General features: G+C 65.9%; 53 protein-coding genes and 1 tRNA gene (2 of these 54 running past the window's edge). 43 read left to right on the top strand and 11 right to left on the bottom strand.

From position 1 onward, the window contains the following. The 3 genes in view from ASE49_RS10975 to virB11 are tightly spaced (at most 6 nt apart) and all read left to right on the top strand, a layout consistent with a single transcriptional unit that may run on beyond the window. Positions 1-739, top strand: partial view of a TrbG/VirB9 family P-type conjugative transfer protein gene (locus ASE49_RS10975; RefSeq protein ID WP_056771860.1) — the 3' portion only. It extends 131 nt beyond the left edge of the window; the window shows 739 of its 870 coding nt (coding positions 132-870); the start codon falls outside the window, past its left edge; the stop codon is at positions 737-739. 3 nt (positions 740-742) lie between these two features. After that, the gene (locus ASE49_RS10970; protein ID WP_056771857.1) at positions 743-1,831 is read left to right on the top strand and encodes a TrbI/VirB10 family protein; all 1,089 of its coding nucleotides are present in this window, start codon (positions 743-745) and stop codon (positions 1,829-1,831) included. A 6-nt stretch (positions 1,832-1,837) separates the two neighbouring features. After that, a complete protein-coding gene (gene virB11 / locus ASE49_RS10965) occupies positions 1,838-2,878 on the top strand; it encodes a P-type DNA transfer ATPase VirB11 (protein ID WP_056771855.1) in 1,041 nt (346 codons plus the stop codon). 27 nt (positions 2,879-2,905) lie between these two features. Here virB11 and ASE49_RS10960 read toward each other — a convergent pair whose 3' ends face one another. Both ASE49_RS10960 and ASE49_RS10955 read right to left on the bottom strand, forming a co-directional pair. After that, on the bottom strand, positions 2,906-4,408 hold the full coding sequence (locus ASE49_RS10960; protein WP_056771853.1) for a Ppx/GppA phosphatase family protein: 1,503 nt from the start codon (positions 4,406-4,408) through the stop codon (positions 2,906-2,908). 38 nt (positions 4,409-4,446) lie between these two features. Further along, positions 4,447-6,621 carry an RNA degradosome polyphosphate kinase gene (locus ASE49_RS10955; protein ID WP_056771851.1) on the bottom strand — a complete coding sequence of 725 codons (2,175 nt, stop codon included), beginning with the start codon at positions 6,619-6,621 and terminating at the stop codon, positions 4,447-4,449. A gap of 157 nt (positions 6,622-6,778) precedes the next feature. On the opposite strand from ASE49_RS10955, the gene ASE49_RS10950 reads away from it, so the two are divergent. The 3 genes from ASE49_RS10950 (at position 6,779) to ASE49_RS10940 (ending at position 13,623) form a co-directional block, all read left to right on the top strand. Continuing rightward, entirely contained in the window at positions 6,779-10,171 is a 3,393-nt protein-coding gene (locus ASE49_RS10950) for a transglutaminase family protein (RefSeq protein ID WP_056771849.1), read from the top strand. A gap of 81 nt (positions 10,172-10,252) precedes the next feature. Continuing rightward, a complete protein-coding gene (locus ASE49_RS10945; protein WP_056772388.1) occupies positions 10,253-12,742 on the top strand; it encodes a circularly permuted type 2 ATP-grasp protein in 2,490 nt (829 codons plus the stop codon). Further along, positions 12,742-13,623: a transglutaminase family protein gene (locus tag ASE49_RS10940; RefSeq protein WP_056771846.1), complete on the top strand. Its 882-nt coding sequence runs from the start codon at positions 12,742-12,744 to the stop codon at positions 13,621-13,623. The genes ASE49_RS10945 and ASE49_RS10940 overlap by 1 nt, the downstream gene beginning before the upstream one ends. A 13-nt stretch (positions 13,624-13,636) precedes the next feature. Here ASE49_RS10940 and ASE49_RS10935 read toward each other — a convergent pair whose 3' ends face one another. From ASE49_RS10935 to ccmA, 4 genes are all read right to left on the bottom strand, one after another. Beyond that, positions 13,637-14,329, bottom strand: coding sequence for an NnrU family protein (locus tag ASE49_RS10935; protein WP_056771843.1), 693 nt, complete (start codon positions 14,327-14,329; stop codon positions 13,637-13,639). A gap of 146 nt (positions 14,330-14,475) precedes the next feature. Then, positions 14,476-14,919, bottom strand: coding sequence for a hypothetical protein (locus tag ASE49_RS10930; protein WP_056771840.1), 444 nt, complete (start codon positions 14,917-14,919; stop codon positions 14,476-14,478). 232 nt (positions 14,920-15,151) lie between these two features. Further along, a complete protein-coding gene (locus tag ASE49_RS10925) occupies positions 15,152-15,805 on the bottom strand; it encodes a heme exporter protein CcmB (protein ID WP_056771838.1) in 654 nt (217 codons plus the stop codon). After that, positions 15,802-16,380 carry a heme ABC exporter ATP-binding protein CcmA gene (ccmA, locus tag ASE49_RS10920; protein ID WP_056771835.1) on the bottom strand — a complete coding sequence of 193 codons (579 nt, stop codon included), beginning with the start codon at positions 16,378-16,380 and terminating at the stop codon, positions 15,802-15,804. Before ccmA ends, ASE49_RS10925 begins: the two co-directional genes overlap by 4 nt. A 49-nt stretch (positions 16,381-16,429) precedes the next feature. Here ccmA and ASE49_RS10915 point away from each other — a divergent pair, with 49 nt between their 5' ends. Next, on the top strand, positions 16,430-16,723 hold the full coding sequence (locus ASE49_RS10915) for a 4a-hydroxytetrahydrobiopterin dehydratase (protein WP_056771832.1): 294 nt from the start codon (positions 16,430-16,432) through the stop codon (positions 16,721-16,723). A gap of 119 nt (positions 16,724-16,842) precedes the next feature. On the opposite strand, the gene ASE49_RS10910 is transcribed toward ASE49_RS10915, so the two are convergent. Next, complete coding sequence (locus ASE49_RS10910) at positions 16,843-17,460, bottom strand: DNA-3-methyladenine glycosylase family protein (RefSeq protein WP_056771828.1); 618 nt, start codon at positions 17,458-17,460, stop codon at positions 16,843-16,845. 104 nt (positions 17,461-17,564) lie between these two features. Between ASE49_RS10910 and ASE49_RS10905 the strand changes: the two genes are divergently transcribed. The 34 genes from ASE49_RS10905 to ASE49_RS10740 all read left to right on the top strand — a co-directional run bounded on the left by ASE49_RS10905 (position 17,565) and on the right by ASE49_RS10740 (position 53,745). Continuing rightward, positions 17,565-17,882: a 2Fe-2S iron-sulfur cluster-binding protein gene (locus tag ASE49_RS10905; protein WP_056771826.1), complete on the top strand. Its 318-nt coding sequence runs from the start codon at positions 17,565-17,567 to the stop codon at positions 17,880-17,882. 70 nt (positions 17,883-17,952) lie between these two features. Next, positions 17,953-18,990 carry a cysteine synthase A gene (locus ASE49_RS10900; RefSeq protein WP_056771822.1) on the top strand — a complete coding sequence of 346 codons (1,038 nt, stop codon included), beginning with the start codon at positions 17,953-17,955 and terminating at the stop codon, positions 18,988-18,990. Positions 18,991-19,032: 42 nt separating this feature from the next. Then, entirely contained in the window at positions 19,033-19,392 is a 360-nt protein-coding gene (locus tag ASE49_RS10895; protein WP_056771819.1) for a hypothetical protein, read from the top strand. A gap of 511 nt (positions 19,393-19,903) precedes the next feature. After that, positions 19,904-20,407 (top strand): division/cell wall cluster transcriptional repressor MraZ, encoded by a 504-nt coding sequence (locus ASE49_RS10890; RefSeq protein WP_056771815.1) that lies wholly within the window; start codon positions 19,904-19,906, stop codon positions 20,405-20,407. Next, positions 20,404-21,420 (top strand): 16S rRNA (cytosine(1402)-N(4))-methyltransferase RsmH, encoded by a 1,017-nt coding sequence (rsmH, locus tag ASE49_RS10885; RefSeq protein ID WP_235522943.1) that lies wholly within the window; start codon positions 20,404-20,406, stop codon positions 21,418-21,420. The genes ASE49_RS10890 and rsmH overlap by 4 nt, the downstream gene beginning before the upstream one ends. Further along, the gene (locus ASE49_RS10880) at positions 21,417-21,962 is read left to right on the top strand and encodes a hypothetical protein (RefSeq protein ID WP_056771812.1); all 546 of its coding nucleotides are present in this window, start codon (positions 21,417-21,419) and stop codon (positions 21,960-21,962) included. The genes rsmH and ASE49_RS10880 overlap by 4 nt, the downstream gene beginning before the upstream one ends. A 158-nt stretch (positions 21,963-22,120) precedes the next feature. Further along, positions 22,121-23,734 carry a peptidoglycan D,D-transpeptidase FtsI family protein gene (locus ASE49_RS10875; RefSeq protein WP_442945989.1) on the top strand — a complete coding sequence of 538 codons (1,614 nt, stop codon included), beginning with the start codon at positions 22,121-22,123 and terminating at the stop codon, positions 23,732-23,734. Further along, positions 23,731-25,191 (top strand): UDP-N-acetylmuramoyl-L-alanyl-D-glutamate--2,6-diaminopimelate ligase, encoded by a 1,461-nt coding sequence (locus ASE49_RS10870; protein WP_056771806.1) that lies wholly within the window; start codon positions 23,731-23,733, stop codon positions 25,189-25,191. Before ASE49_RS10875 ends, ASE49_RS10870 begins: the two co-directional genes overlap by 4 nt. A 3-nt stretch (positions 25,192-25,194) precedes the next feature. Continuing rightward, positions 25,195-26,652, top strand: coding sequence for a UDP-N-acetylmuramoyl-tripeptide--D-alanyl-D-alanine ligase (locus tag ASE49_RS10865; protein ID WP_056771804.1), 1,458 nt, complete (start codon positions 25,195-25,197; stop codon positions 26,650-26,652). 16 nt (positions 26,653-26,668) lie between these two features. Continuing rightward, positions 26,669-27,739, top strand: coding sequence for a phospho-N-acetylmuramoyl-pentapeptide-transferase (mraY, locus tag ASE49_RS10860; RefSeq protein ID WP_056771800.1), 1,071 nt, complete (start codon positions 26,669-26,671; stop codon positions 27,737-27,739). Between the two features lie 15 nt (positions 27,740-27,754). Further along, positions 27,755-29,122 (top strand): UDP-N-acetylmuramoyl-L-alanine--D-glutamate ligase, encoded by a 1,368-nt coding sequence (gene murD, locus ASE49_RS10855; RefSeq protein WP_056771797.1) that lies wholly within the window; start codon positions 27,755-27,757, stop codon positions 29,120-29,122. After that, the gene (locus tag ASE49_RS10850; protein ID WP_056771794.1) at positions 29,122-30,312 is read left to right on the top strand and encodes an FtsW/RodA/SpoVE family cell cycle protein; all 1,191 of its coding nucleotides are present in this window, start codon (positions 29,122-29,124) and stop codon (positions 30,310-30,312) included. Before murD ends, ASE49_RS10850 begins: the two co-directional genes overlap by 1 nt. Beyond that, complete coding sequence (gene murG / locus ASE49_RS10845; RefSeq protein ID WP_056771792.1) at positions 30,309-31,568, top strand: undecaprenyldiphospho-muramoylpentapeptide beta-N-acetylglucosaminyltransferase; 1,260 nt, start codon at positions 30,309-30,311, stop codon at positions 31,566-31,568. Before ASE49_RS10850 ends, murG begins: the two co-directional genes overlap by 4 nt. Then, positions 31,565-32,983 (top strand): UDP-N-acetylmuramate--L-alanine ligase, encoded by a 1,419-nt coding sequence (gene murC, locus ASE49_RS10840; protein WP_056771789.1) that lies wholly within the window; start codon positions 31,565-31,567, stop codon positions 32,981-32,983. The genes murG and murC overlap by 4 nt, the downstream gene beginning before the upstream one ends. Next, entirely contained in the window at positions 32,984-33,883 is a 900-nt protein-coding gene (murB, locus tag ASE49_RS10835; protein WP_056771786.1) for a UDP-N-acetylmuramate dehydrogenase, read from the top strand. Continuing rightward, positions 33,880-34,407 (top strand): DUF4262 domain-containing protein, encoded by a 528-nt coding sequence (locus ASE49_RS10830; protein ID WP_056771784.1) that lies wholly within the window; start codon positions 33,880-33,882, stop codon positions 34,405-34,407. The genes murB and ASE49_RS10830 overlap by 4 nt, the downstream gene beginning before the upstream one ends. After that, positions 34,404-35,354 (top strand): D-alanine--D-alanine ligase, encoded by a 951-nt coding sequence (locus tag ASE49_RS10825; protein ID WP_056771781.1) that lies wholly within the window; start codon positions 34,404-34,406, stop codon positions 35,352-35,354. Before ASE49_RS10830 ends, ASE49_RS10825 begins: the two co-directional genes overlap by 4 nt. Then, positions 35,351-36,328 (top strand): cell division protein FtsQ/DivIB, encoded by a 978-nt coding sequence (locus ASE49_RS10820; protein ID WP_056771778.1) that lies wholly within the window; start codon positions 35,351-35,353, stop codon positions 36,326-36,328. Before ASE49_RS10825 ends, ASE49_RS10820 begins: the two co-directional genes overlap by 4 nt. 16 nt (positions 36,329-36,344) lie before the next feature. Then, positions 36,345-37,625 carry a cell division protein FtsA gene (gene ftsA, locus ASE49_RS10815; RefSeq protein WP_056771776.1) on the top strand — a complete coding sequence of 427 codons (1,281 nt, stop codon included), beginning with the start codon at positions 36,345-36,347 and terminating at the stop codon, positions 37,623-37,625. Positions 37,626-37,825: 200 nt separating this feature from the next. Then, positions 37,826-39,340 carry a cell division protein FtsZ gene (ftsZ, locus tag ASE49_RS10810; protein ID WP_056771773.1) on the top strand — a complete coding sequence of 505 codons (1,515 nt, stop codon included), beginning with the start codon at positions 37,826-37,828 and terminating at the stop codon, positions 39,338-39,340. A 152-nt stretch (positions 39,341-39,492) separates the two neighbouring features. Beyond that, positions 39,493-41,559, top strand: coding sequence for a tetratricopeptide repeat protein (locus ASE49_RS10805; protein ID WP_056772383.1), 2,067 nt, complete (start codon positions 39,493-39,495; stop codon positions 41,557-41,559). A 148-nt stretch (positions 41,560-41,707) separates the two neighbouring features. After that, positions 41,708-42,226 (top strand): YbjN domain-containing protein, encoded by a 519-nt coding sequence (locus tag ASE49_RS10800; protein WP_082456406.1) that lies wholly within the window; start codon positions 41,708-41,710, stop codon positions 42,224-42,226. A 68-nt stretch (positions 42,227-42,294) separates the two neighbouring features. Beyond that, positions 42,295-43,098, top strand: a complete 804-nt coding sequence (gene proC / locus ASE49_RS10795; RefSeq protein ID WP_056771766.1) for a pyrroline-5-carboxylate reductase — start codon at positions 42,295-42,297, stop codon at positions 43,096-43,098. Between the two features lie 157 nt (positions 43,099-43,255). Continuing rightward, entirely contained in the window at positions 43,256-43,990 is a 735-nt protein-coding gene (locus ASE49_RS10790; RefSeq protein WP_056771764.1) for a Bax inhibitor-1/YccA family protein, read from the top strand. A 165-nt stretch (positions 43,991-44,155) separates the two neighbouring features. Then, positions 44,156-44,956 (top strand): hypothetical protein, encoded by an 801-nt coding sequence (locus ASE49_RS10785; RefSeq protein ID WP_235522942.1) that lies wholly within the window; start codon positions 44,156-44,158, stop codon positions 44,954-44,956. Positions 44,957-45,076: 120 nt separating this feature from the next. Next, positions 45,077-45,152, top strand: a tRNA-Ala gene (locus tag ASE49_RS10780). A gap of 170 nt (positions 45,153-45,322) precedes the next feature. Further along, complete coding sequence (obgE, locus tag ASE49_RS10775) at positions 45,323-46,381, top strand: GTPase ObgE (RefSeq protein ID WP_056771757.1); 1,059 nt, start codon at positions 45,323-45,325, stop codon at positions 46,379-46,381. Positions 46,382-46,490: 109 nt separating this feature from the next. Beyond that, positions 46,491-47,624: a glutamate 5-kinase gene (gene proB, locus ASE49_RS10770; protein WP_056771753.1), complete on the top strand. Its 1,134-nt coding sequence runs from the start codon at positions 46,491-46,493 to the stop codon at positions 47,622-47,624. After that, entirely contained in the window at positions 47,621-48,556 is a 936-nt protein-coding gene (locus ASE49_RS10765; RefSeq protein WP_056771750.1) for an NAD-dependent epimerase/dehydratase family protein, read from the top strand. Before proB ends, ASE49_RS10765 begins: the two co-directional genes overlap by 4 nt. 16 nt (positions 48,557-48,572) lie before the next feature. After that, positions 48,573-49,574, top strand: coding sequence for a bile acid:sodium symporter family protein (locus ASE49_RS10760; protein ID WP_056771748.1), 1,002 nt, complete (start codon positions 48,573-48,575; stop codon positions 49,572-49,574). 59 nt (positions 49,575-49,633) lie between these two features. Continuing rightward, the gene (locus ASE49_RS10755) at positions 49,634-50,164 is read left to right on the top strand and encodes a Csu type fimbrial protein (protein WP_056771745.1); all 531 of its coding nucleotides are present in this window, start codon (positions 49,634-49,636) and stop codon (positions 50,162-50,164) included. A gap of 28 nt (positions 50,165-50,192) precedes the next feature. Continuing rightward, on the top strand, positions 50,193-50,885 hold the full coding sequence (locus ASE49_RS10750; protein ID WP_162234243.1) for a fimbrial biogenesis chaperone: 693 nt from the start codon (positions 50,193-50,195) through the stop codon (positions 50,883-50,885). Positions 50,886-50,899: 14 nt separating this feature from the next. Next, complete coding sequence (locus tag ASE49_RS10745; RefSeq protein ID WP_056772380.1) at positions 50,900-53,248, top strand: fimbria/pilus outer membrane usher protein; 2,349 nt, start codon at positions 50,900-50,902, stop codon at positions 53,246-53,248. After that, positions 53,245-53,745: a Csu type fimbrial protein gene (locus ASE49_RS10740; protein WP_056771740.1), complete on the top strand. Its 501-nt coding sequence runs from the start codon at positions 53,245-53,247 to the stop codon at positions 53,743-53,745. Before ASE49_RS10745 ends, ASE49_RS10740 begins: the two co-directional genes overlap by 4 nt. A 43-nt stretch (positions 53,746-53,788) precedes the next feature. On the opposite strand, the gene ASE49_RS10735 is transcribed toward ASE49_RS10740, so the two are convergent. The 4 genes from ASE49_RS10735 to ASE49_RS10725 all read right to left on the bottom strand — a co-directional run bounded on the left by ASE49_RS10735 (position 53,789) and on the right by ASE49_RS10725 (position 56,329). Beyond that, positions 53,789-54,565 (bottom strand): sulfite exporter TauE/SafE family protein, encoded by a 777-nt coding sequence (locus ASE49_RS10735; RefSeq protein ID WP_056771738.1) that lies wholly within the window; start codon positions 54,563-54,565, stop codon positions 53,789-53,791. A gap of 171 nt (positions 54,566-54,736) precedes the next feature. After that, the gene (locus ASE49_RS17770) at positions 54,737-54,913 is read right to left on the bottom strand and encodes a YezD family protein (protein WP_082456404.1); all 177 of its coding nucleotides are present in this window, start codon (positions 54,911-54,913) and stop codon (positions 54,737-54,739) included. A 120-nt stretch (positions 54,914-55,033) separates the two neighbouring features. Further along, a complete protein-coding gene (locus ASE49_RS10730) occupies positions 55,034-55,495 on the bottom strand; it encodes an RrF2 family transcriptional regulator (protein ID WP_056771733.1) in 462 nt (153 codons plus the stop codon). 90 nt (positions 55,496-55,585) lie between these two features. Then, on the bottom strand, positions 55,586-56,329 hold the full coding sequence (locus tag ASE49_RS10725; RefSeq protein WP_056772378.1) for an energy transducer TonB: 744 nt from the start codon (positions 56,327-56,329) through the stop codon (positions 55,586-55,588). Between the two features lie 185 nt (positions 56,330-56,514). Between ASE49_RS10725 and ASE49_RS10720 the strand changes: the two genes are divergently transcribed. Continuing rightward, positions 56,515-56,784, top strand: coding sequence for a GlsB/YeaQ/YmgE family stress response membrane protein (locus tag ASE49_RS10720; protein ID WP_056772376.1), 270 nt, complete (start codon positions 56,515-56,517; stop codon positions 56,782-56,784). Positions 56,785-56,889: 105 nt separating this feature from the next. Further along, positions 56,890-57,165, top strand: partial view of a hypothetical protein gene (locus ASE49_RS10715; protein ID WP_056771731.1) — the 5' portion only. It continues 6 nt past the right edge of the window; the window shows 276 of its 282 coding nt (coding positions 1-276); the start codon lies at positions 56,890-56,892; the stop codon falls past the right edge of the window.

Here is a 57,165-nt window from a genome sequence, read left to right as displayed (position 1 = left end):
TGGCAAGGCCGGGGTGCAGGCGACGATCGCGTTCGGCGATGGCGAGGCGATCGAGAATGTGGCGGTGGGCGATTCGCAGGCCTGGCAGATCACCCCCAACAAGCGGGCCGACCTGCTGTTCGTAAAGCCGCTGGAAGCGACCGCGCGCACCAACATGACGGTGGTGACCAACCGGCACACCTATTTCTTCGACCTTGTGGCCTCTGCCAAGGCGCGCCCGCTGTATATGCTGCGCTTCACGTACAAGGATGCGCCCAAGCCTGCGTCAGCGCTGGCGAACGCGCCGCTCAGCCCGGCCGAACAGGCGCTTGCCGCCGGAGACGCGGCAGCGGTGGCGGCGGCAGTGCCGGCCGATCCTGCCGCGCTCAACTTCGCTTGGAAGCGTGTCGGCATGGAAAAGCTGATGCCCGCGCGCGTCTATGACGACGGTTCGGCCACCTATCTGCTATGGCCGGAAAAGTCCCCGGTGCCCGCGATCCTGGTCACCAACGAAAAGGGAGACGAGGGCCCGGTGAACTACGCCGTGCGCGGGGCGACGATCGTGATTGACGATGTGCCTGACGTCATTGTGCTGCGTTCGGGCAAAGCGGTGGCGCGGCTGGTGAACAGCCATCCGCTGGCCGCGCGGCCCGCCGCCGTGCCGGCTGCGAGCGTCCCGTCTGCGCCCGCGCCGACCATGGCATCGGCATCGCCTGCCGCCTCCATCCCACCGTCCACCCCCACTGTCGAGGGACACTGATCCATGGCGCCCAACTCGTCACTGCGCGAACGTCTCGCACCCGATGCCGGCAAGGACCCGCGCGATGGCGAGGGCGCGCAGGTTATCGACCTGGCTACCCGCAACGTCCTGCCGCAAGTCTCGCAGCGCAAAAAGGCGGATGGGCTGGGCCTTGCCGCCGGCGTGCTGATCGTCGCGGCGCTGGGCGCGGTAACGTTGTGGTCGATGGATTCGGCGCGCAACGGCCCGGTCGCCTCCACGCCCGCCACGCCGGCTCCCGCCACCCCCATGCCGGCCGTCGCGACCCCCGCCGCGATCGCACCGGCGACCCCCGCAGCGATGCCAGCGCCGCTACCCGCCCCTGCGCCTGCGCCGGTTCTGGCCGCAGCGCCGGGTGTCGTGCCGGGTGCCGCCGCGAACCGCCTTGCCAGCCCGACCGTGGTGTTCGACGTGGGCACGGGCGCGGCGGTGCCGCTTACCGGGCCTGCGGGTGAAGCGGCGAAGGCGGGCCTTTCGGGCAACGACGATTTTGCCGCGCGCATCGGCGGCACCGGCTCCACCGCCGCCGCCGCGCGGTCTTTTGATCCGGCCACTACGGTGACGCAGGGCACGCTGATCCCCGCCGTGCTGGAAACCGCGATCGACACCGACGTGCCCGGCTATGTGCGCGCGATCGTGTCCACCGATGTGCGCAGCTTTGATGGCCGGCATGTGCTGGTCCCCCGCTCTTCGCGCCTGATCGGCCAGTACAAGAGCGGGCTGACTTCGGGCCAGAAGCGTGCGTACGTGATCTGGAGCCGGCTGATCCGTCCCGATGGCGTTTCGGTGAACCTGGGTTCGCCCGCGATCGCGTTCGGCGGCGAGACGGGTCTGGCGGGCAAGGTCAACAGCCACTTTTTCGAACGCTTCGGCTCGGCCATGCTGCTCTCGGTGGTCGGCGGGCTGACCACGCTGGCATCCAGCGGCTCCAACATCGTGGTGAGCAGCGGCGGGTCCGCCGCGTCCAGCGCGGTGCAGAGCGGATCGCAGATCAGCCCCACCGTGCGCGTGCGCCAGGGGGAGCCGATCCGCGTGTTCACCGCCAAGGACCTGGACTTCAGCCAGGTCCAGTGACGCACGATGGCCGACGTTCTCACCCTGCAAACCGCATCCGTCACGTCGGTATCCGCCGTGGCTGATGCGCCGCCGATCGCCGAGCCGCGCAGCGTCTATCTGGACGCTTACCTGGCGCCGCTACGCCCGTGGCTGGACCGCGAGACGGTGACCGAGATCCTGGTCAACCGCCCCGGCGAGATCTGGGTGGAGGATGCTGCGCTTGCGGGCATGCAGCGCATCGAACTGCCGCTGATGGACAACCGGCTGCTGCAGCGCCTGGCAGAGCAGGTGGCGCGCACGAGCCATCAGGGCATCAACCGCGAGCATCCGCTGCTGTCGGCCACCTTGCCGGCCTATGGCGGACAGGCCGGCGCGCGCATCCAGCTGGTCGGCCCGCCCGCCACGCGCAGCAACTGGGCGCTGGCGATCCGCCGCCACCGCCTGCTCAACCTGCCGCTCGACGCGTACGATCGTGGGCCGATCGCGCCGGTGGCGGAAGCGCCTGCGCCCGATCCGATGGCCGAGCCGATCGCGTTCCTGCGCGATGCGATCCACCGCCGCCGCACCATCCTGATTTCCGGCGGTACGTCCACCGGCAAGACCACGTTCCTGAACGCCATGCTCGCTGAAATCCCCGGCGAGCAACGGGTGGTGCTGGTGGAGGATACGCCCGAACTGCGGCTGCCCGGCGCCAACGGCGTGGGCCTGATCGCGGTGAAGGGCGAACTGGGCGAGGCGAAGGTTTCGGCGAACGACCTGCTGCAGGCCGCGCTGCGCCTGCGCCCCGATCGCATCGTGCTGGGCGAACTGCGCGGCACCGAAACGGTCAGCTTCCTGCGTGCGATCAATACCGGGCACCCCGGCTCGTTTTCCACGGTGCACGCCAATTCGCCGCGTGGCGCGCTGGAACAGATCGCGCTGATGGCGATGCAGACCGGCATCGGCCTGACCCGCGCCGAGACGCTGGAATATGCCGCATCGGTGATCGACATCGTGGTGCAACTCGATCGCAGCGGCGGCAAGCGCGGGATCAGCGCCATCGCGCCCAGCAGCACGCTGGTCTGATTTGTCGCCCGGGCGGGGTTTGGCCGCCTAAAGCCTGAGCAGTTCGCGTGCGGTGTTTTCCAGCCGGGGAACAAGGCCCAACCAGTCAGCCAGCGCTTTCAGGTCCTTCGCCACGCCGGGGCTGAACAGCGGCTGCGCGCTGTCTTCCAGCATCAGCACGAGGTCGCCGCCCCGGATTGCCAGGCCGGTGGTGTCCAGCCCGCGTTCGGCGCATCCGGTCAGGCGGCGGCACAAGCGGATCGCCAGCCCCCAGCCGATCGCGCGGTTGAGATCGGGCAGTGGCGCCAGCCGGTGGTAGGCGTGCGGAATCTCGATCTTACCGGCATTGGCCAGCACCGTCATCGCCATCATCCCGCGCCCACGCATATCCAGCCCCACCCAGCGCTTGCGCAGTGCCCAGGTCAGCGCTTCTTCGGTGCGCAAGTTGGGTTCGGTGCGCATCGCCGCCAGCGCGATCAGGCAGGCGGCCTGGTGCAGATCGTCGTCCGCCGGATCGTCGCGGCAGACCGGCGCGGTCCATTCAACGATGTGGGCCGCGTCTTGCGCGGTGGCCTTGGCGGCACCCGCGAAGGCCTCCACGCTGGCGAGCATCGGGCTGAGCGCCTGCACGCTGGCCGGTAGCTGGCGATGGAGCAGCCCTTCGCGAAGGCCCCAGGACGAGAACACCAGCCGCGATGGCCGCAGTTGTTGCACCACTTGTACCAGCAGCGCGGCAGCATCGGGCAGGGCGGCCACGCGCGGAGCAGAAATGCGCGGATCGGGATCCTCGATCGGGCCGCGTTCGAAGATGCGGGCAAGGCGCAGGGCTTCTGCGGGCGCAAGTTCGAAGGCGTGTGGATCGTCGATTGGCCAGTCCAGCACGCGCATCGCTTGCAGGGCCAGCGCCCGCCATGATCCGCCCACGATATACAACGGCATGCCACGCCCGCGATTCCAGCCGCGCGCTTTCAGCCCGTCGCGCACGGTGGCGGCAAATTTTTGCGGGCCCGCCGCGCGCAGGTCGGGCAGGCGCAAGGTGCCGAAGGGCAGGGTGATGCCGCCCGGGCAGATGCCGCTGGGTACGCGATCGTCTATCTCGACCAGTTCCAGGCTGCCGCCGCCAAGATCGGTGACGACGCCACGTGCGCCCGGAAAGGCGGCGATGACGCCGGCTGCGCTGGCGCGCGCTTCCTCCTCACCCGTCAGCAGGCGCGGGGAAAGGCCGAAGCCGCGCACTGCATCAAGGAACGCCGGGCCATTTGAGGCATCGCGCGCGGCGGCGGTGGCGACGCACTCCACATCATCCACCTCCAGCAGGCGCAGCAGCGCGGCAAAGCGGGCGAGCGCGGCCAGCGCGGCGCGCATCGCCTTTTCACCGATGGCCCCGGTGCGCCCGATTTCCTTGCCGAGCCGCGCGTTGACCTTTTCATTCAGGATCACCAGTGGCGCGCGTGGAGGGCCGTCGTAGACGACCATGCGCACCGTATTCGAGCCGATGTCGATGATGGCGCGCTTGCCGCCGGAGTGGCTCTTGCCGATCGTTGTGTTCAAGACGTGTCGCCGGTCCGGTTGTTCCGGGCGCTCCTATGTCAGATGTTGCCCCGCCTTAGCGAGAGCTTTGGCACTTTTCGTCCACTGTCCAGTGCCGCGCCGCGTCCGGAAAGCGAAGGATTGGTCATGAAATAGCGGTGCAGGTTGAACGGATGCGCAACTTCGCCCACCCGGTCATACGTCCCGTCCGACGAACACATCCACGATTGCTCGGAATCGAGCAGGTTGGCGAGCATCACCTGATCCAGAATCTGGTCATGCACCGTCTTGTTGCGGATCGGCAGCATTACTTCCACGCGCCGGTCCAGATTGCGGCTCATCCCGTCCGCCGAAGTGATGAACAGGCGGGCGCGGCGGTTGGGCAGATGTGCGCCGTTGGCGAACGCCCAGATGCGCGCATGTTCCAGGAACCGCCCGATAATGGATTTGACCGCGATGTTTTCCGACAGGCCGGGGATGCCGGGGCGCAGGCAGCAGATGCCCCGGATCACCAGGTCGATGTCCACCCCCGCGCGGCTGGCGGCATAGAGCCGGTCGATCAGCGCGGGATCAGTGAGCGAGTTAAGCTTGGCCCAGATCGCCGCCGGCTTGCCCGCTTCAGCGTTCGCGATTTCCGCGTCGATGCACTCGTTCAGCGTGGTGCGCAGCGAGATCGGCGAAATCGACAGCATTTCCGTGCTGGTCGGCTCGACATAGCCGGTAATGAAGTTGAACAGCCGCCCAACGTCGCGCCCCGCCGCCGGGTCTGCGGTGAAATAGGATACGTCGGTATAGATTCGCGCGGTGAACGGGTGATAATTGCCGGTGCCGAAGTGGCAGTAGGTGCGGTAACTGTCCCCTTCGCGGCGCACCACCATGGACACCTTGGCGTGGGTTTTCCAATCGACGAAGCCGTAGATCACCTGCACGCCGGCGCGTTCCAGCTGGCTGGCCCACAGCAGGTTTTGCTCCTCGTCGAAGCGGGCTTTCAGCTCGACCACCGCCGTCACCGACTTGCCATGCTCTGCCGCCTGGATCAGCGCGGAGATGATCGCGGACTGCTTGCCGGCACGGTACAGCGTCTGCTTGATCGCCACCACATCCGGATCGCGGGCGGCCTGCTTGAGAAAATCGATCACCACCTCGAAACTTTCGTAGGGGTGTTGGACGACGATATCCTTTTCGCGGATCGCTGCGAAGATTTCCCCGTCATGCTCCAGGATACGCTCGGGATAACGGGGGGAATAGGGCTCGAACTTGAGTTCGGGGCGATCCTCGTCACAGATCGTGGACAGGCCGGCAAAGCCGATGATCCCGTCCGTCTTCATGATCAATGCCTTGTCGAGGCCCAGCTGGGTGCGCAGCAGGTCTTCGGCCGCCGGGTCGAACCGGCCCTGAAGCTGTAGCACGATCACCCGGCCACGGCGGCGGCGCTGGATGGCAGTGCGGTAATAGCGCACCAGATCCTCGGCATCCTCCTCGATCTCGATGTCGCTGTCGCGCAGGACGCGAAACACGCCGTGGCCGTTGAACCGGAAGCCGGGGAACAGTTCGGCGGTGTTGCGGCAGATCAGGTCTTCGATGGAAATCCACGCCGCCTGCTCGCCCGGAATGCGTACGAAGCGTGGCAGCGGGGCAGGGATCAGCACCATCTCCATCACGCTTGCCTGGTCGGCGATGCGGGTGAGGGAGAACATCACGCCGATGCCCTGGTTAGCCACGAACGGGAAGGGGTGGGCCGGGTCGATCGCCTGCGGAGTGATCACTGGCATTACGTGTTCGATGAAGTAGGTGCGCAGCCAGCGTTCACGCTCACGGTCCAGCTTGTCGTCCTCGCCGACCACGGTGATCCCGGCTTCGGCCAGCTGGACCTTCAGTGCTTCCCAGGACTGCTGCTGGATCGCTTCGAGTTCCAGCACCTTTTCCTGAGTGACCGCGATGGCCTGTGACGGCGTGAGCCCGTCGATCGAGATTTCCTCGATCTGGCGGCGCACCTGCCCGGCAAGGCCGGCCACGCGCACGGTCAGGAATTCATCAAGGTTGCTACCCGAGATCGACAGGAAGCGCACCCGCTCCAGCAATGGATAATTGGGATTGGACGCTTCGGCCAGCACCCGCTCGTTGAAGGTCAGCCAGCTCAGTTCGCGGTTGAAATAGCGCGCAGGCAGGGTGGCCAGATCGGTGGCCTCACCATCGGGGATGGCGGTTTCGGGTTCGTCACGAACGTCCAGCATATCTCTCGTTTTCACGTCTGGCCTCTTGCATGGCACGATGACACGTTAGCGGCAATCGGGCCGTGATGGCGACCGCGACGCGTCATTTGTCATAATCGTTCGCCGCGGCGGTGAACGGCGTTGCGGTGCAGCATGGTTTGGCCCACACTCGCGCGCAATGATAAAAGCTGCACTACACCACCTCACCCGCTACCGCTATTCGCGACCCATCAGGCTTGGCCCGCAGATCATCCGACTGCGCCCCGCCCCGCACAGCCGCACGGCAGTGCCCAATTATGCGCTCAAGATCAGCCCGCCCGAGCATTTCCTGAACTGGCAGCAGGACCCGCATGGCAACTGGCTGGCGCGCGTGGTGTTCCCCGATCCGGTCGATCATTTCTCTATCGAGGTGGACCTGCTGGCCGAACTGGCGGTGATCAATCCGTTCGATTTCTTCGTGGAACCCGAAGCGGAGACCTATCCGTTCGCTTATTCGGACATGATGAAGGCCGATCTGTCCGCGTACTTCGAAGTGGAGGCGCAGGGACCGCTGTTCGAGGCGCTGGTGGACCAGCACCGGAACTACACCGGGCGCACGGTCGATTTCCTGGTCGACATCAACAGCCGCCTGCAACAGCGCATCGGCTACGTGATCCGCATGGAATCGGGCATCATGACGCCTGAGGAAACGCTGATCGCCGGGATCGGATCGTGTCGCGATTCGGCGTGGCTGCTGGTGCAACTGCTGCGCCGCCTTGGCTTCGCCGCGCGGTTCGTGTCGGGCTATTCGATCCAGCTGGTGGCCGATGTGCTGCCCAAGGAAGGGCCGGTCGGCGTGCTGGAGGACGTGACAGACCTGCACGCCTGGGCCGAGGCCTACGTGCCGGGTGCGGGCTGGATCGCGCTCGATGCCACCTCGGGCATGTTCGCCGGGGAAGGCCATATCCCCTTGTGCGCCACCCCACACTACCGCTCCGCCACCCCGATCGAGGGCATGGCCGAGCCTGCCGAGGTCAACTTCGACTTCGAGATGAAAGTCAGCCGCATCGCCGAGGCGGTGCGCATCACCAAGCCGTTTACCGACGCGCGCTGGCAAAGCCTGCTGGCCTTGGGCGACCAGGTGGACGCGGACCTGAACGCGCAGGGCGTCAACCTGACGATGGGCGGCGAGCCGACGTTCGTGGCAGCCAGCGATTTCGAGGCGGACGAGTGGAACAGCGCAGCGGTCGGCCCGACCAAGGCGGCCTATGCCGACAGGCTGATCCGCCTGCTGCGCGCGAAGTTTGCGCCGGGGTCCCTCCTGCATCACGGGCAGGGCAAGTGGTATCCGGGCGAAACCCTGCCGCGCTGGGGCTATTCGATCTACTGGCGCCGTGATGGCGTGCCGATCTGGCGCGACGATGCGCTGGTCGCTGGCGAAAAGCCGCTGCCCAAAGGCGGCGATCCCGATCCTCTGCCCAGCATCGATGTGGACTCCGCTGGCGAACTGCTGGTGCAGGCCGCGCAAAAGCTGGGCATCGCGCCGGACTTCGTGCAGCCGGTGTTCGAGGACGGCGAAGTATGGGCCAAGCGCGAGGGCGACCTGCCGGTCAACGTCACTCCGCTCGATTCGCATGTCGATGACGAGGAACTGGCCCGCCGGTTTCGCCGCACGTATCGGCGCGGGCTGGAAAAACCGCTGGGCTTCGTGCTGCCGGTCCAGCGGTGGAATACGAAGGACCAGTCGATCCCGCGCTGGAAAAGCGAAAAGTGGCAGGTGCGCAAAGGCGTGCTGACCGCCGTTCCGGGCGACAGCGCGATCGGCTATCGCCTGCCGCTGGGCTCGCTGCCGTATGTGCCGCCATCCGATTATCCCTACATTCACCCGCGTGACACTGCCGAGCCGCGTGCGCCGCTGGCCGATTACCGCACGCAGGGGATCGAACACGCCAGCCAGGACCGCGAGGCGGGCACCACGCCCGGCGCCGCCACCGGCCCGGCCCAACGCTCGCAAGCCGTGCCACAGCCCGCCAGCCGGGCCGAGGCGATGCCGGACAAGGATCTGATTGAAGGCGCGGTGCGCACCGCCGTCACCGTGGAGCCGCGCGGCGATTATCTCGCCGTGTTTATCCCGCCCACAGAGGCGCTGGAGGACTATCTCGAACTGGTCGCCGCGATCGAGGCGGTGGCCGAGGCGCAGCAGCTACCGGTGCGCATCGAAGGCTACGGCCCGCCGCCAGACCCGCGCCTGATGGTGCTGAAAGTCACGCCCGATCCCGGCGTGATCGAGGTGAACATCCACCCTTCCGCCAGCTGGCGCGAAACGGTCGAGATAACCGAGACTTTGTATGACTGTGCGCGCGAGATCGGGCTGACGGCGGACAAGTTCATGGTCGATGGGCGGTCCATCGGCACGGGCGGTGGCAACCATATCGTGCTGGGCGGGGCGACGCTGCTGGACAGCCCGTTCATTCGCCGCCCGGACCTGCTGAAAAGTTTCGTCACCTACTGGCAGCGCCACCCGGCGCTCAGCTATCTGTTTTCCGGCCTGTTCATTGGCCCCACCAGCCAGGCACCGCGTATCGACGAGGCGCGCCACGATGCGCTGTACGAACTGGAAATCGCGCTGTCACAAGTGCCTGGCCCCGATCAGGAGCAGCCCGCGCCGTGGGTGGTGGACCGCCTGTTCCGCAACCTTTTGGTGGACGTGACCGGCAACACCCACCGCACCGAAATCTGCATCGACAAGCTGTTCAGCCCCGATGGCCCTACCGGGCGTCTGGGACTGGTGGAGTTCCGCGCCTTTGAGATGCCGCCCGAGGCGCGCATGTCGTGCGCCCAGCAACTGCTGCTGCGCGCGCTGACTGCGTGGTTCTGGCGTGAGCCGGTGGAAGGTCCGCTGGTGCGCTGGGGAACCCAGTTGCACGACCGGTTCATGCTGGGCCAGTTCGTGTGGGCGGACTTCATTGACGTGCTGGATGACTTGCGCGGCGCCGGATACGATTTCGATCCCGCCTGGTTCGAAGCGCAGCGCATGTTCCGCTTTCCGGTGCACGGCGAGATCGCGGCGGGCGGCGTCACGCTGGAAATCAGCCACGCGCTGGAGCCGTGGAACGTGCTGGGCGAAACCGGCGCGATCGGGGGCACCGTGCGCTATGTGGACAGTTCAACCGAGCGCCTGCAGGTGAAGGCCACCGGCCTTGTTGCGGGGCGTCATGTCATCACCTGCAATGGTCGGCGCGTGCCGCTGACCACCACCGCGCCGGGCGAGGGCGTGGGCGGCGTGCGCTACAAGGCGTGGCAACCCAGCGAATGCCTGCACCCGATGCTGGAGGCCAACCCGCCGCTGACGTTCGACGTGTTCGATATGTGGAACGGGCGCTCGCTGGGCGGCTGCGTGTATCACGTGGCGCATCCCGGCGGGCGCAATTACGATACCGTGCCGATCAACGACTACGAGGCGGAGGCGCGGCGCAAGGCGCGTTTCCAGGAGCATGGCCATTCGCCCGGCCCGCTGCCAAGGCCTGCAGACGAACTGCCCGGGGAATTTGTGCACACCCTCGACCTCAGGCGGCCACTGGGTCTACACTAGGCGGATGGGAGAGGGGCCGCTTCATGCACGGGTAAGCGCCAGGCGACCGCGTCGTGGCACAGCGTTCTTGCGCGCGTGGTGGTGAGCGGGTCCGATCTGGCCCAGCCGGCGGACTGGCTTGACGGCTACAGCGCGCAGACATCGCGCGGCGATCTGTTCGGCGATGCGAGCCATCCGGTGGCAGCAAGCTGGCACACGGTGGCCGCCGGTCTTTCCGCTGCCACCGAAGGCGATCCGGCGGTGCTGCAGGACGCCGCGTCTCGCCACGCCGCGGACCTGGGGCTGGCCTTCCGCCTGACCGGTGACGAGGACGAGCGGGCGTGGCCGATGGGGGCGATGCCGCTGATCGTGGGCGCGCAGGAATGGGCGCAAGTCGAACGCGGCCTGATCCAGCGCGCCAATCTGCTGGAAACACTGGCGGCGGACATTTACGGCCCGCAAACGCTGGTGCGCGATGGTCATCTGCCCGCCGCCGTGGTTGCAGGCAGCCCGTTCTTCGCGCGCAAGATGATCGGGCACACACCGCCCGGCGGCCGCTTCATTCAGATTTACGCCGCCGATCTGGCACGTGGCCCGCGCGGACAGTGGCGCGTGCTGCAGGACCGCGTGCGCGCGGCGGGCGGCATCGGCTATGCGCTGGAAAACCGGCTGGCGATGTCCCGCTCGGTCGGCGACCTGCTGGCGGACGCGCATACCCGGCGGTTGTCCGATTTCTTCACCCAGATGCTGGCGGGCATGGCGGCGGCCTGTCACCGCGACAATCCGCGCATCGCCCTGCTGACGCCGGGCCGCTTCAACCAGACCTATGCCGAACAGGCGCATCTGGCGCGCTATCTGGGCCTGCCGCTGGTGGAAGGTCGTGATCTGACGGTGCTGGACGATAAGCTGTATGTCGGCACCATCGCCGGGCCCAAGCGGGTGGACGCGTTGTGGCGCTGGATCGATACGACTGCGCTCGATCCGCTGTCCTTCGATGCGCGCTCGCAACTGGGCGTCGCCAACCTGTTCGATGCGTGGGCCGGTGGCGGGGTGCAGATGGTCAACTGGCCGGGCATCGAAGTGCTTGAATCGCCCGCCTTCGCCGCGTTCATGCCGCGCTTGTGCCGGGTGCTGCTGGGCGAAGCGCCGATCCTGCCCAACATCGCCACGTGGTGGTGCGGGCAGGCGGTGGAAAGCTCCACCGTGGCCGCGCGGATGGACGAACTGGCGCTGGTGCCCGCGTTCGGGCAGATGGCCGAAGGCTTGCCGGGCCGCGATGCCGTGGCCGGGGCTAGCCTTGATGCCGCCGCGCGCGGGCGCGTGCTGGACGGCATGTGGCGCCGCCCGATGGACTATTGCGGGCAGGAGATCGTGCGCCTGTCCACCACGCCGGCGATTATCGACGGGCAGATCGTGCCGCGCCCGTTCACCGTGCGCGCATTCGTGGCGCGCACCGCCGATGGCGGCTGGACGGTGATGCCGGGCGGCTTCGCACGGCTCTCCTCGTCCAGCGCATTGCCCACCTCGCTGATCGGTGCGGGCGACTTGTCGGCGGACTTGTGGGTGATGGACGACAAGCCGGCAGGGCCGCACGTTTCCACTCGCATCGCCGCCGATCCGCCGATTTCGCGCGGCGGCGGCATTCTGGCGGCGCAGGCGGCGGACAACCTGTTCTGGTTCGGCCGCTATAACGAGCGCGCCGAAACCATGGTGCGCATCGTGCGCGTGATCCTTGCCAACCCTGCCAATGGCGATGGCAGTTCGGACCCGCGCGATGGCGGTGTCCTGCCCCGGCTGGTCGGGCTGCTGAAGCAGTGGGACGCGATCTCGGCGGAAACCGCAAAGCTGTCCGCCGCCCGCATCTGCGCGCGCACGCTTACCGAAACCAAGCTGACCGGCGGCGTCGCCAGCCTGATGCGCCGCCGCCAGCAGGTGGGCATGGCCCTGCGCGAACGCTTTGCCCGCGATTTCTGGCGGATCGTCAGCCGCCCGATGCCGTCGATCGCGGTGGACCGGCCCGAGTCGATGCTGGCCAGCGCGCGCTGGCTGACCGAGCATTTCAGCGCGTTGGCCGGATTGATCTCGGAAAACATGGTGCGATCCGCCGCGTGGCGCTTTCTGGAGATCGGCCAGCGGCTGGAGCGCGCGCAGGCGATCTGCCGCATGGCTCGCCCGCTGACCGATGCGCTGCCCGGCAGTGACGGTGAAACCGCGCTGGGACTGTTGCTGGACTTGTGCGACAGCCAGATCATCTATCGCAGCCGTTACTTGTCCGGCCCAATCATGGGCCCGGTGCGCGATCTCGTGCTGCTCGATCCGGACAATCCGCGCGCGCTGGTGTTTCAGGTGTCGGCCATCGTGGCGCACTTGGCCGCGTTGCCCCCGGCGCGCGACAACAACCTGCCCGAGCCCCCCTTGCGCGCCGCTCGCGCGCTGCTGGGGCAATTGCAGTCCGCCGTGGCGCAGGACATGACGGCGGAGCGGCTGGTGGAGGTAGAGGCGCAGCTGCTGGCCTTGTCCGACGCGATTTCGGCGCGGTATTTTCTTCAACTCGATACGCAAGAGGCGGAAAGGCGCACGACGCTGCTGTGATGCGATACGCGGTAAGTCACGTTACTACGCTGAAATACGCAAGCCCCATCGGCATGGCGCAGTTCAAGGTGCGCCTGCGCCCCGCCGCCTGGCCGGGGCAGACGGTGCGCGATTACGCGCTGATCCTCGATCCCGAGCCCACCCAGGTGATTGCGGGCACCGGCGGCTACCATGTGAACGAGGCGCGCTTTACGCTGCAGGAACCCACCCGGCGGGTGCGGGTGGAAAGCCGCTTCAGCGTTGAGGTGGAGCCGCTGCCGTTCTTCGTTCAGGACGCGGGCGGCCTTGGCCTTGCGGACTTGCGCGAAAAGGCAATGCGCAAGCCGGACTTGTCGGCGCTGGCGCCGGCTTCGTACATCTTTGCTTCGCCCTGGGCCGGGACGGAGCCGGTTATTGGCAAATGGGCCGCCTCATTCCTGGATGAAGCCATGCCGGTGATGGATGCGGGGCGCGCCCTGATGCAGGCCATCCACCGCGAGTTTACGTACGATGCCGACGCGACCGAGGCGGACACGCCCGCGATCGAGGCGTTCAACCGCCGCCACGGGGTATGCCAGGATTTTAGCCACGTCATGATCATCGCGGCGCGCGCGCACGGCATTCCCGCCGCCTACGTCAGTGGATACTTGCGCACCCTGCCACCGCCCGGAAAGCCCCGGCTGGTGGGCGCGGACGCAATGCACGCATGGGTGAACCTGTGGTGCGGCGATGAGCTGGGTTGGGTGGGCTTCGATCCCACCAACGATACGCTGGCGAATACCGACCATATCTTTCTGGGCATGGGCCGCGATTATTCCGACGTGGCGCCGCTGGACGGCACCTTGCGCGGCGGCGGGCGTCAATCGATGCAGCTGGCGGTGGACGTGGCGCCGCTGGACTGACGCTGCCCGCAGTTCACGCGATCCAGCGCCAGATTCCGGCGGGCCAGCCGGCCAGCGGCAGATGCGCCCAGGTTGCCCCCAGCCACACCACCAGCCCGCCAGCAATCGCGTGCATCCCAAAGCCGCCCAGTTGTGCCCGGCCCGCGGCAACGGCAGCAAATGGCAGGTAGCTGGTGCGCGCCTGCCACGCGGGCCAGCCTGCCGGGTCCAGCGCCGCCTTCTTGCGGTCCTGCAAGACCGCGCCCCCCAGCGCCAGCACGATGATCGCGCCGCACACGATCAGGTTCTTGGCCACCGGATAAATCAGGATGTGGCACAGGCCCCAGATCGCAAAGGACCACATCATCGGGTGGCGGGTAACGGCAAAGACGCCGCGTGCCTGCGCGTGCCCCGCCTGTCCTTCAGCGCCGGGCAACGCCGGATTGCGGATCAGCGAGCCCAGGAACAGGATCGAGGCGATCAGCATCAGCGCGCTGGCGAGGGCCCACAGCCAGTCGCCCACCGCCCACAAAGCTGCGCTGGCAGGCGCCGCGCGATAGGCCCAGACCATGGCGCCCAGGGTGGCGAAGGCGACCAGCGAGTACAGCCCGAGAAATGCCTTCTCCCCCACCGCGCGCACCAGCGGCACGCGCAAGGGATGCGACAGGACGAAATGCGTGCCGACGAAACTGGCGGCGGTCGCGAGAACGGCCATAGAACCCGACATGTGATGCTCCTGCTCGAACGTGGCTGGCCCATAGCGCGCGCATATGGCCGAACCGCGTCGACCGCCGATGTAGCGTCAGGAGGCGTGTGTTCACAAGTGCATGTCGGCAGGCGCACGTGGCGGGGCATGCCGCCACGGCGCAAACCTCACGCCCGACGCTGCCCGACCACGGGTTCGCCGGGAAAGATACCCGCGATCGCCAGGCTGGCGCCGATTCGCGATAGCGTTTCCAGCATGTCGCCCACGCTATCTTCGGCGATTACCAGCTCCAGCGTCGCGCGGGTGGCGGCGGGGCCGCGGTCACGCAGACTGGTGACGAGTTCGAGTATCACCGCCTCATGCTCCGACACGTTGGCGCAGCCCATGGAGCAGAACGCCAGGCGGTCCAGGGCATCGCGGTTGAACAGCACCATCGCGCGGTGGAAGGGCTGCAGGGCGCCGATCATGCGCCAGCGCGCAAAGGCGGGGGCCAGAAGCGGGGCGGGGCAGTGACCATGCCCGATGGCGGTGACCCACGCACGCATCGACCACACGAGGAACCGGCTGCCTTCATCCAGCGCGGCAAGGGGGCGATCGACATACTGATACATAGCGCGGGTCCTTTTTTGGCTTGCAGATGCGAATGATTATCATTAGCTACTGTTACGCGGCTTGCTCCTCTCGTCAAGCCTGCATCACGCTACGGATAAACGCTTGTCATGGGGCGTTTTTCCCATCCTGCACCTTGGCCGGGGCGGCTTCTTGCCTTGCCCGCCCCGGCCATTTTTTTGTGAATCAGGATACGGTCTGCCGGTTCAGCCCGGTCAGACGGAGGCGTGGTTTTCAGTCGCGACCCGCGCGCACGGCAGCGCCGCCCGCAAACGGCGCGATGGCGATCAGCACCAGACTGGCCGCTGCCGTCAGCGCCAGTCCGCTATTGCCGCCCGCGCCAAGGCTGCCCGCACCGAAGATCAGCACCGGCACCGCCATCGGGATCACCAGCAGCCCGGATAGCGCCGCCCCGCCGCGCAGGCCTGCGGTGAGCGCCGCCACCGTTACGCCCAGCGCGGCCAGACCGGGTGTCCCGGCCAGCAGCCCGATTTCGACCGTGCGCAACGTGGCGCCATCCAGCCCCAGCAGCGCGGATGCCAGCAGCGCGGCCAGCATCAGCGGCGGCCCGAAGCTGAGCCAGTGCGCCGCCACCCGCACCGCGATCGCGAGTTCCTCTGATATGCCGCGCAGTGCCCACTGGTCGAACAGGCCTTGCTCAAGGTCGGGCTCCACCAGCCGGTCAAGCGGCAGGATCGCGGCGAGCAGCGCGGCAACCCAGATTACGCCGCCACCAGTCCGCGCCAGCAACGCGGCGTCTGGCCCTACGGCGAAGGGATAGAGCATCGCCACCGAGACGAAGAACAGCACCGGCAGCAGCGCACCCCCGCTGCCACCTCGCAGCAGCCGCCCCAGATCGCGGCGCAGCAGGGCGGCGATGCGGTTCATGCGGCATGGTCCGCAAGCCGCAGGGTATACATGCCGGCAAGGTGGAATGGCTGATGCGACGCGATCAGCGCGATGCCGTCGCCCGCACAGTGTTCCCGCGTCAGCGCCTGCGCCAGTTCCACGGCGGGGCCGTCCAGCCCGTTGAGCGGTTCGTCCAACAGCCACACCTGCGCCCTTTGTCCCAGCAGCCGGGCCAGTGCGGCGCGCTTCTTTTGCCCGGTAGACAGATAGCGCACCGGCACATCGAGCAGGTCGGTAAGTCCGAGGCGATCAAGCTGCATATCGCCGGCGCCATCCAGCCGCTGCCAAAATGCCAGCGCGCGGCCCAGCGGCAGCGCCGGGTCCAGAGCGTGCCGTTCGTCCAGCAAGCCGACGGTGCCGTGCACGGTGACGCTGCCGGCAAACGCGGGGGCAAGCCCGGCGATGATGCGCAGCAGGCTGGATTTGCCGATGCCGTTAGGGCCGCTCACATGCAGCGCCGCGCCGGCTTCCAAGGCCAGAGACAGCCGCGCGAACAGCACCCGGTCGCCCCGGCGGCAGGCGAGATCGGTTGCGGAAACGGCGGCCTCTTGCATCGCGCGCCGGCTTAGGTGAAACGCGAAGGTCTGCCAAGGAGACGTGACGATGGCCACTATTGCCCGCCTTACCGATGCCGAGCGTGACGACCTGCTCGCGCAGTTCCCGCGCTGGACCTTGCGCGCAGACGGCGCGGCGATCGAAGCGGAATTTAAGTTCGCCGATTTCAACGCCGCGTTCGGCTTCATGACGCGCGTTGCGCTCTATGCGGACAAGGCGGACCATCACCCGGAATGGTTCAACGTCTACGCGACTTTGCGCATCACCCTGACCACGCACGATGCCGGCGGGCTGAGCGCGCGCGATGCGGCGATGGCGGTGTTTATCGAAAGTATCGTGTAACCGCGCCGTTTTCCTACACGCGCAAGGGATGTTAGTATCCCGCCGCTGTTATACCGCAAGGGAAACGCGGCGGCAGCGCTATCGTGATCCTGCGCATGTGTTTCATCAACTAAACCCCTTTATAGCGCCGCGTTATTATAGCAGTGCCAAGTGAAGATCGCTGCCGCGCCGCGATGCGGTCGCCAGTCTTCTGCAAGGGCGCGGGTCTCCTTTTCGCTCGGGCGCGCGTCTAGCCCCAGCAGCTTGTGCATGCCGGCCTGCACGGCAAGGTCGCCGGCGGGCCAGATGTCCGGGCGGCCTTCGGCGAACAGCAGGTAGATCTCGGCGGACCAGCGGCCCACGCCTTTGATGCGCACGAGTTGCGCGATGGCTTCCTCGTCGTCCGCCGGCAGGCTTGAGAAGTCCAGGCTGCCGGCCACGACCAGTTCGCACAGCGAGCGCACGTAGCCCTGCTTCTGGCGAGACAGGCCGCATCCGCGCAGGGCATCGAACTCGGCGGCGAGTAGGGCCTCGGGCGGTATGGTGTCGCCTAGCAGGCCCTCCAGCCGCGCCCATACCGACGCGGCGGAGGCGACGCTGACCTGCTGGCCGACGATGGTGCGCAGCAAGGTGGCGTAGCCGGTCGGCTGGATGCGCGGTTCGGGGTAACCAGCGACCGTCAGAGCGCGCGCGATCGCAGGCTCACGCGCGGCGATGGCATCCAGGCCCAGGCGAAGTTGATCGGCAGTCAAACCCATGATTTTCGGAACCTTGCAAAAGCAGGAAGCACCCGGTAGCAGCCAGCGCGAAGAGCGCCAGAACAGTATCGACACCAGGACGCACGAAGAGGAAACCCAGAGCCATGCCGCAGATTGTCGTCGTAAACCACTCAGGTGAAGAAACCAGCGTCGAAGCTGCTGAAGGCGTTAGCCTGATGGAAGCGATTCGCGACAATGGCTTCGATGAACTGCTGGCGCTGTGTGGCGGTTGCTGCTCGTGCGCGACATGCCACGTGCACGTCGACCCTGCGTTCATCGACAAGCTGCCGAAGATGAGCGAAGACGAAAACGATCTGCTCGACAGCTCTGACCATCGTAATGCATATTCGCGCCTCTCCTGCCAGGTGCCGGTGACGGCGGAACTGGAAGGCCTGAAGGTCACCATCGCGCCGGAAGACTGATAGCTCGATTTGCCATGCCAAACGCGCAAATCGTTTGCGCGTTTGGCATGGGCTTCCTACCTGTCGCGTCATGACTGCGACACAGGCTTGCGCCACTGCTTCCACGCCCCACGCCAGGGGCTCCACGCTCGATCTGATCGGCAATACTCCGCTGGTTCTGCTCAAGGGCCCAAGCGCCGCTGCGGGCTGCGAAATCTGGGGCAAGTGCGAATTTGCCAACCCCGGCGCCTCGGTAAAGGATCGCGCGGCGTTGTGGATCGTGCGCGATGCCGAAGCGAAGGGCCTGTTGCAGCCCGGCGGCACGATCGTGGAAGGCACGGCGGGCAATACCGGCATCGGTCTGGCGCTGGTCGCCAATGCGCTGGGCTACAAGACCGTGATCGTGATGCCGGAAACCCAGTCACGGGAAAAGATGGACACGCTGCGGGCGTTGGGCGCCGAACTGGTCCTGGTTCCTGCCGCCGCGTTTTCGAACCCCGGCCACTTCGTACACACCTCGCGCCGGCTTGCCGAGGAAACCGCGGGCGCGATCTGGGCCAACCAGTTCGACAACATCGCCAACCGCAAGGCCCATATCGAATCGACCGCCCCGGAAATCTGGGAACAAATGGGTGGCCGGATCGACGGCTTCACCTGCGCGGCCGGCACCGGGGGCACGATTGCCGGCACGGGGATGGGGCTCAAGGCATTCGACGATACCATCGTCATTGCCCTGACCGATCCGCACGGCGCAGCGCTTTACAATTACTACGCGCATGGCGAACTGAAGGCGGAAGGCAGTTCGGTTGCCGAGGGCATCGGGCAGGGGCGCATCACCGCCAATCTGGAAGGCTCGCCGATCGACACGCAATTTCGCATTTCCGACGAAGACGGGCTGGAGTGGGTTTCGCGCCTGCTCGATGAAGAAGGGCTGTGCCTGGGCTTGTCCTCAGGGATCAATGTGGCCGGCGCCGTGGCGCTTGGCCGCAAGCTGGTGGAGGAAGGGCGCACGGATGCGCGCGTGGCCACCATTTTGTGCGACACCGGTTTTCGCTACCTTTCGTCGCTCTACAACCGCGAATGGCTGGAAGCGAAGGGGTTGCCCGTCTTCCCCTGGCTCGCGGGTTAAGCTAAGCGTAATGCAGATAGTGGCAGGACGTTTTCTCACGATATGATCGACCCGCCCAGCATCCTCGAACCTCTCAAGACGGCGCAGCATTTTGCGCCACCCACGACGCGCGAACTGCGCTCGCAGGCGGTGTACCGGCTGCAGATCGGGTTGTTCGGGCTATGCGCGATGCTGCTGATCGTGGGCCTTGCCAACGTCATTCGCGATCGGCTGCGGCTTTCGGATACGCAGGACCCTGTACAGAAGGTCGTTGCGGTGGATACCAAGCCTACCAAGGCCGCCAGCGACCCGCTGGCCGATATCGGCGTGGTGCCGGCGGCCGATCCTACGCCGGTCCAGGCAACGAACCCCAAGGCCTCGCCCGAATCTACCGGCGAACCAGCGTCGCCTCCTCAACCGTGACAGGTTACGCCACGCGTGATCGGGGAAAGCCGGGGATGCTGGGCGTGATGCAGGTGCAGGCGCTGTTAAACTTTCCTCGGTTCATAACAGGCAGCGCCTATTCCTGCGGGTTTCACGCCAGATAATTCCTGGCTTTGCGCACTAACGGCGAAGCCGGTCATGGCTTCATCCCCAAACATCAATATCTGCCCGAAATCTCGTTGCCTTGTGGGGATGGCACGGGATCATCTTTGTGTGAAAAAAATCATTATAATTCATGAAGTTGTGTACACTTTCAATGCCTGTCGATGCGCGTTGTCCGTCAAAAGGCAAAGTTATCATCGACTAAATCATGCCTTGTCCCCAAATTTCCCTTTTATCCCCACTCTTCCCGATATAGAACCGCGGTCAATCGGTATGGCTGAGTCCCGCCGCGTCCGTCCGGGGCGCGGGCCCCCGGCGCGTTGCTGCGCCGCCGGGCGTCGGGTCTTGGTCTTGGTCCGGGTGGTTACTCAGGGGCGAAGTTGGCACCATGGCGGGGCAGCCATACATTTACAGCGGGCAGGGCTTTTCGCTTCTACGCGACAAGAACCGCTTCGTGCTGCCCAACGTCCTGCGTTCCACCGTGCGTGATTCCAGCGGCAAGGACGTGCTGTGCCTTGCCAAGCATCCGGAATGGAAATGCCTCGTCGGCTTCGGCGCTTCGCGCGTTGACGAGTTCGAAAGCCAGCTCGATGCCGAGCAGGCACGCGCGGACGCCGCCGGTCGGCCCTTCAATCGCGACAAGCGCGCCATGCAGCTTTACAACTTCCAGCAGGTGCCCTTCGATGGCAGCGGCCGTTTCACCATGCCCGAAGCGCTGACCAGCCTGGCGGCACTGGACGACGAGCTGTTCTTCCAGGGCATCGGCCGCACCGTGCTGATCTGGAGCCCGGACGAGCTCTACAAGCTGGCTGACGATCCCGACTTCGAGGCTGCCATCGCGACTTGCCGGTCGCTGCAGGAAGCCGAACGCGCCAAGGCCAAGAAGAAGTGAGCGGCCACTGCGTGCCTGTGTCGGCCCAGCCCCATGTTCCCGTGCTCCTCACGGAGGTGGTCGCCGCCCTGAACCCCCGGGGCGGCGACCTTATCGTCGATGCCACGTTCGGCGCCGGTGGCTACACCCGGCGCCTGCTCGACGAGGGGGCGACGGTGCATGCGTTCGACCGCGATCCCGATGCAATTGCGGCCGCGCAAAATAATCCGGGGAAATGGCCCGAACTTGCCGGTGATCCGCCGCGCCTCGTGTTGCACCCGCGCCGCTTCTCCGAAATGGTTGAAAGTCTTGGAGATGCTGGGATCGACAAGGTTGATGGCGTGGTCATGGACATCGGTGTGTCCTCAATGCAACTGGATCAGGCTGAGCGCGGATTCGCGTTCGGGTCGGACGGCCCGCTTGACATGCGCATGAGCCAGGATGGCCCCTCTGCCGCGGACTTCGTCAACGAGGCGGACGAAGCGCAGATTGCCGATGTCCTGTACGTCTATGGGGAAGAGCGTCAGTCACGCCGGGTCGCCCGCGCCATCGTGGCGGCGCGCCCGCTGGCGACAACCGGAGACCTTGCGCGCGCTGTGCGCAAGGCGCTGGGGTACAACCCGGCCTACAAGGGCAACTCTGCCCCCAAGGATCCGGCGATCCGCAGCTTCCAGGCGATCCGCATTCACGTGAACGGCGAACTGGACGAACTCGACGCCGGGCTTGCTGCCGCGGAAACGCTGCTGCGCGACGGCGGGCGGCTGGCGGTGGTGACGTTCCACAGCCTTGAGGACCGCAAGGTGAAGCATTTCCTGCGCGATGCCAGCAGTGCTGGCCAAAGCACCTCGCGCCACTTGCCTGTTACCGTCAGCGCGCCGGCGCCCTTTGCCAACGTGGCGAAGGCCGTGCGCGCCGGCGAGGCTGAACTTGCCGCCAATCCCCGCTCGCGCTCCGCCACCCTGCGCAGCGCGATCCGTACCGACGCTCCCCCCAGAAACACCGATGGCTCCCTCAGCCCAAGGAGTGCCGCATGAACTTCACCAGTGATCGTGTCCGATCAATCGGCTGGATTACCACGCTGGTGGTGTGCGGGGCGGTGACGCTTGGCCTGACGCTGCGCGTGAACGCGGTGAAAAGCCAGGTGCACGATACCGAAAAGCGCATCGTGTGGGTGCGCCAGGACATCGATTTCCTGCAGACCGAATTTCAGACCCGCTCCAACCAGCAGGCCCTGCGCGATCTGAACGACATCGAATTCGGCTACAAGGCGCCGATGGCGGGGCAATATATCGAGGGCGAGCGTCAGCTGGCCGCGCTTGGCATGCCCGCCGGGCCCGGCGCGCCGGCTCCGATCCGCTATGCCAATGCGGAGACGACGGGCAGCAGCGACGGATCGTCCTTGCTGGCGATGGTTTCGCCGGTAACCGGCGCTACGGCAGCGGCATTGCCGAGCGCTGCCAGTGCGGACGCGTCAGCTGCAGGTCGTGATCCTGAGCGCGACGCGCTGCGGCGCGACGCCGCCGCGCTGGGCAAGCGGCTGGCGCACATCGAAGTTGCGGAAGCCGTGGCGCAGTGAACGCACCGGCCTTTCCGCTCGGCGCGATGCCGACTGCCGTTTCGGTAGGGCGTCGCCGGCTGGTCAACGTGCGGCAACGCTCGCTTCTGGTGGCCAAGCTGCGCACGTTGTGGATCCTGGCCGTCTTCGCGCTGGTGGGCGTATTGGCCCTTGGGCGCATTATCTTTCTGGGCGTCACGGGTGCCGCGCCGCGGCATGGCGAGCTGGCGGACATCCTCACCCCCGATCGGGGCGAGATCGTGGACCGCAACGGCGTGCCGCTGGCCCGCGATTTTCGCGTCTATTCGCTGTGGTTCAACCCCAAGGCGATGACCGAAGGTTCCGCGCTGATCCACAGCCCGGAAGAGGTGACGGCCCGCCTACTGCGCATCTTCCCCGATCTTGATCGAGACGAAATCCTTGCCAAACTTCGGTCCGGCAAGCCGGGTTACTTGCGCAAGTCGCTGTTGCCTGAAGACGCCAACAAGGTGCACGCACTGGGCGAACCGGCGCTGGAATTCCCGCTGGAGGCGACGCGCTTCTATCCGCAAGGCTCGATGGCCGCGCACGTGCTGGGCTATGTGGACAGCTACGGCCACGGCAAGGTGGGCATGGAGCAAGCGTTCAACGATCAGCTGGTCAGCCCGCAGGGCCGCGCCACGCCCTCGGTGCTGTCAATCGACTTCCGGGTGCAGAGCGCCCTGGAAGATGAACTGGCCCGCGCAATGCAGCTCAGCCAGGCCAAGGGCGCGGCGGGCGTCGTGCTGGATGTGGACACCGGTGAGATTCTGGCGCTGGCATCATTGCCGTCCTTCGATCCCAATCACGTCAAGCCCACGGACATGATCATCACCCCGCAGGAAGCGGCGAACGGCGATGTGCCGCACGGTTTCAACCGGGTGAGCAACCAGGTGTACGAACTGGGCTCCACCTTCAAGCCGATCACCGTTGCCGCCGCGCTGGACGCCGGGACCATCACCGATCTCAGCCGCCGCTGGCCCGCCGCACCACTGCATGTGGCCGGGTTCACGATCCATGATACCCACCACTATGGCGCCTCGCTCAACGTTTTGGAAACGCTGATCCATTCATCCAACATCGTGACCGCCCAGATCGCCGATGAACTGGGCGGGGTGCGGCTGAAGAAAACGATGGAATCGCTGGGCATGAACCAACGCCCACCGGTGGAGCTGCCGGCCAAGGGCTTCCCGATCTGGGCCAGCGGACAGTGGCCGCGCCTGCGCACGATGACGGTGGGCTACGGCCACGGTATCGCGGTAACCCCGCTGCATCTGGCGGCCGCCTATGCCGCGCTCGTGAACGGCGGGATCTGGCGGCCATCGACGCTCAAGAAGCTGTCGCCCGATCAGGTGCCGGCGGGACGCCGCGTGTTCACCGCCGCGACCAGCGCGCGCATCCGCCAGTTGCTGCGCATGATCGTGCAGTACGGCACGGGTCGCAAGGCGGATGCCCCCGGGTTCCGGGTCGGCGGCAAAACCGGCTCGGCTGAAAAGCCGGGCGCGGGCGGGTATCGCCATCATTCGCTGATCTCCACCTTCGCCGCGGCGTTCCCCATGGACAAGCCGCGTTTCGTCATCATTTCGATGATGGACGAACCGCAGGGCACCGCTGCCACGCTGTTCCAGCGCACGGCGGCATACAATGCCGCGCCCGTGATCCAGCGGCTGGTTCCGCGCATCGGGCCGTTGCTGGGGATCATGCCGGACGAAACCCGCGACATCGACACATCCGACCTCAAGCCGCTGATCCCAGCGGGGGCGGCTGGCGAATGAAACTGTCGGGCCTGTGCGCCGCAGCGGGCGTTGCGCTGAACGGTGACGATGCGAACGTCACCGGCTTTGCGATCGACCATCGCAAGGTTGCGCCGGGCACGATCTTCGGTGCCTTTCGTGGCGGGCGTTTCAATGGCGAGGATTTCATCGCCGCTGCCATCGCCTCGGGCGCAGTGGCCGTGGTTGCCGCTCCCGACGCCAAGGTGGAGGGCGCGATCCACTTCGCCGATGCCGAACCACGCCGGCTCTTCGCTCGCCTGGCCGCGTCGTTCTTCGCGCCGGTCCCCGAAACGCTGGTGGCGGTGACGGGCACCAACGGCAAGACCTCCACCGTCGAGCTGACCCGGCAGATCTGGCGCATGTCGGGCGAGCGTGCGGCGTCCATCGGCACTCTGGGTGTGACGACGGGTGACGAGACGGTTTCCACCGGGCTCACCACGCCCGATGTCGTCACGTTCCTCGCCAACTTGTCCGGCCTTGCCCGCGAGGGCGTGACGCATGTGGCCTATGAGGCATCGAGCCACGGGCTGTCGCAATTCCGCATTGAGGGGCCCGCCGTGCGCGCCGGCGCGTTCACGAACCTGAGCCGCGACCATCTCGATTATCACGCGACGATGCACGATTATTTCGCCGCCAAGATGCGCTTGTTCGACGAAGTCGTCGGCGATGGCGGCACCGCCGTGATCTGGGCTGATGATGCATGGTCCGACAAGGCGATCGAGCATGCCCGCCAGCGCGACCTGACGGTGTTCACGGTGGGGGAAAGCGGCGCGGATATCCGGCTGATCAAGCGCACACCCAGCGCCTTGGGTCAGACGCTGGAAATCGAGCACGCCGGCATCGTGCGCACGATCGCGCTGCCGCTGATCGGGGCCTATCAGGCCGCCAATGCGCTAGTAGCGGCAGGGTTGGTGCTGTCCACCGGCGGGTCGGCGGACGCAACGTTCGATGCGTTGAAGCGCCTCGTTACCGTGCGTGGCCGGATCGAGCGGGCGGCAATCACGCCGTCGGGCGCACCGGTATACATCGATTATGCGCATACGCCTGACGCGCTGGAGGCGGCGATCGCCGCGCTCAGGCCGCATGTGACCGGCAAGCTCATCACCGTGTTCGGTGCGGGCGGTGACCGGGACCAGGGCAAGCGCCCGGAAATGGGCCGGGTTGCCAGCGCCGGGTCCGACATTGCGATCGTGACCGACGACAATCCGCGCGGCGAAGATCCTAGTGCGATCCGCGCGATGATCATTGCCGGGATGACTCCGGGCTTTCAGGAAGTGGCGGACAGGCGCGCGGCGATCGCGGCAGCGGTCGGCCAGGCAGGGGCCGGCGACATCGTCCTTATCGCAGGCAAGGGGCACGAACAGGGGCAGATCATCGGCAGCGGCGAGCATATGCGCGTCCTGCCATTCGACGACGTCACCGTGGCCAGAGAAATGGCCGGCGCACTGGGAAGGTAGAATATGAACGCTGTCGCCCGGATCATCGACTGGCCTGCAGAGGCGACCGATGGCAACACGCAGGTCCTGTGGGATGCGGCCACCGCAGCGCGCGCCATGAAAGGCACCGCCAGCGGTGACTTTGCCATCTCTGGCGTCGAGATCGACAGCCGCGAAGTGCAGCCGGGCGACCTGTTCTTCGCGTTGAAGGGCGAGGCGATGGACGGCCACCGCTTCGTGGAAGACGCGCTGGCGCGCGGCGCCGCCGCCGTGGTCGTGGACCGGTCGGTGGGTGGCCCGCACATTCTGGTGTCCGATACCATGGAGGCGCTGGAACGCCTGGGGGCCGCAGCTCGGCTGAGGGCACGCGGGCCCATCATCGGCGTCACTGGATCGGTCGGCAAGACGGGGGTCAAGGAAATGATCTTCGCCGCGCTCGACCGGCACAGCAAGGGCGATGCGCATCGCTCGGTAAAAAGCTACAACAACCATGTCGGCGTGCCGCTGAGCCTAGCGCGCATGCCGGCGCGCACACGCTTCGGCATATTCGAAATGGGCATGAACCACGCCGGCGAAATCGCCGGGCTGACCCGGCAGGTCCGCCCCAACGTGGCGGTGATCACCACCATCGCCCCGGCGCACATCGAGATGCTGGGGTCTGAAGAAGCGATTGCCGATGCCAAGGCGGAGATCTTCCAGGGCCTTGAGGCAGACGGCATCGCCATCATCCCCGCTGACAGCCCGCATTACCCGCGCCTGCGCGCTGCCGCGCTGGCGTGCGGCGCGAACGTGGTGTCGTTCGGAAAGGCGTCGCACGCCGATGTACGGCTGCTCGACATGGTGTCCGCCATCGGCGGCGGCTCTTTGGTGACGGTGGACATGGGCGATCGCCGGGTGTGCTATACCGTTGCAGCCCCCGGCGAACATCAGGTGGTCAATTCGCTGGCGGTCATGGCCGCAGTACGCGCCGTCAATGGCGATCTGGGCGCGGCGGGCGTGGCGCTGGCGGAAATGGACGGGCTGGCCGGACGCGGCGCCCGGATCGAAATCACCGTGGAGGGCGGCACCGCGCTGCTGATCGACGAAAGCTACAACGCCAACCCGGCATCGATGCGCGCCACGCTGGCGCAGCTTGGCCGCACCCCGGCGCAGCGGCGCATCGCGGTGCTGGGCGCGATGAAGGAGTTGGGCAGCCATGGACCCGATTATCACGCCGCGCTGGCCATCCCGATCCGCGAGGCGGGGGTGGATCAGGTGTTCACGGTAGGCGAGGAGATGATCGCGCTGGCAGCCGAACTGGGGAAATCCGATGGCGCAGCGCTTGGCAAACCGGCGGCTTTCGCCCATTGCGCGAACGTGCGCGAAGCCATCGATGCGGTGCGCGCCTTCGGTTTGAAGCGGGATGACGCCATCCTGGTCAAGGGGTCGAATTCGGTGGGTCTTGCAGCGCTCGTGGCAGCGTTCGGCAAGCAGGAAGGGTAGGGCGAAAGCCCGCGAGATGTTGTACCTAATTGCAGATTGGTTCCATTACGAGGGCCTCTCCAACCTCTTTCGTTACCAGACCTTCCGCTCTGGCGCGGCGTTCATGACCGCGCTTGTGATCGGCCTGATCATCGGCCCGCGCTTCATCAACATGCTGCGTGTGCGCCAGGGCAAGGGCCAGCCGATCCGCGAGGATGGCCCGCAGACCCACCTAGCCAAGCGCGGCACGCCCACCATGGGCGGCCTGATGATCCTCACCGCGCTGCTCGGCTCGATGATCCTGTTCATGGACATGACCAACCCGTTCGTCTGGGCCTGCGTGGCGGTGACGGCGGGCTTCGGCGCGATCGGGTTCATGGACGACTATGACAAGGTGACCAAGCGCCACCATGCCGGCTTGTCCAGCAAGCTGCGACTGGCGCTGGAGTTTCTGGTGGCGGGCATTGCCTCGTACATCATCGTCAGCCAGCTCAATACGAACCTTTACGTGCCATTCCTGTCGGGCCGCTACATCCCGCTGGGGCCGCTGTATTATGTCTTCGCGGCGGTGGTGATCGTGGGCGCGGGCAATGCGGTGAACCTGACCGACGGGCTGGACGGGCTGGCGACCATGCCGGTCATCATCGCGGCGGGCACCTTCGCGATCATCTGCTACCTTGCCGGGCGTATCGACTATGCGACGTATCTGGGCATTCCGCACGTGCCGCGCGCCGGCGAGCTGGCGATCTTCTGCGCCGGCATCATGGGCGCGGGGCTCGCGTTCCTGTGGTTCAATGCCCCGCCGGCAGCCGTGTTCATGGGCGATACCGGAAGCCTTGCCCTGGGCGGCGCGCTGGGCTGCATCGCGGTTGCCGCGCATCACGAGATCGTGCTGGCGGTGGTGGGTGGCCTGTTCGTGCTGGAAGCGGTGTCGGTCATCATCCAGGTGTTCTGGTTCAAGCGCACCGGCCGCCGGGTCTTCCGCATGGCCCCGATCCATCACCATTTCGAGCAGAAGGGCTGGCACGAATCGACCGTAGTGATCCGGTTCTGGATCATTTCCATCGTGCTTGCCGTGCTCGGCCTCGCCACCTTGAAATTGCGATAGGGAGCGATCGGGGCCGTGATCGTCTCTCCCGTCTTTGCCGGCAAGCGATACGCGGTGCTGGGCCTGGCTCGCTCGGGCCTCGCCGCTGTGTCCACGCTGGTGGAAAGCGGCTCGCACATCATGGCGTGGGACAGCCGGGACGAGGCGCGCCAGCAGCTGTGCCAGTGGACGGATTGCGGCAAAGTGGACCTGAGCGATCCGGTGACCGCCGATCTGGCCGGCTTCGATGGCGTGGTGGTGTCTCCCGGCGTTCCGTTGAATCGCCACCCCATTGCTGAGGCGGCGACGCGAGCCGGCGTGTCGGTGATCGGCGATATCGAGCTGTTCGCCTTGGCGCGGCCCAGCTTGCCGCCGCACCGGGTGGTGGGCATCACCGGCACCAACGGCAAATCGACCACAACCGCGCTGGTGTGCCATCTGCTGGACTGTGCGGGGATCACCGCGCGCGCGGGCGGCAATATCGGGGTGCCGGTCCTCTCGACCGAGCCGCTTCCGGCCGGCGGCGTCTACGTGCTGGAACTGTCCAGCTACCAGATCGACATCACCCGTAGCCTGGACTGCGATGTGGCCGCGCTGCTCAACATCACGCCCGATCACCTGGACCGTTACGAGGGGTTCGAAGGGTACGTGGCATCCAAGGCGCGGCTGTTCGCCATGCAGGGCCGGGATCGCGATGCGGTGTTCGGCATGGGCGACAAGGAAACGAGCGCGATCTCTCACATCGAGGCGGCGCGGCGCGCACCGGGCCGAGTACGGCTTGTCGATGGCGCTGACCTGACCGAACTGCAGAAGGAGTGGCCGTCGCTGCAAGGGCCGCATAACCGCCAGAACGCCGCTGTGGCGGTTGCCGTGGTAGAGGCGCTGGGGGTGAAGAAGGCGGTTTGGCGCAAGGCCATGCGCACCTTCAGCGGGTTGCCGCACCGTATGGAGCGGGTGGCGTTTGCCAATGGCGTCACTTTCATCAACGATTCCAAAGCCACTAACCCGGCCTCCGCCGCTCCGGCGATCGCAGCGTTTCCGCCCGACCCGCAGCCGCGCCTGCACTGGATTGTGGGTGGTTTGCCCAAAGGTGACGATCTGGACGAGTGCGCGCCGTTCTTCGGCAACGTGGCCGCCGCTTACACGATCGGCGATGCCGGCCCCCGGTTTGCGGAAATCCTGGCGCCGCATGTGCCGGTCCACAATTCCGAGATGATGGCCGAGGCGATCCGCGAAGCGATGGCGGCGGCAAAGCCGGGCGACGTGATCATGTTGTCTCCGGCCTGCGCCAGTTTCGACCAGTTCCGCGATTATGAAGCGCGCGGCCAGGCCTTCCGCCAGATCGTGGAGGCGCTGATTGCCGCCGGTGCCGGGTCTGACATCCAGCCGGGGGGCGCCGCCTGATGGTCACCGTCGCTACTGCCGCAGGTGCGCCGCGCTACAGCCGCAATCGCCGCAACCAGATCGCCATCTGGTGGCAGGAGATCGACCGACCCACGCTCGTGCTGGTGCTGATCCTGATGGCGATCGGCGCGGTGGCGGTGGCGGCAGGCTCTCCCGCCAGCGCCAAGCGCTTGTCCACGTCGAGCGAACAGCTACGCTCGCTCCACTTCTTCTACTTGCACATGCGCTGGCAGATGCTGGGGCTGGTGGCGATGTTCTGGGCGTCTACGCTCAACAAGGACAACGCCCGCCGCTTCGGCATCCTGATCGCCGGGGCGATGCTGTTCGCGCTGGTTCTGGTGCCGATCGTCGGTTCGGAAGTGAACGGCGCCAAGCGCTGGCTGCGTTTCGGTATCTCCTTGCAGCCGTCCGAATTTCTCAAGTGCGGGTTTCCGATCCTGCTGGCCTGGATCCTGTCGTGGCGCGCGCGCGATCCCAACATTCCGGTAGTCGGCCTTTGCTTTGCATTGATGGCGATGCTGGCAGGATTGCTGATGTTGCAGCCCGATTTCGGTTCGACGATGCTGTTTTCCGGCACGTTCCTGGTGCTGATCCTGCTGTCCGGCATCGATCTGCGGCGCATCGGCCTGTTCTTTGGCGCGGGGATCGTCGGGCTCGTCCTGATGTATTTCACCTATGACAACGGCCGCAACCGCATCGACAACTTCCTGTTCGGCGGCACCGCGTTCGATCAGGTCGATCTGGCGCAACGCACGCTGCTCAACGGCGGGTGGACCGGGCTGGGCTTTTGGATGGGCACGCGCAAGATGGCACTGCCCGAAGCGCACACAGACTACATCTTTTCCGTCATCGGCGAGGAGTTCGGCCTGCTCGCCTGCATGGTTATCGTGGTGCTGTATCTGGCGATCCTGACGCGGGTGATCCTGCGGCTGGTGGACGAGGAGGACCTTTTCACCGTGCTTGCGGCGTCGGGCTTTGCCGCGCAGTTCGGCGGGCAGGCGTTCATCAACGTGCTCGTCAACCTGCAGCTGTTTCCGTCCAAGGGCATGACCTTGCCGCTGATCAGCTATGGTGGCTCGTCCACTGTGGCGATGTGCCTGTGCATCGGGCTTTTGCTGGCGATTACCCGGCGCAATCCGTACATCCAGCGCGAGAAGTTTTCGCTACGCGCCATCGGAGAGGCTCAATGACCCTGGTTTCCCGCCATTACGTTCTGGCCGCGGGCGGAACCGGCGGACACCTCATACCGGCGTTCGCGCTTGCCGCAGAACTGCATGCGCGTGGCCATCACGTGGCGCTGGTAACCGACCAGCGCGGCGCCGCCATTCCCGGCAAGCCCGACTATCTGCCCGCGCATATACTGCCCCCTGGCCGCATCGCCGGGCGCAATCCCCTCGGCTGGCTCAAGGGCGTCAAGGGCGTGCTGGAAGGCCGGCGCATGGCGCTGCGCATGTTCGACACCTTCGCGCCCACCGCCGTCGTCGGGTTTGGCGGCTACCCCGCGTTGCCCACCTTGCTGGCAGCGCGCGCAGCAAAGCTGCCTACCGTGTTGCATGAACAGAACTCGGTGTTGGGCCGGGTGAACCGCTATTTCGCCCGCAAGGTCGATGCGATCGCCACCTCCGCGCAGCGAACCGAGCGACTTGACGCATCGCTGGCGGGCAAAGTGACGGTGGTCGGCAATCCCGTGCGCGAAAACGTGCTGCGCCTGCGCGATCAGCCGTACCCCGAATTCACCGAAGACAGCCTGTTCCGCATCCTGGTCACCGGCGGCAGCCAGGGCGCGCGGGTATTATCGGACGTGGTGCCCGATGGTCTGGCGATGCTCCCCCCCGCATTGCGATCGCGCCTGCAGGTGATCCAGCAGTGCCGGGCCGAGGACATCGAGCGGGTGCGTGAACGCTACGCTGCCCACGGCATCCCCGCCGAACTGGCCACGTACTTCGAGAACATGGCCGAGCGTCTTGCCAGCGCGCACTTGTTCATCGGCCGCTCTGGCGCGTCGACGATCGCAGAGCTTACCGCCGTGGGCCGGCCGGCGATCCTGATCCCGCTGCCGTATGCTACGGACGACCATCAAAGCGCCAATGCGCGCGAGGTGGTAGCTGGCGGCGGAGCGCGGGTGATCCGTCAGCCGCCTGTGACGACCGAGGATGCCGACGCGTACAAGGGCGACAAGCGCAACGCCCTGCTCAGCGAACAGGCGCAGGTGCACCAGCGCATGGCCAAGGATTTGTGCCTGCAGATCCAGGCTATCGCCCAGCATCCCGAAACGCTGGCGAACGCGGCCCATGCTGCCTGGAACTGCGGCTATCCCAACGCGGCGCGCGATCTGGCGGATCTGGTGGAAAGTTTTGGCGCCGCCCCGATCATGGACGTGATCCGGCTTGAAAAGGCCAGCGTACCGCACGGCGGCGAGGCTTTGGCCAAGGACGGCGCACGGTGAAGGGTGTCGGCATCGATATCGGCACGATTCACTTCGTGGGCATCGGCGGGATCGGCATGTCCGGCATCGCCGAAGTGATGCACAACCTGGGTTACGTGGTGCAGGGCTCCGACATTGCCGAAGGCTATGTGATCGAAGGCCTGCGTTCGCGCGGGATCAAGGTGATGATCGGGCATGACGCGCAGAACGTGGAAGGGGCCGCCGTGGTCGTCACCTCCACCGCTGTTAAGCGCGAGAACCCGGAAGTCGCCTACGCATTGGAAAACCGCATCCCCGTGGTGCGCCGGGCCGAGATGCTGGCCGAACTGATGCGGCTGAAGAACACGGTTGCGGTTGCCGGCACGCACGGCAAGACCACCACCACCTCGATGGTCGCGGCGTTGCTCGATGCCGGCGGGGTGGACCCCACCGTGATCAACGGCGGCATCATCAATTCGTACGGCTCCAACGCGCGGCTGGGCGCGTCGGACTGGATGGTGGTGGAAGCGGACGAGAGCGACGGCTCGTTCCTGCGGCTGGACGGCACGATCGCGATCGTCACCAACATCGATCCCGAACATCTGGACCATTACGGCTCGTTCGAAAGGATCAAGGATTCCTTCGTCGAGTTCATCGAAAACGTGCCGTTCTATGGCGCGGCGTTGCTGTGCATCGACCACGCGGAGGTGCAGGCGATCATTCCCAAGATCCGCGATCGTCGCGTGGTGACGTACGGCTTTTCCGCGCAGGCCGATATCCGGGGCGAGAATGTGACGCCAATTGCGGGTGGCAACCGCTTCGACGTGGCGCTGCGCCAGCGCGACGGCTCGTTCCGCCGGATCGAGGGGATCGAGCTGCCGATGCCGGGCCGGCACAACGTGCAAAATGCCTTGGCGGCGGTCGGCGTGGCGGTGGAAATGGGCTGCTCGGATGCCTGCATCCAGACTGGGTTCGCCAAGTTCACCGGGGTCAAGCGGCGCTTCACCAATGTCGGCGAGGTGCCAATCGATGGCGGCAGCGCGACCGTGATCGACGATTACGGTCATCACCCGGTGGAGATCCGCGCCGTGCTGGCCGCCGCACGCGAAGGCGTGAAGGGCCGGGTTATCGCCGTGGTCCAGCCGCACCGCTTCACCCGGCTGCGCGATCACATGGAAGACTTTCAGGGCGCGTTCAACGATGCGGACATCGTCTACGCCGCGCCCGTATATCCCGCCGGGGAAAGCGCGATCGACGGGGTGGACAGCGCCGCGATGGTGGATGGTATGAAGGCGCGCGGCCATCGCTCCGCACACGTGATCGCCGGCCCCGATGCGCTGGCGGACGTGTTGGCCGATACCATCCTGCCCGGCGACATGATCGTGTGCCTGGGCGCGGGTGACATCACCAAGTGGGCGGCGGGCCTGGCCGCGGCGATCACGGAGCGAAAAGGCTAAGTGGACGCTACAGCCTGCCTTCCTTCCGTTCGCGGCAAGCTGACGCCGAATGCGCCGCTGGCGCCGCTCGTCTGGTTCAAGGCGGGCGGGCGGGCGCAGTGGCTGTTCGAGCCCAAGGATCTGGATGACCTGCAGGATTTTCTGCGCAACCTTGACCCGTCCGTACCGGTCATGGCGCTGGGCCTTGGCTCCAACCTGATCGTGCGTGATGGCGGGGTTCCCGGCGTTGTGGTGCGGCTGGGCAAGGCGTTTGCCAAAGTGCAAAGCCGCGATGCCGTAACGCTGGATTGCGGGGGCGGGGCATCGGGCATCCTGGTGTCCTCCACCGCGCGGGATAGCGGCGTGGCGGGCCTTGAATTCCTGCGCTCCATCCCCGGCACCGTGGGCGGCTTCGTGCGCATGAACGGCGGGGCCTACGGGCGGGAGGTCAAGGACGTTCTGATCGATTGCGACGTCGTGTTGCGTTCCGGCGAGCACGTAACGTTGGGCAACGCCGCGCTCGGCTACACTTACCGGCATTCCGCGTTGCCCGAAGGCGCCGTGGTGGTGGCCGCCCGCTTCAAGGGGCAGCCCGGCGACCCTGCGGCGATCCAGGCCGAGATGGACCGCATTTCCGCCGCGCGCGAAGCCAGCCAGCCGCTGCGTTCCAAGACGGGCGGGTCCACGTTCAAGAATCCGGAAGGCCACAAGGCCTGGCAACTGGTTGATGCCGCCGGGTGCCGGGGCCTTACGCGGGGGGCTGCGCAAGTCAGCGAAAAGCACACCAATTTCCTGCTCAACACCGGCACCGCGTCCAGTAGCGACATCGAGGATCTTGGCGATGATGTGCGCCGCCGCGTGAAGGACCACAGCGGCGTCGATCTTGAATGGGAAATCCAGCGCGTGGGGCTGCGGCCATGAGCACCGCGGACCTCACCCGGTACGAGCGCCAGATCCTGGCCAACGTCGAGGAATTCGGCTGCCACATCACCGTGGTCGGCGCGTCACCGGACGATGACGACGAGGACCAGCCCGGCAATGCCGATACGTTGGGCGAGCGGTTCGCTTATTCGGTGGGCCTGCCGCGCACGGTCGGCCAGCCCGAGATCATCGTCTTCGGCTTTTCGACCGAGCTGTCCGCCGCCGTCATCAACACCGTGATGGCGATGTGCCGCGAAGGGCTGGAACTTGAGGACTGGGCCGAGATCGACGGCCTGCTGAAAGGCCACCGATGCATCGCGCGCGATGTGCGGCCGCAATGCCTGGTGCCGGCCTATTTCAATGCCGCGATCTGGTTCGCCGAGCATGAGGGCTACGATTTCAGTCGCGCCATGCAGATCGTGTGGCCGGGGGTGGATGACGGTCTTTTTCCTTGGGACAAGGGCTGTTTGCCTGACGTCCGAGCCTTGCAAACTCCGCTTTATCGAACGAGTCTGAATTCATGAGCCTGCCCTCTCTTCATGTCGCCGTCCTGATGGGCGGCTGGTCGAGCGAACGCCCGGTCTCGCTGATGAGTGGCGAGGGCGTGGCTAAAGCGCTGGAATCAAAGGGTCACCGCGTCACCCGGATCGACATGGACCGCGATGTCGCGCTGCGTCTGGCCGATGCCCGGCCCGACGTCGTCTTCAACGCGCTGCATGGCGCGCCGGGAGAGGATGGCACCGTGCAGGGCATGATGGACCTGATGGGGTTGACCTACACCCACTCCGGCCTGGCGACATCGGTGATCGCGATCGACAAGGAGCTGACCAAGCAGGCGCTGGTCCCCCACGGCATCCCGATGCCCGGCGGCCGGGTGGTGAAATCCGCCGACATCCACCAGCGCGATCCGCTGCCGCGCCCCTATGTGCTCAAGCCGGTGAACGAGGGTTCCTCGGTGGGCGTGGCGATCGTCACGGCGGAGGGGAATTACGGCAACCCGATCGCGCGCGATGTGAAAGGGCCTTGGCAGGAATTCGACGCGCTGCTGGCGGAGCCTTACATTCGCGGTCGCGAACTGACCACAGCGGTGATCGGCGATCGCGCCCTGCTGGTGACGGAACTGAAGCCCAAGTCCGGCTTCTACGATTTCGATTCCAAGTATACCGATGGGTTGACGCAGCACATCTGCCCCGCCGAGATCCCGGATGACATCACCCAGGCGTGCAAGGACATTGCCTTGCGCGCCCACCAGTTGCTGGGCTGCAGGGGCACCAGCCGCTCGGACTTTCGATGGGACGATACCCAAGGGCTCGACGGATTGTTCCTGCTGGAGGTCAACACCCAGCCGGGCATGACCCCGCTCAGCCTGGTGCCGGAACAGGCCCGGGCCTGCGGCATGGAATACCCCGAACTGGTTGAGGCAATCATTGCCGAAGCGCTGGCAGATGCACGCGGACCGGGGGCGCCATGAGCCAGACGATCCGGCGCAAGGGGACGACGGCCCGCAAGGCGGCCGCGCAGCAAGGCCAGCAGCGCAAGGTCCGTGCGGCCAAGGCGCATACCGGCTCCGCGCTCGACATGGTGATGGGGTGGCTGCCATTTTCCGAAGCGCAGCTGCAAAAACTATTCCTGATCGCAATTCTGGGCGGGGCGGCGGTGCTGGTGTGCGTGGTCGCCTCGTTCGCCGGATTGCCGGGGCTTGCGGGCCACCAGATGGCGCTGATCGCGCAGCAGACCGGCTTCGAGGTCAAGCGGGTCGAAGTGCGCGGCGTCAAGAACATCGACGAGCTCAAGGTCTACGAAAAGGCGCTGGTGGAGCGGGATCGCGCCATGCCGCTGGTCGATATCGACGGACTGCGGCAGGATCTGCTGGGCCTGTCATGGGTCAAGGACGCGCGCGTATCGCGCCAGCTTCCCGATACGCTGGTGATCGATATCGTCGAGCGCACGCCCCATGCGGTGCTGCGCAAGGCGGACCGGTTCGTACTGATCGACGATACCGGCCACGAACTGGGGCCGGTCAGCCGCAAGGACGCGGGCGGCAAGCTGATCGTGTCCGGGCCGGGAGCGGGCCAGCAGGTGGTGGCGCTGGGGCATCTGCTCGAAGCTGCGCCCGCGCTAAAGCCGCGCGTGCAAGAGGCGGAATGGATCGGCAACCGCCGCTGGAATCTGACCTTCCAGACCGGCCAGGTGCTGGCGCTGCCCGAAGGTGACCGGGAATCGGCGGGCGCGCTCGTCACGTTTGCGCGACTGGATGGCACCAACCGGCTGATCGGCGGCAAAGTGACCGCGTTCGACATGCGCGCGGGCAATCGCATCTACATGCGCGTGCCCGAGCAGGAGAGCCAGGAGCTTGCGCTGAAAGCCGGTGCGGTGCCACATACCGCTGTGCCTGCAAAGGTGCCGTCCAGCACCCCGGTGGCTGCCGCAGAGGACGACCAGTGATGCAGGCAAATTGCTGATGCCCAATGCGCGCATCTCCCGCGTTTTTGGCGCGGTGAACATCGGCTCGTTCCGGATTTCCGCCATCGTGGCGGGGATCAACGAAGTGGGCGACATGGTCGTGCTGGGCTCCGGGCACCGGGCCAGCCAGGGCATCCGGCGTGGCTACGTGACCGACATGGCCGCCGCCACGTATGCCGTGCGCGATGCGATCGACCGGGCCGAGAAGATGGCGGACACCGCCGTGCAGAAAGTATGGATCGGCTGTTCCGGCGCCGGGCTTGCCAGCCGCATCGACCAGTTCGACGCCGAAATCGGCGGGCGGCGGATCGAGCAGGAAGACATCGACCAACTGCTCATTTCCGCCAAGGACGTCATTCAACCGGACGGACGGCTGGTGCTGCACGCGCAGCCCGCGCAGTACCGGCTCGATGGCGTGCATGGCGTCGGCAATCCCAAGGGGCTGCATGCCGAACGGCTGGGTGTGGACATTCACATCATGCTGGCGGACGGGGCGCCGATCCGCAATCTTACCGAAGCGGTGCAAAGCGCGCATCTGGAAGTGGAGGCCGTCGTCGGCTCCCCCATCGCAGCGGGGCAGGCGTGCCTTTCCCCGGAGGAGCGCGATCTTGGTGTGGCGCTGGTCGAGTTCGGCGGCGAGGTCACCAACGTGGCGATCTACGAGCAGGGCATGCTCAAGGACATGATGTCGATCCCGATCGGATCTGCAGACATCACCGACGCCATCGCATCCGCCTTCGGCATCCGCCGCTTCCAGGCCGAGCGGCTCAAATGCGTGAACGGTTCGGCGATCGCCAGCCCGCACGATCATCGCGAGATGATCCCGGTGAACGCCCCGGGTGAGGAAGGGGCGGGCCCCATCGCCCGTCACGCGGATGACAAGAACCGCATTCCCCGCGCCGAATTGATCGGTGTCATAACCGGCCAACTTGGCATGCTGATGGAAGAGGTGAACAAGGCGCTCAAGACGATGCGGTTCACCGGCCAGCGCGGCAAGCAGGTGGTGTTCACCGGCGGCGGCGCGGAACTGGTGGGGCTGGCAGACTATGCACAGGCGGCGATCGGCAAGCCCGTGCGCATTGGCCGCGTGGCGCAGTTGTCCGGGCTGGCCGAAGCGCATGTGAAACCCGGATTTTCGACGCTGGCTGGCCTCGTGCTGTATGCTGCGGCAAATCCGGTGGATATTCGTGCGCTTGGTCGCAGCCAGACCAGCACGGCCCGGCTGGGGCGCCTTGGCGTCGTGGGCCGGGTGTATCAGGCGCTGCGAGAATATTTTTAGGCGTGCGGGGCAGCGCGATGGTGCAGCCGCACAAGGTTAATGGATAAACCGTCGGTCCGGCGAAGGAATGTGTCACACTGGCGAAATCAGGCGTTTGCGCTGTGGACAAAGGCTTATCTTCCTTTGCCTAGGCGAATCGAAGCGTGCAATCACAGTGGTCAAGAAATTTTGTTCGCGCCACGGGCCTGCAGGAGAGCGACATGAGCATTAACATCGGACCGCCCGCGATCGAAGAGCTTCGGCCGCGTATTCTCGTGATCGGCGTGGGCGGGGCGGGCGGCAACGCCATTGCCAACATGATCCAGGCGCAGATCGAAGGCGTGGACTTCGTCGTCGCCAATACCGACGCGCAGGCTTTGAACAATTCGATCGCCGAAACCCGCATCCAGTTGGGTCCGGAAATCACGCAGGGCCTTGGCGCCGGTGCACGCCCCGAAGTGGGCCGGGCTGCCGCCGAAGAAACCCGCGAAGAACTGGAGCGGTTGCTGGACGGCGTGCACATGGTGTTCATCGCGGCGGGCATGGGGGGCGGCACCGGCACCGGCGCGGCCCCGATCATCGCGCAGGCGGCCCGCGAAAAGGGCGTGCTGACGGTGGGCGTGGTGTCCAAGCCCTTCATGTTCGAAGGCACGCGCCGCATGCGCGCCGCCGATTCGGGCATCGAGGAACTGCAAAAGCACGTCGATACCCTGATCGTCATCCCCAACCAGAACCTGTTCCTGGTGGCCAAGGCGGACACGACCTTCAAGGAAGCGTTCTCGCTGGCGGACGAAGTGCTGCAGCAGGGCGTTCGCTCGATCACCGACCTGATGATCATGCCCGGCCTCATCAACCTCGACTTTGCCGATGTGCGTTCGGTGATGGGGGAAATGGGCAAGGCGATGATGGGTACCGGCGAAGGCGAAGGCCCCAACCGTGCGCTCGAAGCGGCGGAGCGGGCGATCGCCAACCCGCTGCTCGACGGCGTGTCGATGCAGGGCGCCAAGGGCGTCATCATCTCGATCATCGGCGGCGACGACATGAAGCTGCTTGAGGTTGACGAAGCGGCAAACCACATCCGCGAACTGGTCGATCCCGATGCAAACATCATCTGGGGTTCTGCCTTCAACCCCGATCTTCAGGGAAAGATTCGCGTCTCCGTGGTGGCGACGGGTATCGAGCAGACTTCGGAAATGGCCGAAATCGCCTCACGTCCGCTGAACCTGGGTTCGTCACGCGGACCGGTTCGTCCGGCGGTTCAGGCGCCCAGCCAGGCGTCGGTGTCGTTCCAGTCGCCTGCTGCACCGGTAGCGTCGACCCCGCCGCCTTCACAGGCGGCCCCGCAGCCCGCGCCGGTGGCCTCGCCGCCGTCCTATCAGCCCTCTGCCGAACTGGAACTGGGATCGTCTGACGAAGCGGACAGCAAGCCGCCGCTGCGTGGCTTCACGGCGCCGTCTGCGGCGCAGGCGACCCCGCTCGATTTCGGCGCCGAACCCGCGCCCTCGCCGACTCCCGCGCAAACCCCGCGCGGCCAGGACGAACTGTCGCTCGGCGGCGGTCAAGGCGTGCCTCCAACTACTCCGCGTCCCAAGCCTGCGGGCGGCGGCAGCACCTTGTTCGAGCGCATGACCAACCTGTCGCGCCCCCGTCCCGGTGCGGGCGAACCTGCTCCCGAAGACGATGACAGCGGCTCGATCAGCATTCCGCGCTTCCTGGGTCGTCAGAACAACCAGTGAAACGTTCGAAGGCAAGGCGGGAAGCCTTGCCTTCGAAACGGCCGCAAGGTGATCCGGGTCCTGATTCCACAAATCACGCGAATTGCGTTAGAGCACGGTTCATCTGCTGCGCCTCATGGGCGGCGCGGCATGGGTGACGATAAGGACGTGTGGTGAATCAATTGGTTTCGCGATTGCTGGCCGGCGCGGGCATTGCCGCGGCTCTGGCATTCGCTCCGGCGTCGTGGGCACAAGGCAATGCCGGCGCATCCCGCCCGGTGGTGCAGCCGATTCCGGGCGTGGAACGCAAGAATCTCAACGCCGCGCTGGCCCGGATCGGGCGCGATCCGCGTGACGTTGCGGCGCTGACAGATGCTGGCGATGCCGCCCGACAGTTGCACGATTATGCCGCCGCGCTGGGGTTCTACAAGCGTGCCCAGGAGGTCGATCCGGGAAACGGGCGCGTGCAGGCCGGTCTTGCCAGCGCGCTGGTGATGACCGGCGATCCGGTCGGCGCGATAACCGCCTTCAATGCTGCTGAAAAGGCCGGGTTCGCCAGTGCGCAAGTGGCGGCGGACCGGGGTCTGGCGTATGATCTGGTCGGTGATAACGTCGCCGCGCAGCGTTACTATGCGATGGCGCTGCCCAGCGCCACGGGCGGCGATGCCGATGAACTGCGCATGCGCCTTGCGGTGAGCCAGGCGATAGCCGGAGATCAGACCAGCGCTTACGCAACATTGCTGCCGCTGCTGAACCGGCAGGACAAGCCGGGCTGGCGAACGCATGCCTTCACGCTGGCGATCGGCGGCGATACGAACAAGGCGGTCGAAGTTGTCGGCAAGATTTTGCCCGGAACGCTGGCCGAAAATATCTCTCCGTATTTGCGTTACATGCCGCGCCTGACCCGGGCGCAGCAGGCTGCGGCGGCCAACCTGGGCCGCTTTCCACGGGCGTCCGAGATTGGCCGGGACGATGAACGTATTGCGGCCTACACCCCGTCGCGCACGCTGGCTGCCGGCAATGGCCTGATCCCACGCGGCGAGCCGCTGGGCGGGCGTACGGCCAAGCCAACGCCTGCGCGCGGGCGACAGGCGCGTCAGGCGGCCAACACGCCTACGCAGCGCCCTGCGCAAGTGGCTGCGACCGATCCGGACCGTGTCGCGCCGCCAGAACCGCATCCCACCATCGAACGCGGAGCGGGCGAGTTGCCGCCGGTTGCCGGCGCCACGCCTGCAATCCGCCTGCCTGCCGCGCTTGAGCGTTCGGCGTCGGTAGCCCGTGAGTCCGCCAGAACCACTGTACCTGCGCGATCAGCACCAGTATCGAGCGCGCCTGCAAGAGTGGCCGAAGCGGGTGCGGGCAGGTCGGCCAGCCCCGGCTTCGACCTGGGCAGGTTGCCTGCATCGCAGGCTGCGACCCCGCCGCTGCCCGCATCGCCCGCAGTCGCCGCGCCGTCGCCTCAGCAGCGCCCCGCCATTATCTTGCCGAGCCAGGCGACCCTGACGGCGCTGACCCAGCGCTCTGTACCTGTGCCCGAAACCATGCAGAGCGCGCCGGCCACTGTGCCTGCCGCCGCCGCGACCCCGGCGGCGACGCCAGCAGCGCCGCCATCTCTTTCCCAGATATTCGCCGACCTTGGAACGCCGGCCGTAGAAGCTGCGCCCGTGCCCGGCGCGGTCGATGTCCGCACCATCACCCCGCTGCCGCCGGCACCGCGCGTCCAGATCATCAAGGCGCCGGCCAAGGCGGACGACGCGCAGGAGCCGGTGGCGGAACTGGCTGATGCCAAGACGAAGGGTGCCAAGGTCAGGAGCGCCAAGGGCAAACCTGCCGAAACCAAGCTGGCGGCGGCCGACGAGGCTGATGAGCCGCCGCTGACTGCCCGCGAAGCCAGAACGAAGGCCGCGCAAGCCAAGGCGAAGGCCGACGCGCGGGCCAAGGCCAAAAAGCCGGTGCCACCGCCGCAGCCAAGCCGCATCTGGGTGCAGATCGGGGTGGGCCGCAATGAATCCGCCATCGCCTTCGACTGGCGACGCAATCTTCGCGAAAATCCCAAGTTGCTCAAAGGCCGGCAGCCGCACATCGCGGACATGGGGCGCACGAACCGTATCCTGATCGGCCCGTTCCCCACGCAGAAAGCCGCCAACGCGTTTCTGGGAGAGGCGCGCAAGCAGGGCTTTGGCGATGCCTTGCCGTGGACCAGCCCGGAAGGGCAAGCGGTCGATCCGCTCTCAAAGTGAGGGTATAGGGCATGTGGGTTAACTGCCGTTCATGCTTATCCACACCCTGTGAACAGGCTTATGCAGTTATGCGCAGGGGATCGCAGAGGGGTGGATTGTGCTTACCCGCCCGAAGGCAGCATCCATGTCCGGTGTTTGCGGAGGCTTGATGTCACAGAGTATGAGGACGGTTCAGGACGATATCGACCGGGACGACGAGGCCGCGCCCGTGGATATGCTTGCCTCGCTGTTCGAAGCGCGGGACTGGCCTTTCGACTATACGGGCGAGGATGAAATCTCGGCTGAGATCAAGGGCGCCTGGGCCACCTACCAGTTGCAGGCGATCTGGCGTTCGGAAGACCGCGTCTTGCAACTGCTGTGCCTGCCCGACATCCGCATCCCCGACGACAAGCGTCTAGCCGTGTTCGAGGCCTTGGCGCTTATCAACGAGCAGCTCTGGCTCGGTCATTTCGATGTGTGGTCGAATGGCGGGGTGATCCTGTATCGCCACGGGCTGATGCTGGGGCCGGACGGATTGCTGGGGCCGGGCCAGGCGCAGATGGTGGTGGAAGCCGCGATCGAGGAGTGCGATCGCTTCTATCCGGTGTTCCAGTTCATCCTGTGGGGGGACAAGACCCCCACCGAAGCGCTGGCCGCAGCCATGGTAGACGCCGCCGGCGAAGCGTGAGCGCCCGGCCCCTTGGCACGATTGCGCCGCTGCCCTAAGCGCTGCGCACACAGTGCTTAGGAGGCATCATGGACCGGTTTCAGAACATCCTGCTCGTCGGCTGCGGCAATATGGCCGGTGCGATGCTGACAGGCTGGCTGGCTGGCGGCCTTCCGGCTGCGCGATTTACCGTGGTGGATCCCCATCGCGATGCCGTGCCGCCCGGCGTTTCGCTGCTGCCGGCTTTGCCGCACGACGGGCGCTTCGATGCCGTGCTGCTGGGGGTGAAGCCGCAGGGGCTGGACGACGTGGCAGCGCAGCTGGCTCCCATTGTAGGCCGCGAAACCGTGCTGCTGTCGATCCTGGCCGGCATTGAGTTTGCCAGCCTTGCGGCGCGTTTCCCACAGGCAGGCGCGCTGGTACGGGTGATGCCCAATCTTGCCGCGGCGATCGGCAAATCGCCCATTGCGCTCGATGCGCGCGGTCTGGACGAACTGGGCCGTGCTGCGGTCACCCGGTTGATGGAACCGCTCGGCACGCCGGAATGGCTGGCCAGCGAAGATCTGTTCGATGCGGTTACCGCCCTTGCCGGATGCGGGCCAGCGTTCGTCTATCGCTTCGTGGACGCACTGGGATCGGGCGGCGTGGCCCTGGGGCTGGACGAAGCGCAGGCGCGCCGGCTGGCTCTGGCGATGGTGGAAGGCGCGGCGCAGTTGGCGGCGGGCTCGGAATTTTCGCCGGCCATGCTGGCTGACAAGGTGGCCAGCCCCGGCGGATCGACGCGGGCGGGAATGGACGTGCTCGACGCTGACGGGGCATTTGCACGGCTGATTGCCAGGGCCATGCGCGCCTCCCGCGATCGCAATGCAGAGATGGCGGCGGCGGCCCGTTGAGGGCAACGGAAACAGGGGAACGAAACCGCCTGCAAGGCCTTTACACTTTGTCACATATGCAGGCTGCCGGTTCTCCTTGAAAGTTGCGGCAAGCAGGGCGATATTCGCATGGTGCGGAACCGCATTGTGCGCTGTTTTTCCGCAAAAGGAGTTTGAAATGGCGAATTGGAACGACCCCCAGCCCCGCAAGGGCTTCGGTGCGTCTCCGAGCCTGGACGGGCGTACCGCCGGCCGGACCACGTACGATGCGGGTCTACGGCGGCATATGCTGTCGATCTACAACTATATGGCGTCTGGTGTCCTGCTGTCAGGCATCGTCGCTCTACTGTTCATGCCGTACGCGCTGCAGATGATGCAGTCCCCGATCAAATGGCTAGTGATGCTGGCGCCGCTGGGCTTTGTGTTCGCGATCAGCGGCGGTGCGAACCGCTTCTCGGAAGGCACCTTGAAGGCGCTGTATTGGGCGTTCGCTGCGGTGATGGGTCTGTCGCTGTCTACGATCTTCATCATCTACACCGGGTCGTCGATTGCGGTGACCTTCTTTGCCACGGCGGCGGCATTTGCCGGCCTTAGCCTCTATGGCTACACCACCAAGAAGGATCTTTCGGGCTTCGGCACATTCTTGATCATGGGTGTTGTCGGCATTCTGATCGCTTCGCTGGTGAACATGTTCGTGGGTTCGAGCGCGTTGCAGATGGCGATCTCGGTGCTGGGCGTGCTGATCTTCGCGGGCCTGACCGCTTATGATACGCAAATGCTCAAGAATCAGTACTACCAACTGCAGGGCACCGATTTTATCGGTAAGGCTGTGGTTCTGGGCGCACTGAGCCTGTATCTGGACTTCATAAACATGTTCCAGTTCCTGCTCAGCTTCATGGGCCAGCGCAACTGATCGGTTTGCCCGCAAGCTGCGGAATTGCTGTGGAATTCGGGCGCTAAGCGATTAATCCACAGTGCATAATCGTCTAGCCATGATGCCCGGTGCGTTTCATCGCACCGGGCATTTGCTTTATTGAATCGCGGCGCTAGACCACGCGCTCGCGGTGGAGAACGATCGGTGAACTCAGGGATAGCGATGAAGGCTGGCGGGCAGGGGTTGCATCGCCGCCGTTCACTTCTGGCAGGTGCGGCAGTTGCCATGACCCTTGCGGTGCTGGCAGGCTGCGCCAAACCGCCGCCGCCCCCCGTCGCGCCGCCGCCGCCGCCCGTCGTCGTGATCCCGCCGATCCCGACCCCGCCGATGGGCGCGCCCACAACGATGAACATTCCGCCCGTTCAGGCGGACGGCACCCGGCATACGGTTAACTCGGGAATTTCCAGCTCGCAGACGATCTGGAACTTGCGCTCAGGCTACAATGTCGCCGCGCTCAACTGCATCGAGCCGGAATATATCCCCATTCTGGATGGCTACAAGCGCTTCCTGAAAGTCTATGACAAGTCGCTCGACAAGGCGAGCCGTGACATCGACGCCAGCTTCCGCACCCAGCATGTCGGCCGCGCCGCGATCGTGGCGCGTGAAACCTATCAGACCCAGGTCTATAACTTCTTCTCGCTGCCGCCGGTCGATTCCGCCTTCTGCAAAGCCGCAATGGACCTGAGCGTCGATCTGCAGACGGTAGACCCCGGCCAGTTCGAGGCGTACTCCTATACCGGCCTTGCCAAGCTGGAAGCGCCGTTCAAGGCGTTCTTCGATGCCTACGCGCAATACCAGGCCGATCTGGCGGCGTGGCAGGCCCGGTATGGCCCCAAGGGCATGATCATCGTGCGGCCCGATGCAAACCAGACCGCAGGACCGCCGGTAGCGCCGGCGGGTGGCCCGCCGCAAACGGTCACTCTGCCCTCGCTGCCCAGCCAATAAAGGCATTGGCGGTCGACAGGGCCCGCGGGGCGGCGGGAATTTTCCCCTTTCGCGAAGAAGCGCTCTTCGCTAAGGGGGCGCACGCGATGCGGCTTGGCCGCATGGCAAAGATACTGGAACGGGGCCGTAGCTCAGATGGGAGAGCGCGTCGTTCGCAATGACGAGGTCAGGGGTTCGATCCCCCTCGGCTCCACCAGTACCTGAATGGCGATGCGTGCCCGGACAAGCCGGGCATCACCCGGCCCGAGACACGGCCGGGTTTTTTGTTTATCTGCGGCCAGCGGCGCCCTGCAGGACGGTTCGCCGTCCCGGCGGCCGGGACCGGTCGCGATTGGGGCGCCATGACAGCGCCGGAAGCGACGGACGATGCATTTTCTCGACCAGGCCAAGATCTATATCCGTGCGGGCGGCGGCGGCCCTGGCGCGGTCAGCTTTCGCCGCGAAAAGTATGTCGAATACGGCGGCCCTGATGGCGGCAACGGCGGCAAGGGCGGCGACATCATTTTCGAGGCGGTGGCCGGCCTCAACACCCTGATCGATTTCCGCTACACGCAGCACTTCAAGGCGCCGCGCGGCGGCCACGGCATGGGCCAGAACCGCAATGGCGCGGCAGGCAAGGACCTGATCATCAAGGTGCCGATCGGCACGCAGGTGATTGCTGACGACGAGGATCGCGACACCGTTCTGCTCGACCTTACCGAAGCGGGCCAGCGCGTGACCTTCATCGAAGGCGGCATGGGCGGGCGCGGTAACGCCAGCTACAAGACCAGCACCAACCGCGCGCCCCGCCAGCACCAGCCCGGCATCGCGCCGGCGGAGCAGTGGGTATGGCTGCGCCTGAAGCTGCTGGCGGACGTTGGGTTGGTCGGGATGCCGAATGCGGGCAAGTCCACCTTCATCAACAAGCTGTCCAACGCCAAGGCGAAAGTGGGCGATTACGCCTTCACAACGCTGCGTCCGCAGCTGGGCGTGGTCATGCACAAGCACCGCGAATTCGTGGTGGCGGACATCCCCGGCCTGATCGCCGGTGCTGCCGAAGGCGCGGGGGTGGGTGACCGGTTCCTCGGCCATATCGAGCGCTGCCGCGTGCTCGTCCATCTCATCGACATTTCCAACACCGACCCGGTGGAAGCGATGCAGGTCGTCGAGGAAGAGCTTGAGGCGTACAGCGACGCGCTGGCCGACAAGCCCCGCCTTGTCGCGTTGAACAAGATCGACCTGGTGGACGATGCCCTGGCTAACGATTACGCCAAGCTGCTGATCAAGGCCGGCGCGCATGAGGTGTTCCCGATTTCCGGCGCGACCGGTAAGGGCATGTCCAAGCTGCTCGACGCCATCATCGACTATCTGCCTGCCGCCACCGTCACCGAACGCCCGACCGGCGAGCGGGAGGAAGCGGACGACACGCCCTGGTCGCCGATCTGAGGGCAGGGCAGGACGAGGCTCGCTTACGGCTGGCCGCAGGGACGGCCGGAATTAACCGCCCGCCCGTGCTTCCATCTATCCGTTCCTTACCCTAGAGGCTGGCGCTCCCATGACCATCGCCCGACTCTCCGATCTGTCCGATCCCGCCCTTGCGCGCCGCCTTGTGATCAAGGTGGGCTCCGCGCTGCTGGTGGGGCCGGACGGCGTACGCGGCGCGTGGCTGGCCGGGCTGGTCGCCGAAATCGCGGAGGCGCGGGCGCGCGGACAGGACGTGATCGTCGTCTCCTCGGGCGCGATCGCGCTGGGTGCAGCTACGCTGGGGCTGGAGAAGGGCGGGCGCGGCAGCCTTGCCGATGCGCAGGCGAGCGCGGCGGTGGGCCAGATCGCGCTGTCCGGGCTGTGGGCGCAACTGCTGGGCGGCCACGGCATCACCGCTGCGCAGATGCTGCTGACGCTGGAGGATCTGGAGGACCGCCGCCGCTATCTCAACGTCACGGCCACGCTCACCCGATTGCTGGATGCAGGCGCGGTGCCGGTCATCAATGAGAACGATTCGGTCGCCACACAGGAAATCCGCTTTGGCGACAACGACCGGCTGGCCGCGCGCGTGGCGCAGGCGGCACAGGCGCACGCGGTAGTGCTGCTGTCCGACATCGACGGGCTGTATGATCGCCATCCCAGGCTGCCGGGCGCCACGATGATCCCGCTCGTCAGCGGCGTCACCGCGGATGTGCAGGCGATGGCCAGCACCGATTCGAACTCCGGGATGGGTTCTGGCGGCATGACATCCAAGCTGCAGGCCGCGCAGATCGCCGAACTGGCGGGCATCTGCCTGGTGATCGGTAACGGCCAACACGATCGCCCGCTGGCGCGCATCATCGAAGGCGGCGTGGGCACGCTGTTTGTGCCACGCGGGAAGGCCGGCGCGCGCAAGGCGTGGCTGGGCGGCCGGCTCAAGCTGAAAGGCGAAATCATTGTCGATGCTGGCGCTGCGGCGGCGCTGGGCCGGGGGTCAAGTTTGCTTGCCAAGGGCATCACCGGGATCGAGGGTATATTTTCACGCGGGGATCCGGTGGCAATCGTGGACGCGGACGGCACGGTTCTGGCCCACGGGCTGTGCGAATACGACGCGGCGGAATGCGCCGCCATCGTCGGCTTGCACTCCAGCGCGCAGCAGGCGGTGCTTGGCTATGCGCCGCGCTCCGCCGTTATCCACCGCGACCAGATGGTATTGAAGTCATGAACAGGCCCCGCCCCGTCATCGCGCTGACCGGCGCCACCGGTTTCGTGGGCCAGGCGGTGCTGGATGCGGCGCTTGGGGCGGGCTACGCCGTGCGCGCGCTGACCCGCCGCCAGCAGCCTGCGCGGGCCAACGTGGAATGGATCGGCGGTGATCTTGCCAACGTGGCCTCGCTCGCCGAACTGGTGAAGGGCGCCGAAGCCACGATCCACGTGGCGGGCGTCATCAATGCCCCCGATGCCGCCGGGTTCGAGGCTGGCAACGTGACCGGCACGCTCAATCTCATCGAAACGGCGATCCTCAAAGGCGTACACCGCTTTGTCCACGTCTCGTCGCTATCGGCCCGCGAGCCTGACCTGTCGGCGTACGGGGCGTCCAAGGCCCGGGCCGAGAAGCTGCTGATGTCCAGCCCGCTGGACTGGACGATTGTGCGGCCGCCCGCGATCTACGGCCCGCATGACAAGGAGATGCTGGAGCTGTTCCGCGCCGCGCGCTGGGGCATTATGCCGATGCCGCGCAACGGGCGCGCCTCGGTGATCCATGTCGAGGACCTGGCCCGACTGCTGGTTGCGCTGGTTCCCGGCGACGGACGTTTGATCGGCAGCGTCAGCGGACGGATATTCGAGCCGGACGATGGCAAGCCGCAAGGCTGGGACCATTTCGAAACGGCGCTGGCCATTGGCTGGGCGATGGGCAAACGTCCCCGCGTGATCGGGCTTTCCGCCGCGATGCTGGCGCGCGTGGCGCGGCTGGACAACTTTTTGCGCAGGGAGCGCGCGAAAATGACACTCGACCGTGCCGCCTATTTCAGCCATCCGGACTGGGTGGTCTCGCCCGAGGCCGCAGTTCCGAACACGCTTTGGAAACCGCGGATCGAAACCCGCGAAGGGTTGAAGGCGACCGCGCAGTGGTATCGCGAGCACAAGTGGCTTTGACGGGAGACCGGCGGAAATGAAGGGATTACTGGCGCGGCTGAACGTGGACCCGTTCCTGTTGATGCTGCTGGGCACCGTTGGCCTGGCCTCCATTCTCCCGGCGCGGGGCATATGGGCAGGGGTTGCGGGCGGAGCGGCGGATGCAGCCATCGCGCTGCTGTTTTTCCTGCATGGCGCAAAGTTATCGCGCGAAGCGATCCTTGATGGCGCCCGCGCCTGGCGGCTTCACCTGACGGTTGCCGCGGTAAGCTTCGTGCTGTTTCCGATCATCGGCCTGGGCGTGCGGGCAATTCCCGGTATCGAGCCGTCGCTGGCAACTGGCGTCCTGTTCCTGACACTGCTGCCATCGACCGTGCAATCCTCCATCGCGTTCACGGCCATTGCCGGCGGAAACGTGGCGGCAGCGGTGTGCAGCGCGTCGTTTTCAAATCTGGCCGGCATCTTCATTACCCCGCTGCTGACGGCCTTGCTCATCACCGGGCGCACGCAGGGGTTCTCGACCGACCCCATCATCGACATTAGCGTGCAACTGCTGCTGCCGTTTCTGGCCGGGCATTTTCTGCGGCCCTGGATCGGCGGCTTTGTGTCCCGTTACAAGCAGATCCTGGGCTACGTCGATCGCGGCTCGATCCTGCTTGTGGTCTACACCGCGTTTGGCGCAGCGGTAATCCAGGGCTTGTGGCACAAGGTGACGTTGGCGGAACTGGGGCTGATCGCATTGATCTCGCTGGGGGTTCTGGCCATCGTGATGGTGGTGGCATCGGTTGCCGGCAAGCTGCTGGGCTTCTCGCGCGAGGACCGGATCGTGTTGCTGTTCTGCGGCTCCAAGAAAAGCCTGGCCACCGGCGTGCCGCTGGCCGGGGTGCTGTTTCCCGCAGCGCAGGTGGGCGCGATCATTCTGCCGCTGATGTTTTTCCATCAGATCCAGCTGATGGTGTGCGCCGTGCTGGCGCGTCGCTTTGCCGCTGATAAAGATGCGCCCACAGAGCCGGCCGTGCTGGCGCCCAAACCCTCTTAGGGAAATCTCCGGAGCGCCGCGTAGGCCGACTCGCAACCACGCGATGGTAAACGAGGCCTATGAGCACCGTTCACCATCCCCGCAGGGCTTCGGCCTGCCTTCGCCTTCTCGCCGCCGGGTCGATCCTGGCCGCCGGGATCGTTCTTTCTCCATCAGGCGCGTCGGCTGCGACGGCGACGGACACCATGACGGTGACAGCGACCGTGCAGTCCGCCTGCGTTCTGACGGCCAGCCCGCTGGCGTTCGGCAGTTATAATCCAACGTCTGCGACGAACCTGGATGCCAGCACCACCGTCAGCGTGACCTGCACGCTGGGCACGCCGTATAACGTGGGCATGGGCGCGGGCGCTGGCACCGGCGCCACCACCACCGTTCGCAAGCTGACCAGTAGCAGTAACACGTTGAATTACGCGCTGTATCAGAATGCCGGACGCACCACCAACTGGGGCAACACGGTAGGGACCGATACCCTGTCCGCCACCGCCGGGCTCACCGCCAACGCCATCAACGTCTACGGACGTATCCCGAGCGGCCAGAACACCATCGCCGGTTCCTACACTGATTCCGTAACGGTCACGGTCACCTATTGAGATGATCACCCGCCGGCCTTCGAGCGCCATGGTCGTGGCCGTCATGCTGCTGGCCGGCGCGGTGATCGCGGCTTGCGGCGTCGCCCCAGCCCGCGCTGGCGCCTTGACCGTGATGCCGGTGCGTATTGAGGTTCCTTCAACCCGCCGGTTTTGCGCGCTCACGCTGGGCAACCGGGCGGACCGGCCAGTGACCGTGCAGGTGCGTGGTTATGGCTGGACGCGGGACACGCAGGGTAACGATACGCTCACGCCCGATCCCGCATTCGTCATCAACCCGCCGATCGCCACGATCGCCCCGCAAACGGAAAGGCTCATCCGCTGCAGCCTGCCTGCCGCGCACCCGGGTGCAGCGCCCGAGCAACAATGGCGACTGATCGTGGATGAGCTTCCCGATCCGACGCTGGCCCGGCCTGGCGTGGTGCAAACCTTGTTGCGGATCTCGGTACCGGTTTTTCGGGCTGACGAGAAAGCCGCCCCACGGCTGACCGCCGCGATCACTGCAACGGGGGTTCGCTTGTCCAACGTCGGGACCCGTTACGTGCGGGTGCTGAGCGTCAGCACGCCCGCGCAAGATACGCCGACCCTAAGCGACCGCGCGTTCTACCTGCTGGCGGGAGGTACTCTGGATCTGCCTGTGGAGCGGACGCTGTTGGCCGCCTCTGCCGTGCACGTGAAGACCGAGGAGGGCGCGTTCGACGTACCGCTCTCCGCCGCGAAATAGCGTGGCGCGCCATGATGATCCGCGCGGTCTTCGTGCCCGTCCGGGCGGCCATCGCGGCTGCGTTGCTGGGCCTGCTGTTTTGCGCCCCGGCGGCTTTGCATGGGCAGGATAGTGTCGCGGCGGTCGACGGTCCGGTGCCGGTCGGCATTATCGTCAACGGGCAGGCCATGCCGGACCCCGGCCTGCTGATCGTGCGCAAGGGGCGCGTGCTGGCGCGGCGCACCGACGTGGAAGCGTGGGGACTGAGCGTGCGATCAGCCGCGGAAGAAACGGTCGCGGGAGAAAGTTACGTCGCGTTGGACACGATGTCTGGTCTTGTCGCGCGCCTTGAGGACGACGGCGCGACACTGCGGATTGAAGCGGATCTGGCCCTGTTTCCCCATATGCATGTACAACCCGGATACCGCGTAGTGCCCGTGGCGCCGGCGATCCCTGCGCAGTTCGTGGACTACGACCTCACGCTTGGCACCTGGGACGGGATAACGCGGATTACCGGGCTGGTCGATACTGGCGTGTCGGGCCGTTGGGGCGTGGCGGGCACCAGCGTGCTGGTGGATACCGCACGCGGCGGCCTGACCCGTCTGGACACCGCCCTGCGCCGCGATTTTCCGGATCGCCGCGTCCGCCTTGTGCTGGGCGACAGCGTGGGGCGGGGCGCACCGTGGAGCCGGCCGGTGCGGTACGGCGGCATATTTCTGGGCACTGACTTTTCGCTCGATCCGCAAAGCATCAACTTTCCGCTGCCCACGGTCTCGGGCAGCGCGCTGGTGCCGTCCACCGTTGAACTGATCGCGCAATCCTCCCGCCAGTCCTATGAACTGGGGCCGGGGCGGTTCGACCTCGCGCTGCAACCGCAGTTGACCGGGGCCGGGGCGGTGACGATGAGCGTGCGCGATGTGACCGGCCAGACGCGGCAGGTGACCCGCAGCTTTTACACCAGTATCGATCTGCTGCGCCCCGGCCTCAGCCAGTTCGCTTTCGAAGCCGGCGCGCTGCGGCGCGGCTTCGGGTATCGCAGTTTTGCCTACGGACCGCTGTTTGCCGCTGCCGGCCTGCACCGGGGCCTGACCAGCACCTTGACGATGGAGACACGGGCCGAACTGTCCGCCGATACCCGCATGGCCGGGCTGGGCGCCGTGCTTGTGGTCGCGCCGCTGGGGCAGGTGTCGGTGGCGGGCGCCGTCTCGCAAGGTCATGCCGGAACCGGCGCGCTGGTGCACGCGCAGGCGCAGCGCATCACCGCACGCTACACCCTGTCGGCAAGCTATGAGCGCGCCGATGCACGCTTTCGCCAAGTGGGCGAGCCCCGCATTAACGGCGGCGCGCGCAGTGAACTGGCGGTGGCGGGTGGGCTTTCGCTGGGTTGGATCGGCAGCGTGAACGCCAGTTATGCGCGGCTGGCGCAAGGACGCGGCAGCGCCGGCGCAACCCGCTTCGATCTGGCCTCGGCATACTATACGACCAGCATCCGCTCGGCGTTCGCCTCCATTGGCGTGCAATACACCCGCAGCCGCGACGTGAGCGCGCGTGGCCGCAGCGCCGGGATCTTCGGCAACCTGACCATGCCGCTCGGACCCCGCAGCCAGGTTGCCGCGCTGGCCGAGCCGGGACGCGGGGCGCTCGCCTACAACCAAAACCTCCCCGACGGCACCGGCAGCGGGATGCGGGCGCTCGCAGGCTATGATCGCGGGGCACAATGGCTGGAGGGCGGTGTTTCCTACCGCACCCAGGCTGGCGACATCCGGCTGGATGGCTGGCGCCGCCAAGGCGGGAACGGCGTGCAGCTCAACGCCCGCGGCGGGGTGCTGCGGATCGACAGGGCGGTGCTGGCCACGCAGCATGTGGATGACGGCTTCGCGCTGGTCGAGGTTGATGCCGATGCGCCGGTGACCGTCACGGTCGAAAACCGGCAGCGGCCACGCAAGGCGGGGCAGGGCCGGCGCGTTATCGTTACCGGCCTGCAGCCCTATGCGGAGAACCATATCGGCGTAGACGCCGCCGATGTACCGATCACCGCCGATCTGCCAACCGCCGTGCAGACGATCGCGCCTGGATGGCGGCAGGCCGCGCGGGTGCGGTTCGGCGGGGCGACCCGCCAGGGGCTGCGTCTGCGGTTGGTGGACTCGGCGAGTGCGGGATTGCCGGCGGGATCGGCGGTCACCTGGCCGGGCGGGGCGACGGTGGTGGGGTATGATGGGGAGGTCTGGATCGAGGACCTGCCAGCGACCTTGGTCGTGCTTCACGTTACCGGCAGCGCCGGTGCCTGCGATGTTACGCTGCCCCAAGGCCTGCACAATCCGGGGCCCGGCGCATCGATGCCGGTAACCTGCACGCCTGCACTATCGGAAAGGCCAAAGCCATGAGATCATCGCGCATAGCGCGGCTGGCGCTCGTCTTGGCGGCTGTCTCCACCGGGGTTTGCGCGCCCATGCCGGTATCGGCAGCAGGTTGCACCGTGTGCATTTGTGGCATGTCCACCACGGCCTTGAGTTTCGGCACGTACAATCCCAGCAGTTCGACGGCGCGCACGGCGACCGCCACCGTCAGCGTCAACTGCATATCGATCACCTTGCCGATCAATACGGCGGTGGACCTGAGCCTTAGCGCGGGCACATCCGGCACCGCGGCGGCGCGTGAGATGGCCAACGGCACGGCGCGTTTGGGCTACAACATCTTTCAGGACGCCGGCCACGCGACGATCTGGGGCAACGGCAGCAATGGCGGGCAGGCCCAGAGCCTGTCCATCACCAATTCCCTGAACTACACCGCGAACAGAACGGCCTATGGCCGGATTCCGGCGAACCAGTACGTCAGCACCGGAAGCTATACGGATCCGATCATCGTGACCTTCACGTTCTGAATGGGAGCGGTGAACGCCTGTCCAGTCCTTAGAAAATCGGCCCCTAGAAAATCGGCCAAGCCTTCCAGAGGCTGAACAGGCTGGTGGCGATCAGGACGAGGGAAACCGCCAGCAGCAGAACGCGGGGCTGCATGCGCTTTGCCATCAGCGCGCCGAACGGTGCGGCGATCACGCCACCGACGATCAGGCCCACCGTCGCGGTAGTGAAGGCAGCCAGTCCCAGCGTCGTGATGAAAGCGATCGAGATCGAGGCGGTCAGCAGAAATTCCGAGGTGTTGACGGTGCCGATGGTCTTGGCAGGCTCGCCCCCCTGAACCAGCAGGTTGGAGGTGACCACCGGCCCCCAGCCGCCGCCGCCGGCCGCGTCCAGAAAGCCGCCAGCCAGCGCAAGCGGCGCGGTGTAGCGGGGGTTGGCGAAGCGCGGCTTGTTGAGGCGCAAGGCCTTGATCAGCAGGTAGACCCCGATGCCCGTCAGATACGCCATCACGAACGGGCGGGCCACCGAGGCGTCGATGTTGGACAGCAGATACGCGCCGGTCACCCCGCCGATAATGCCAGCCGGGACAAGGCGCAGGAACAGCTTCCAGTCCACGTTACGGTGAAAGATATGGCTGATTCCCGAGGTACCGGTAGTGAACAGTTCCACGACATGCACGCTGGCCGAAGCCGCGGCGGGCGCCACGCCGACCACGCTGACCAGCAACGTCTGGGTGATTACGCCGAACGCCATGCCCAGCGCCCCATCGACGATCTGCGCTGCAAAGCCGATAGCGACAAACGGGGCGATGTCGGCAAGCTGGGCCGGCAACGTATCGAGCATTCAGGGTCCTCCCAGTGTAGGGTTGGAACTGGCCGGTCGCAGGCCGGACGGTAGCGTTTTGCGCGCACCAAAGTTCGGTATCTCGGGGCGAATACGGAGCATGGACGCGTTAGGAATATGCGCTTTGCAACGCGCCAGGATCGTCCGAGGCTTACCCGTCCGTAAAAATGTTCAGTGATTGAAGCGCCGGCGCTCGGTTACGTCAACCTGCATCAGCTTGCCGTCGTGAACGGTAAGCTGGATCACGCCGAAACGCAGATGTTGCAATGCCTCGATCACATGGCGGACGCCGTCGTTTAGCAGGGGATGCTCCTCGGCAATCGCATCGGCAGGTTTGGTAATTCTCATGTTGGCCTCGAAGACAGTGAGCGGGCTGGCTCTTTGCCATTGCCGGCAACCTTATTCTCAATCGGATAAGTTGACAATGCTGTTGTCGATAGGTTTGCTTTGTGGGCCGATAGCGCGATCTCAGCCGACTTCCAGATCGTCCGCCGCCTCAAGGCCATCGGCGGCAGGCACCGGATCGATCCGGTCCGCCAGGCGCACACCGTCCAGCAGGTTCGCCGTAGCATCGCGCACCTGCAACATCAGTGCGCGCACCCGGCAGTCCTTTTCCTCCAGGCAGTTCTTGCAGGTTTCGTGTGCGAAGCGGCTGGCGCACGGAACGAGGGCAAGCGAGCCACGCATGATGCGGATCAGGTCGCCGTACGTGATGTCGATCGGCGGCACGCCCAGCCAATAGCCGCCGTCCTTGCCGCGCTGCGACGCTACGATCCCGTATCGCGACAATTCCGATAGGATCACGGTCAGGAACTTGGCGGGAATGTTCTGCTTCTCGGCAATGTCCGTCAGGGGGATCGGACCCTGCCCGTATCGATCAGCCAAATGCTGCATCGCCCGGATCGCATAACGTGTTTTTTGCGAAAGCATGGGTGCAGGGTCTCGTTGAAACGCAGGAGCATCAGTTGCGCCCATTGCAGTCGATGCGTCAACCCACGCCGCCTAGCAGGCAAGCGATATCTACGGCTGTGGTTCGGGCGGCCAGTACCAGCCGTGGTTCTCGATCATGATCGCGGGTACCGGGCGTCCGGTTGCATCGCGCGATGGCTTGAAGCGAAAGCGTTCGGTGATGAGCCGGCACGTCGTCGCGTCTAGCTGGGGCCGACCGCTGGACACCAGGATGCGGCACTCGCTTACCCGGCCATCGATGCCGATGCGGTATCGCAGTTTCAACTCCCCGCCGGTTTTTGCCTCGCGAAGATCCTCCGGCAAATCGGAGAAATGCAGCCGCCCGCGGATCTGGCGGGGCCGGGTGACGGCATCATCAGAGCCGCCATCCCCATCGCCGTTACCGCCCCCGCCGTCGCCATCGCCAATGCCGCCGGCGCCTTCGCCCTGTCCCTTGTGATCCGAAGCCCCGTTCTGCGCGGCGGATCCGGTTCCTGCCTTGGGTGCGGTGGGCACGGGCGGCGGGACGATCAGCGGCGGCAGCATCGCAGGCGGCGCAACGACCTGGGTGGCTTTATTGCGCAGGTTCGCGGGAGAGGGGCGTCCCTTAGCAGCGGTGGAATGCGCTTTGGCTGGCGTTTCGCGTGGCTTGTGTTGTGGCGGTGGCGGGGTGGAGGCAATTACCGCCACGAGCGCGCCACCGTGCTGGTTTGAAGCGTGAGCGGCAAGCCCGGCGATGATCGCCGCAAGCCCACCGAGCACGATTGCGAGCGCGGCAAGTGCCGAGACTATCCGGTCCTGGGTTGAGCTGTGCACGCCGAGGATCTCCTCTGCAGTACATAACCCGGTCATACTATTTAAGGTTTCGGATCAATGCGATTCCATGTCGTGCCGACATATAAACGCAAAAAATGCGACAAACCGTTTCGGACCTGCGCGGAACCATGATCGCGATGGGCGGTTATCCCGATCAATCTAGCCAACTTTTTGGAGACGGCAACATGACCCTTCTTCTTATCCTTATAGTCGGCGGCGTTATCGGCTGGCTCGCTTCGATCGTTATGCGCACCGACGCGCAGCAGGGCATCTTCCTGAACATCATCGTCGGCATCGTCGGCGCTGTCATCGCCGGTTTCGTGATTACGCCGCTTATCGGCGGTGCACCGATCACTAGCGGAAACTTCGATATCCTGTCGCTCTTCGCCTCGTTCCTGGGTGCAGTGGTACTGCTTGCTATCGTAAACCTTTTCCGTCGCGGTTCGGTTCGCTAAGAACGCCTCGATCCTAAGTCTCCGTTTTGGAGACTTAGGGGGAGGCTGGCGCTCCTCCCGGTGCTAAAACGGCGCATATGTTTAACAGGGAAAGGGATTCTCTCCATGAAAGTCATCACCATGCCGCGTCTTGCGATGATTGCAGTAGCTTCGGCCTCGCTTGGCCTCGCTGCTTGCAACAACCCCAAGGACGACGCGACCGAAAAGGCCGCAGACGCCGTGGAAGCAAGCTCGGAGGCCGCTGCTGATTCGCTTGAGAGCCGTGCGGCAATGACCACCGGCGCCGCGTCGGAAGCCCTCGAAGACAAGGCTGATGCCGTGAAGAAGTCAGGCGAAGCCAAGGCTGACGCCCTGGAAGACGCGGCTGACGAAGCCAAGAAG

Origin of the sequence: Novosphingobium sp. Leaf2 (assembly GCF_001421325.1) — a bacterium.
GTDB lineage: Bacteria > Pseudomonadota > Alphaproteobacteria > Sphingomonadales > Sphingomonadaceae > Novosphingobium.
Note: the sequence above shows the minus strand (reverse complement) of the source record. Positions and strands in the feature narration are given on the sequence as shown.

Coding starts and splice junctions, on each gene's coding strand:
- ASE49_RS10970 (WP_056771857.1), top strand. CDS start 743: ATGGCGCCCAACTCGTCACTGCGCGAACGTCTCGCACCCGATGCCGGC.
- virB11 (WP_056771855.1), top strand. CDS start 1,838: ATGGCCGACGTTCTCACCCTGCAAACCGCATCCGTCACGTCGGTATCC.
- ASE49_RS10955 (WP_056771851.1), bottom strand. CDS start 6,621: ATGCTGGACGTTCGTGACGAACCCGAAACCGCCATCCCCGATGGTGAG.
- ASE49_RS10950 (WP_056771849.1), top strand. CDS start 6,779: ATGATAAAAGCTGCACTACACCACCTCACCCGCTACCGCTATTCGCGA.
- ASE49_RS10940 (WP_056771846.1), top strand. CDS start 12,742: ATGCGATACGCGGTAAGTCACGTTACTACGCTGAAATACGCAAGCCCC.
- ASE49_RS10935 (WP_056771843.1), bottom strand. CDS start 14,329: ATGTCGGGTTCTATGGCCGTTCTCGCGACCGCCGCCAGTTTCGTCGGC.
- ASE49_RS10930 (WP_056771840.1), bottom strand. CDS start 14,919: ATGTATCAGTATGTCGATCGCCCCCTTGCCGCGCTGGATGAAGGCAGC.
- ASE49_RS10925 (WP_056771838.1), bottom strand. CDS start 15,805: ATGAACCGCATCGCCGCCCTGCTGCGCCGCGATCTGGGGCGGCTGCTG.
- ccmA (WP_056771835.1), bottom strand. CDS start 16,380: ATGCAAGAGGCCGCCGTTTCCGCAACCGATCTCGCCTGCCGCCGGGGC.
- ASE49_RS10915 (WP_056771832.1), top strand. CDS start 16,430: ATGGCCACTATTGCCCGCCTTACCGATGCCGAGCGTGACGACCTGCTC.
- ASE49_RS10910 (WP_056771828.1), bottom strand. CDS start 17,460: ATGGGTTTGACTGCCGATCAACTTCGCCTGGGCCTGGATGCCATCGCC.
- ASE49_RS10905 (WP_056771826.1), top strand. CDS start 17,565: ATGCCGCAGATTGTCGTCGTAAACCACTCAGGTGAAGAAACCAGCGTC.
- ASE49_RS10900 (WP_056771822.1), top strand. CDS start 17,953: ATGACTGCGACACAGGCTTGCGCCACTGCTTCCACGCCCCACGCCAGG.
- ASE49_RS10895 (WP_056771819.1), top strand. CDS start 19,033: ATGATCGACCCGCCCAGCATCCTCGAACCTCTCAAGACGGCGCAGCAT.
- ASE49_RS10890 (WP_056771815.1), top strand. CDS start 19,904: ATGGCGGGGCAGCCATACATTTACAGCGGGCAGGGCTTTTCGCTTCTA.
- ASE49_RS10880 (WP_056771812.1), top strand. CDS start 21,417: ATGAACTTCACCAGTGATCGTGTCCGATCAATCGGCTGGATTACCACG.
- ASE49_RS10870 (WP_056771806.1), top strand. CDS start 23,731: ATGAAACTGTCGGGCCTGTGCGCCGCAGCGGGCGTTGCGCTGAACGGT.
- ASE49_RS10865 (WP_056771804.1), top strand. CDS start 25,195: ATGAACGCTGTCGCCCGGATCATCGACTGGCCTGCAGAGGCGACCGAT.
- mraY (WP_056771800.1), top strand. CDS start 26,669: ATGTTGTACCTAATTGCAGATTGGTTCCATTACGAGGGCCTCTCCAAC.
- ASE49_RS10850 (WP_056771794.1), top strand. CDS start 29,122: ATGGTCACCGTCGCTACTGCCGCAGGTGCGCCGCGCTACAGCCGCAAT.
- murG (WP_056771792.1), top strand. CDS start 30,309: ATGACCCTGGTTTCCCGCCATTACGTTCTGGCCGCGGGCGGAACCGGC.
- ASE49_RS10830 (WP_056771784.1), top strand. CDS start 33,880: ATGAGCACCGCGGACCTCACCCGGTACGAGCGCCAGATCCTGGCCAAC.
- ASE49_RS10825 (WP_056771781.1), top strand. CDS start 34,404: ATGAGCCTGCCCTCTCTTCATGTCGCCGTCCTGATGGGCGGCTGGTCG.
- ASE49_RS10820 (WP_056771778.1), top strand. CDS start 35,351: ATGAGCCAGACGATCCGGCGCAAGGGGACGACGGCCCGCAAGGCGGCC.
- ftsA (WP_056771776.1), top strand. CDS start 36,345: ATGCCCAATGCGCGCATCTCCCGCGTTTTTGGCGCGGTGAACATCGGC.
- ftsZ (WP_056771773.1), top strand. CDS start 37,826: ATGAGCATTAACATCGGACCGCCCGCGATCGAAGAGCTTCGGCCGCGT.
- ASE49_RS10800 (WP_082456406.1), top strand. CDS start 41,708: ATGTCACAGAGTATGAGGACGGTTCAGGACGATATCGACCGGGACGAC.
- proC (WP_056771766.1), top strand. CDS start 42,295: ATGGACCGGTTTCAGAACATCCTGCTCGTCGGCTGCGGCAATATGGCC.
- ASE49_RS10790 (WP_056771764.1), top strand. CDS start 43,256: ATGGCGAATTGGAACGACCCCCAGCCCCGCAAGGGCTTCGGTGCGTCT.
- obgE (WP_056771757.1), top strand. CDS start 45,323: ATGCATTTTCTCGACCAGGCCAAGATCTATATCCGTGCGGGCGGCGGC.
- proB (WP_056771753.1), top strand. CDS start 46,491: ATGACCATCGCCCGACTCTCCGATCTGTCCGATCCCGCCCTTGCGCGC.
- ASE49_RS10765 (WP_056771750.1), top strand. CDS start 47,621: ATGAACAGGCCCCGCCCCGTCATCGCGCTGACCGGCGCCACCGGTTTC.
- ASE49_RS10760 (WP_056771748.1), top strand. CDS start 48,573: ATGAAGGGATTACTGGCGCGGCTGAACGTGGACCCGTTCCTGTTGATG.
- ASE49_RS10755 (WP_056771745.1), top strand. CDS start 49,634: ATGAGCACCGTTCACCATCCCCGCAGGGCTTCGGCCTGCCTTCGCCTT.
- ASE49_RS10750 (WP_162234243.1), top strand. CDS start 50,193: ATGGTCGTGGCCGTCATGCTGCTGGCCGGCGCGGTGATCGCGGCTTGC.
- ASE49_RS10745 (WP_056772380.1), top strand. CDS start 50,900: ATGATCCGCGCGGTCTTCGTGCCCGTCCGGGCGGCCATCGCGGCTGCG.
- ASE49_RS10740 (WP_056771740.1), top strand. CDS start 53,245: ATGAGATCATCGCGCATAGCGCGGCTGGCGCTCGTCTTGGCGGCTGTC.
- ASE49_RS10735 (WP_056771738.1), bottom strand. CDS start 54,565: ATGCTCGATACGTTGCCGGCCCAGCTTGCCGACATCGCCCCGTTTGTC.
- ASE49_RS17770 (WP_082456404.1), bottom strand. CDS start 54,913: ATGAGAATTACCAAACCTGCCGATGCGATTGCCGAGGAGCATCCCCTG.
- ASE49_RS10730 (WP_056771733.1), bottom strand. CDS start 55,495: ATGCTTTCGCAAAAAACACGTTATGCGATCCGGGCGATGCAGCATTTG.
- ASE49_RS10720 (WP_056772376.1), top strand. CDS start 56,515: ATGACCCTTCTTCTTATCCTTATAGTCGGCGGCGTTATCGGCTGGCTC.